Source organism: Rhizobium sp. IY2 (assembly GCF_047532935.1).
Taxonomy (GTDB): Bacteria; Pseudomonadota; Alphaproteobacteria; order Rhizobiales; family Rhizobiaceae; genus Rhizobium; species Rhizobium anhuiense.
The window spans coordinates 1-56,773 of sequence record NZ_JBLKNU010000006.1; the positions used below are offsets into that span (position 1 = coordinate 1).

At 61.6% G+C, this 56,773-nt stretch carries 55 protein-coding genes (1 of these 55 cut by a window edge); 39 read left to right on the top strand and 16 right to left on the bottom strand.

Annotation, left to right across the window (positions count from 1 at the left end):
- The coding region (locus tag ACMUVN_RS19405; RefSeq protein WP_414815390.1) for an ABC transporter ATP-binding protein at positions 1-649 on the top strand (649 nt) is incomplete at its 5' end.
- A 6-nt stretch (positions 650-655) separates the two neighbouring features.
- Here the strand turns inward: ACMUVN_RS19405 and ACMUVN_RS19410 are convergent.
- The 3 genes from ACMUVN_RS19410 to ACMUVN_RS19420 form a co-directional block, all read right to left on the bottom strand.
- The gene (locus ACMUVN_RS19410) at positions 656-2,899 is read right to left on the bottom strand and encodes a glycoside hydrolase family 2 protein (RefSeq protein ID WP_183906222.1); all 2,244 of its coding nucleotides are present in this window, start codon (positions 2,897-2,899) and stop codon (positions 656-658) included.
- Between the two features lie 101 nt (positions 2,900-3,000).
- Positions 3,001-3,999 carry a LacI family DNA-binding transcriptional regulator gene (locus tag ACMUVN_RS19415; protein ID WP_047616168.1) on the bottom strand — a complete coding sequence of 333 codons (999 nt, stop codon included), beginning with the start codon at positions 3,997-3,999 and terminating at the stop codon, positions 3,001-3,003.
- A gap of 12 nt (positions 4,000-4,011) precedes the next feature.
- A complete protein-coding gene (locus ACMUVN_RS19420; RefSeq protein WP_183906221.1) occupies positions 4,012-5,016 on the bottom strand; it encodes a Gfo/Idh/MocA family protein in 1,005 nt (334 codons plus the stop codon).
- 204 nt (positions 5,017-5,220) lie between these two features.
- On the opposite strand from ACMUVN_RS19420, the gene ACMUVN_RS19425 reads away from it, so the two are divergent.
- From ACMUVN_RS19425 to ACMUVN_RS19445, 5 genes are all read left to right on the top strand, one after another.
- On the top strand, positions 5,221-6,513 hold the full coding sequence (locus tag ACMUVN_RS19425) for an ABC transporter substrate-binding protein (RefSeq protein WP_047616172.1): 1,293 nt from the start codon (positions 5,221-5,223) through the stop codon (positions 6,511-6,513).
- A gap of 101 nt (positions 6,514-6,614) precedes the next feature.
- Positions 6,615-7,502 (top strand): carbohydrate ABC transporter permease, encoded by an 888-nt coding sequence (locus ACMUVN_RS19430; protein WP_414815391.1) that lies wholly within the window; start codon positions 6,615-6,617, stop codon positions 7,500-7,502.
- Position 7,503: 1 nt separating this feature from the next.
- On the top strand, positions 7,504-8,415 hold the full coding sequence (locus ACMUVN_RS19435) for a carbohydrate ABC transporter permease (RefSeq protein WP_414815392.1): 912 nt from the start codon (positions 7,504-7,506) through the stop codon (positions 8,413-8,415).
- Positions 8,416-8,434: 19 nt separating this feature from the next.
- Positions 8,435-9,517 carry an ABC transporter ATP-binding protein gene (locus ACMUVN_RS19440; protein WP_127430699.1) on the top strand — a complete coding sequence of 361 codons (1,083 nt, stop codon included), beginning with the start codon at positions 8,435-8,437 and terminating at the stop codon, positions 9,515-9,517.
- A gap of 34 nt (positions 9,518-9,551) precedes the next feature.
- A complete protein-coding gene (locus ACMUVN_RS19445) occupies positions 9,552-10,292 on the top strand; it encodes a ThuA domain-containing protein (protein ID WP_414815393.1) in 741 nt (246 codons plus the stop codon).
- Between the two features lie 9 nt (positions 10,293-10,301).
- Here ACMUVN_RS19445 and ACMUVN_RS19450 read toward each other — a convergent pair whose 3' ends face one another.
- The 3 genes from ACMUVN_RS19450 to ACMUVN_RS19460 form a co-directional block, all read right to left on the bottom strand.
- A complete protein-coding gene (locus tag ACMUVN_RS19450) occupies positions 10,302-11,213 on the bottom strand; it encodes an SMP-30/gluconolactonase/LRE family protein (RefSeq protein WP_063475261.1) in 912 nt (303 codons plus the stop codon).
- Between the two features lie 95 nt (positions 11,214-11,308).
- Complete coding sequence (locus tag ACMUVN_RS19455) at positions 11,309-12,130, bottom strand: SDR family oxidoreductase (protein WP_414815394.1); 822 nt, start codon at positions 12,128-12,130, stop codon at positions 11,309-11,311.
- 90 nt (positions 12,131-12,220) lie between these two features.
- Positions 12,221-13,408: a phytanoyl-CoA dioxygenase family protein gene (locus tag ACMUVN_RS19460; protein WP_414815395.1), complete on the bottom strand. Its 1,188-nt coding sequence runs from the start codon at positions 13,406-13,408 to the stop codon at positions 12,221-12,223.
- Between the two features lie 94 nt (positions 13,409-13,502).
- Between ACMUVN_RS19460 and ACMUVN_RS19465 the strand changes: the two genes are divergently transcribed.
- Positions 13,503-14,528: a LacI family DNA-binding transcriptional regulator gene (locus ACMUVN_RS19465; RefSeq protein ID WP_414815396.1), complete on the top strand. Its 1,026-nt coding sequence runs from the start codon at positions 13,503-13,505 to the stop codon at positions 14,526-14,528.
- A 70-nt stretch (positions 14,529-14,598) separates the two neighbouring features.
- Complete coding sequence (locus ACMUVN_RS19470; protein WP_127430705.1) at positions 14,599-15,816, top strand: adenylate/guanylate cyclase domain-containing protein; 1,218 nt, start codon at positions 14,599-14,601, stop codon at positions 15,814-15,816.
- 35 nt (positions 15,817-15,851) lie between these two features.
- Here ACMUVN_RS19470 and ACMUVN_RS19475 read toward each other — a convergent pair whose 3' ends face one another.
- The 3 genes from ACMUVN_RS19475 to ACMUVN_RS19485 all read right to left on the bottom strand — a co-directional run bounded on the left by ACMUVN_RS19475 (position 15,852) and on the right by ACMUVN_RS19485 (position 18,307).
- Positions 15,852-16,253: a DoxX family protein gene (locus ACMUVN_RS19475; protein WP_168332553.1), complete on the bottom strand. Its 402-nt coding sequence runs from the start codon at positions 16,251-16,253 to the stop codon at positions 15,852-15,854.
- A gap of 95 nt (positions 16,254-16,348) precedes the next feature.
- A complete protein-coding gene (gene dgoD, locus ACMUVN_RS19480) occupies positions 16,349-17,497 on the bottom strand; it encodes a galactonate dehydratase (RefSeq protein WP_414815397.1) in 1,149 nt (382 codons plus the stop codon).
- A gap of 66 nt (positions 17,498-17,563) precedes the next feature.
- The gene (locus ACMUVN_RS19485; RefSeq protein WP_414815398.1) at positions 17,564-18,307 is read right to left on the bottom strand and encodes a FadR/GntR family transcriptional regulator; all 744 of its coding nucleotides are present in this window, start codon (positions 18,305-18,307) and stop codon (positions 17,564-17,566) included.
- Between the two features lie 212 nt (positions 18,308-18,519).
- Between ACMUVN_RS19485 and ACMUVN_RS19490 the strand changes: the two genes are divergently transcribed.
- From ACMUVN_RS19490 to ACMUVN_RS19535, 10 genes are all read left to right on the top strand, one after another.
- On the top strand, positions 18,520-19,503 hold the full coding sequence (locus ACMUVN_RS19490) for an arabinose ABC transporter substrate-binding protein (RefSeq protein WP_063475266.1): 984 nt from the start codon (positions 18,520-18,522) through the stop codon (positions 19,501-19,503).
- 69 nt (positions 19,504-19,572) lie between these two features.
- Positions 19,573-21,078: an L-arabinose ABC transporter ATP-binding protein AraG gene (gene araG, locus ACMUVN_RS19495; protein ID WP_063475267.1), complete on the top strand. Its 1,506-nt coding sequence runs from the start codon at positions 19,573-19,575 to the stop codon at positions 21,076-21,078.
- A 17-nt stretch (positions 21,079-21,095) separates the two neighbouring features.
- Positions 21,096-22,046 carry an L-arabinose ABC transporter permease AraH gene (gene araH / locus ACMUVN_RS19500; RefSeq protein WP_047616201.1) on the top strand — a complete coding sequence of 317 codons (951 nt, stop codon included), beginning with the start codon at positions 21,096-21,098 and terminating at the stop codon, positions 22,044-22,046.
- A complete protein-coding gene (locus ACMUVN_RS19505; RefSeq protein WP_414815399.1) occupies positions 22,043-22,933 on the top strand; it encodes an aldose 1-epimerase in 891 nt (296 codons plus the stop codon). The genes araH and ACMUVN_RS19505 overlap by 4 nt, the downstream gene beginning before the upstream one ends.
- Positions 22,934-23,713: an SDR family oxidoreductase gene (locus ACMUVN_RS19510; protein ID WP_047616204.1), complete on the top strand. Its 780-nt coding sequence runs from the start codon at positions 22,934-22,936 to the stop codon at positions 23,711-23,713.
- 151 nt (positions 23,714-23,864) lie between these two features.
- Positions 23,865-24,296 carry an OsmC family protein gene (locus ACMUVN_RS19515; RefSeq protein ID WP_047616206.1) on the top strand — a complete coding sequence of 144 codons (432 nt, stop codon included), beginning with the start codon at positions 23,865-23,867 and terminating at the stop codon, positions 24,294-24,296.
- A 221-nt stretch (positions 24,297-24,517) separates the two neighbouring features.
- A complete protein-coding gene (locus tag ACMUVN_RS19520) occupies positions 24,518-25,126 on the top strand; it encodes a TetR family transcriptional regulator (protein WP_047616208.1) in 609 nt (202 codons plus the stop codon).
- A gap of 50 nt (positions 25,127-25,176) precedes the next feature.
- The gene (locus ACMUVN_RS19525) at positions 25,177-26,316 is read left to right on the top strand and encodes an efflux RND transporter periplasmic adaptor subunit (RefSeq protein WP_047616210.1); all 1,140 of its coding nucleotides are present in this window, start codon (positions 25,177-25,179) and stop codon (positions 26,314-26,316) included.
- Positions 26,317-26,343: 27 nt separating this feature from the next.
- Positions 26,344-29,490, top strand: coding sequence for an efflux RND transporter permease subunit (locus ACMUVN_RS19530; RefSeq protein WP_047616212.1), 3,147 nt, complete (start codon positions 26,344-26,346; stop codon positions 29,488-29,490).
- A gap of 234 nt (positions 29,491-29,724) precedes the next feature.
- Positions 29,725-31,635 (top strand): family 20 glycosylhydrolase, encoded by a 1,911-nt coding sequence (locus ACMUVN_RS19535; protein WP_132575799.1) that lies wholly within the window; start codon positions 29,725-29,727, stop codon positions 31,633-31,635.
- A gap of 14 nt (positions 31,636-31,649) precedes the next feature.
- Here the strand turns inward: ACMUVN_RS19535 and ACMUVN_RS19540 are convergent, their stop codons facing one another.
- Positions 31,650-32,561, bottom strand: coding sequence for an ROK family protein (locus ACMUVN_RS19540; RefSeq protein ID WP_132575800.1), 912 nt, complete (start codon positions 32,559-32,561; stop codon positions 31,650-31,652).
- 345 nt (positions 32,562-32,906) lie between these two features.
- Between ACMUVN_RS19540 and ACMUVN_RS19545 the strand changes: the two genes are divergently transcribed.
- From ACMUVN_RS19545 to ACMUVN_RS19585, 9 genes are all read left to right on the top strand, one after another.
- Complete coding sequence (locus tag ACMUVN_RS19545; protein WP_414815400.1) at positions 32,907-33,476, top strand: exopolysaccharide biosynthesis protein; 570 nt, start codon at positions 32,907-32,909, stop codon at positions 33,474-33,476.
- A 194-nt stretch (positions 33,477-33,670) separates the two neighbouring features.
- Positions 33,671-34,624 carry a sugar-binding transcriptional regulator gene (locus ACMUVN_RS19550; protein ID WP_047616217.1) on the top strand — a complete coding sequence of 318 codons (954 nt, stop codon included), beginning with the start codon at positions 33,671-33,673 and terminating at the stop codon, positions 34,622-34,624.
- Positions 34,625-34,769: 145 nt separating this feature from the next.
- A complete protein-coding gene (locus ACMUVN_RS19555) occupies positions 34,770-36,080 on the top strand; it encodes an ABC transporter substrate-binding protein (RefSeq protein ID WP_047616219.1) in 1,311 nt (436 codons plus the stop codon).
- Positions 36,081-36,219: 139 nt separating this feature from the next.
- On the top strand, positions 36,220-37,092 hold the full coding sequence (locus ACMUVN_RS19560) for a carbohydrate ABC transporter permease (protein WP_047616221.1): 873 nt from the start codon (positions 36,220-36,222) through the stop codon (positions 37,090-37,092).
- A gap of 1 nt (position 37,093) precedes the next feature.
- Positions 37,094-37,924: a carbohydrate ABC transporter permease gene (locus ACMUVN_RS19565; protein WP_018483649.1), complete on the top strand. Its 831-nt coding sequence runs from the start codon at positions 37,094-37,096 to the stop codon at positions 37,922-37,924.
- A 17-nt stretch (positions 37,925-37,941) separates the two neighbouring features.
- Positions 37,942-38,940 carry an ABC transporter ATP-binding protein gene (locus ACMUVN_RS19570; protein WP_132575802.1) on the top strand — a complete coding sequence of 333 codons (999 nt, stop codon included), beginning with the start codon at positions 37,942-37,944 and terminating at the stop codon, positions 38,938-38,940.
- A gap of 80 nt (positions 38,941-39,020) precedes the next feature.
- Positions 39,021-40,502 carry a mannitol dehydrogenase family protein gene (locus tag ACMUVN_RS19575; protein WP_132575804.1) on the top strand — a complete coding sequence of 494 codons (1,482 nt, stop codon included), beginning with the start codon at positions 39,021-39,023 and terminating at the stop codon, positions 40,500-40,502.
- 98 nt (positions 40,503-40,600) lie between these two features.
- Positions 40,601-41,290 (top strand): HAD family hydrolase, encoded by a 690-nt coding sequence (locus ACMUVN_RS19580; RefSeq protein WP_047616227.1) that lies wholly within the window; start codon positions 40,601-40,603, stop codon positions 41,288-41,290.
- A complete protein-coding gene (locus ACMUVN_RS19585) occupies positions 41,290-42,873 on the top strand; it encodes an FGGY-family carbohydrate kinase (protein ID WP_132575806.1) in 1,584 nt (527 codons plus the stop codon). Before ACMUVN_RS19580 ends, ACMUVN_RS19585 begins: the two co-directional genes overlap by 1 nt.
- 34 nt (positions 42,874-42,907) lie before the next feature.
- On the opposite strand, the gene ACMUVN_RS19590 is transcribed toward ACMUVN_RS19585, so the two are convergent.
- On the bottom strand, positions 42,908-43,762 hold the full coding sequence (locus tag ACMUVN_RS19590; RefSeq protein WP_047616230.1) for a MurR/RpiR family transcriptional regulator: 855 nt from the start codon (positions 43,760-43,762) through the stop codon (positions 42,908-42,910).
- Positions 43,763-43,995: 233 nt separating this feature from the next.
- On the opposite strand from ACMUVN_RS19590, the gene ACMUVN_RS19595 reads away from it, so the two are divergent.
- Positions 43,996-44,712, top strand: coding sequence for a sulfate transporter family protein (locus ACMUVN_RS19595; RefSeq protein ID WP_047616669.1), 717 nt, complete (start codon positions 43,996-43,998; stop codon positions 44,710-44,712).
- Positions 44,713-44,715: 3 nt separating this feature from the next.
- On the opposite strand, the gene ACMUVN_RS19600 is transcribed toward ACMUVN_RS19595, so the two are convergent.
- Positions 44,716-45,141 (bottom strand): VOC family protein, encoded by a 426-nt coding sequence (locus tag ACMUVN_RS19600; protein WP_047616788.1) that lies wholly within the window; start codon positions 45,139-45,141, stop codon positions 44,716-44,718.
- Positions 45,142-45,223: 82 nt separating this feature from the next.
- On the opposite strand from ACMUVN_RS19600, the gene ACMUVN_RS19605 reads away from it, so the two are divergent.
- A complete protein-coding gene (locus tag ACMUVN_RS19605) occupies positions 45,224-45,802 on the top strand; it encodes a TetR family transcriptional regulator (protein WP_047616671.1) in 579 nt (192 codons plus the stop codon).
- Here the strand turns inward: ACMUVN_RS19605 and nth are convergent.
- The gene (nth, locus tag ACMUVN_RS19610) at positions 45,767-46,573 is read right to left on the bottom strand and encodes an endonuclease III (protein WP_174824461.1); all 807 of its coding nucleotides are present in this window, start codon (positions 46,571-46,573) and stop codon (positions 45,767-45,769) included. The genes ACMUVN_RS19605 and nth overlap by 36 nt on opposite strands.
- On the opposite strand from nth, the gene ACMUVN_RS19615 reads away from it, so the two are divergent.
- Positions 46,572-47,069 carry a DUF2244 domain-containing protein gene (locus ACMUVN_RS19615; protein ID WP_047616676.1) on the top strand — a complete coding sequence of 166 codons (498 nt, stop codon included), beginning with the start codon at positions 46,572-46,574 and terminating at the stop codon, positions 47,067-47,069. The two genes, nth and ACMUVN_RS19615, sit on opposite strands and share 2 nt — an antisense overlap.
- Positions 47,070-47,148: 79 nt before the next feature.
- A complete protein-coding gene (locus tag ACMUVN_RS19620; protein ID WP_047616239.1) occupies positions 47,149-48,021 on the top strand; it encodes a methylated-DNA--[protein]-cysteine S-methyltransferase in 873 nt (290 codons plus the stop codon).
- Between the two features lie 61 nt (positions 48,022-48,082).
- On the opposite strand, the gene ACMUVN_RS19625 is transcribed toward ACMUVN_RS19620, so the two are convergent.
- A complete protein-coding gene (locus ACMUVN_RS19625; protein ID WP_063475277.1) occupies positions 48,083-49,108 on the bottom strand; it encodes a sugar-binding transcriptional regulator in 1,026 nt (341 codons plus the stop codon).
- Between the two features lie 421 nt (positions 49,109-49,529).
- On the opposite strand from ACMUVN_RS19625, the gene tal reads away from it, so the two are divergent.
- The 8 genes from tal (at position 49,530) to ACMUVN_RS19665 (ending at position 56,056) form a co-directional block, all read left to right on the top strand.
- The gene (gene tal, locus ACMUVN_RS19630) at positions 49,530-50,495 is read left to right on the top strand and encodes a transaldolase (RefSeq protein WP_047616243.1); all 966 of its coding nucleotides are present in this window, start codon (positions 49,530-49,532) and stop codon (positions 50,493-50,495) included.
- A gap of 92 nt (positions 50,496-50,587) precedes the next feature.
- Positions 50,588-51,256 carry a DUF1345 domain-containing protein gene (locus ACMUVN_RS19635; protein WP_047616601.1) on the top strand — a complete coding sequence of 223 codons (669 nt, stop codon included), beginning with the start codon at positions 50,588-50,590 and terminating at the stop codon, positions 51,254-51,256.
- An 83-nt stretch (positions 51,257-51,339) separates the two neighbouring features.
- Positions 51,340-51,786 (top strand): DoxX family protein, encoded by a 447-nt coding sequence (locus tag ACMUVN_RS19640; RefSeq protein ID WP_047616603.1) that lies wholly within the window; start codon positions 51,340-51,342, stop codon positions 51,784-51,786.
- A gap of 121 nt (positions 51,787-51,907) precedes the next feature.
- Entirely contained in the window at positions 51,908-52,399 is a 492-nt protein-coding gene (locus tag ACMUVN_RS19645; RefSeq protein WP_047616244.1) for a hypothetical protein, read from the top strand.
- Positions 52,400-52,587: 188 nt separating this feature from the next.
- Positions 52,588-52,866 carry a hypothetical protein gene (locus tag ACMUVN_RS19650; protein WP_132575858.1) on the top strand — a complete coding sequence of 93 codons (279 nt, stop codon included), beginning with the start codon at positions 52,588-52,590 and terminating at the stop codon, positions 52,864-52,866.
- A 251-nt stretch (positions 52,867-53,117) separates the two neighbouring features.
- Entirely contained in the window at positions 53,118-53,858 is a 741-nt protein-coding gene (locus ACMUVN_RS19655; RefSeq protein WP_063475279.1) for a response regulator, read from the top strand.
- The gene (locus ACMUVN_RS19660) at positions 53,855-55,231 is read left to right on the top strand and encodes an ATP-binding protein (protein ID WP_132575810.1); all 1,377 of its coding nucleotides are present in this window, start codon (positions 53,855-53,857) and stop codon (positions 55,229-55,231) included. The genes ACMUVN_RS19655 and ACMUVN_RS19660 overlap by 4 nt, the downstream gene beginning before the upstream one ends.
- Positions 55,232-55,396: 165 nt before the next feature.
- Entirely contained in the window at positions 55,397-56,056 is a 660-nt protein-coding gene (locus ACMUVN_RS19665; RefSeq protein WP_207910841.1) for a DUF3313 domain-containing protein, read from the top strand.
- Positions 56,057-56,118: 62 nt separating this feature from the next.
- Here the strand turns inward: ACMUVN_RS19665 and ACMUVN_RS19670 are convergent, their stop codons facing one another.
- Together ACMUVN_RS19670 and ACMUVN_RS19675 are read right to left on the bottom strand one after the other, a co-directional pair.
- Positions 56,119-56,292, bottom strand: coding sequence for a DUF1328 domain-containing protein (locus tag ACMUVN_RS19670; protein WP_003552965.1), 174 nt, complete (start codon positions 56,290-56,292; stop codon positions 56,119-56,121).
- A gap of 149 nt (positions 56,293-56,441) precedes the next feature.
- Positions 56,442-56,773, bottom strand: the 3' portion of a protein-coding gene (locus ACMUVN_RS19675) for a gamma-aminobutyraldehyde dehydrogenase (protein WP_132575812.1). Its footprint extends 1,096 nt past the window's final position; 332 of the gene's 1,428 nt are visible here — the last part of the coding sequence; its start codon lies beyond the right edge, outside the window; the stop codon is at positions 56,442-56,444.

A 56,773-nucleotide genomic window follows, 5' to 3' on the forward strand; every position in this document is an offset into this window, starting at 1 on the left:
GTTCGATGAACCGCTCTCCAATCTCGATGCCAAGCTGCGCGTCGACATGCGCACCGAGATCAAGCGGCTGCATCAGCGCATGGGCACCACCTTCGTCTATGTCACCCATGATCAGATCGAGGCGATGACGCTGGCGACCAAGATCGCCGTGCTGAAGGACGGCGTGCTGCAGCAGTTCGGCACGCCGGCCGAGATCTATAACAGCCCCTCCAATATCTTCGTCGCCGACTTCATGGGATCGCCGGCGATGAACCTCTTGACCGCCACCGTCGAAAACGGCGCCGGCGGGCTCGAAGTCTCGCTGGAGCGGCCGAATGCCGCCCCGCTCAAGCTCCCCGTCATGGCTGGCAACAATGGCCTGACCACCTATACCGGCAGACAGGTGATCTTCGGCATCCGCCCCGAGGCCTTGACCGATCCGGATGGCGCCGACCGCAAGGCGCGCATGCTGAGCGAGGGCGACTGCCTGATCGAAGTCGTCGAACCGGCCGGCTCCGACACCTTCGCCGTCACCAAGCTCGGCGGCAAATCCGTCGTCGCCCGCCTGCGCGCCGATGCCGGCATTGCACCTGGCCAGACAACCCGACTGGCCTTCAATCTCGATAAGGCCGTGTTCTTCGATCCAGAAAGCCAGGCGAGGATCGGGTGATGGCCGTCAGGCGGCCGTCACGCTTGTTGTCACCGGTGCGAAACGCGTAGAAACGACTTCGACGGTGATCTCGCCGGTGAAGCCCGTCGCCTCCAGCCAGAAGCCTGATGTGCCGCCCTGCAATGGCACAGTGGCCGGGCCGACGATCCTTGCCGGGCCGTGCACCTTCAGCGAAATGCTGTCATTCATGAAGGGCAGGCGCTGGCCGCTCTGGTCGAGGGCGCGGATGATGACGCGTGTGCTGTCGCGTTCGCGGGCTCTGAGCGTCGAACTGTCGGCAACGACCTCAAGTGTCGTCGGCAACGGATCGGCCGCCAGCGTCAGGCTGGCCACCGGTTTGCCGTCGATATAGCCGGTGAAGGTGCCGTCGATCCATTCGAGACCCCAGGTGCCGAGCTCATCGGCGGTGAAGTGGCGATGGTCGAGCACGACGGGCGGATGCGGCAGATGCGGGTAGTTTTCGCGGTCCGGGCCGATGCGTTTGGAAAGCGCGCCATATTGCAACTCCACCTCGTCGCAGTTGGTCAGGATGATCAGCGGCAGCACGCCGCCGATATTGCGTTCGCCACGCGCCCAGAAGGTTGCCGGCTTCATGACGATCTCGTCTGATGGATCGCACTGGCTGATATAGGCATAGGCCGCGAATTTCGGCTCGCGGAACATGTCCATGACGCCGTGATAGCAGATGCGGTCGCCGGAGCCGAAATCCTTGTGCGTGTTGTAGTCGAACATGCACCAGCCGATGGCGCCGGATATATCGGCATCGCCGTAGGCGGCGTTCAGCACGTCCAGGTGCCGGCGTACATGCTCGGCCTGGCGCTGCTCCTGATCGTAAATCTTCGTCGGGTGCATGTGGCCGTTGAACTCGGTGATGAGGTACGGCACCTTGTGGGACAGTCCGGTATTTTCCTGCTGGCCGCGCAGCGTCGTGCGAGGGCGGTTGGCGCCCGGCAGTTCCTCGTTGCCGAGGATGAAGTCGTTCATCGTGTAGACGTCCTCGAGCAGTTCGCTCTCGGTGATATAACGCACGCCGCCGGTCTGGCGGGTGCTGTCGAGCTCGCGGGCGAGCCGGTTGGTCTCGGCGTAGAAATCGTGATTGTCCTGCGATTCATTGATGCGCACGCCCCAGATGATGATCGAGGGGTGGTTCCAGTCGCGCTCGATCATGCGGCGGACGTTCTCGATCGATTCCTGCTGCCAATCGGCATCGCCGATATGCTGCCAGCCGGGGATTTCCTCGAAAACCAGCAGGCCGATCGTGTCGCAGCGGTCGAGGAACCATTTCGACTGCGGATAATGCGAGGTGCGGACGATATTGCACTTCAGCACCGTCTTCATGATGTCGGCGTCGCGCTCCTGGGCGGAGCGGCCGGCGGCATAACCGACATAGGGGAAGGCCTGGTGACGGTTGAGGCCGCGCAGCTTCAGCGGCTTGCCGTTCAGGAGAAAACCTTCCGGCGTGAATTCGGCGGTGCGGAAGCCGAACCGCGTCGAGACACGGTCGGAGCCGTGCTCGGTCCTGAGTTCGACGGTGACGTCATAGAGTGTGGGATCGGTGATGTCCCAGAGGGTGATGCCGGTGAGGCCGCCGAAGGAGAGCGTGGTGCGGCTGCCGATCGTTTCGGTGGCGGCGGTGGCGACCACCGTGCCGTCGGCCTGCTTCAGCGTGGCGGTGACGGTCGCCGAGAAGCTGCGGCTCTCGGGATTGGCGATATCGACGCGCACGGTTGCCGATTTCTCCGGGCGAAGAACGTCCGTGGTTTCGATCTTGAGATTGCGGATCGACACCGGGTCGGTGACCTTCAGCCAGACGTCGCGGTAGATGCCGGCATAGGTGAGATAATCGATGCGGCCGCCGAAAGGCGGAATGGCCGGGTTCTCGCTGCCGTCGATCTTGACGGTGACGAGGTTCTCTCCCCTGGCGAGCCTGCCGGTGAGGCGGGCCTCGAAGGGCGTGTAGCCGTCCTTATGGGCGACGATTTCCTCGCCGTTCAGATAGACGACGCTGTCGGCCATGGCGGCATCGAAGACGAGCGAGACCTCGCGCCCCTCGAACTCCGGCAGCCAGCGCAGCACCTTCTGATAGGTGAAGGCGCGCTGGTAGCTGGTCTCATCGAAATAGTTGAAGGGCAGTTCGACGGCGGTGTGCGGCAGGCTGACTGATTTGGCGGCATCGAAAGTTTCGAGCAAACGCTGGCCGAAGCCCTCATGGAAACTCCAGCCTTCATTGAAGGAGACGACGGAACGCATTTCAGGCTCTCCAGCTTACGGCATCAGGGACATTGCGGCGCCCTTCGGCGCGTGAAAATCTGGTCATCGGTATTCCTCCTCGATGCAATGGATGTGTGCCGCTATGCGGTCGAGCCCCAGCGGGCGGTGCAGGTGAGTGTGATGCTGTGCGGGCCTTCGATCTCGGCGTCATGGCGTTCGATCAGTTCGACGACGGCATCGATGAAGGCGACGTGGTCGAGGCTCAGCGTGGTGAGGTCGTTGCAATCCCAGGCGGCCATGGCGATGCCGTCCTGGCCGACGATGGCGATATCGTCAGGCGTGTTCTTGCCGATCACCCGGCGGGCGGCATCGCGTGCGCCGATCGCCATGACGTCGTTGCCGCAGATGATGGCATCGACCTTGTCGCGGTGCAGCAGCAGCACGGCTTCCTTGAAGCCGGAATCATAGGAATAGTCGCCGAAGGCCTGCGCCTCGAAAGAGAGGCCGCGCTTGGCGAGCGCATCGGCGAACCATTTGCGCCTGAGCTTGTCGATCCAGCTTGAATTGGTGCCGGAGAGGTAGGCGAAACGCTTCTTGCCGTCGCGGACGATCTTGTCGATGATCTCGTCGGCGGCCCCAGAGCCGTCGATGCGGATGCTGGAGACGTTTTCGTTGTCGAGCGGCTCGAAGGAGACGATGATCGGCTTCGTCGTGTGAAAGATGTCGACGGCATCCTGCATCGACACCATGTCGGAAAAGACGACGACGTGATCGACCTGATAGGTGGAGGCGAGGCGCATCAGCTGCAGCCGGTCGGAATGATCGGCGCAGCAGAGGATGATCGGCAGCAATTGTCTTGCCTGCAGGCGGTGGACGAGAAGCTGCTGTTCCTCGGCTTCGCAGGGGTTGCCGATCGCATTGACGACCAATGCGACGAGGCGCGAGCGCTGGTTGTTCAGCGAGCGGGCGATCGCATTCGGCTGGTAGCCATGTTCACGGGCGACGGCGAGGATGCGATCGCGGGTGGCGCTGCCGATGCGTGAATCCGGGGAGAAGGCGCGGGAAATGGTAGCGGAGGAGACGCCGGCGAGTTTCGCCAGTTCCTTCGAAGTGATCCGCCGTCTGTTCATTCCGCTCATCTTCAGCGCCTATCAGGCGACGATCCTGACGGAAGCGCCGTCGGCCGCTGCCGATTCCTTGATTGCATCCCATAGCCTAGCGAATCTGAGGCCCATTTCAACGGAGCCGGAGTTTTCCATCTTTCCCGCGCGAATGGCGAGGAAATTTTTCATCGGATTGCCGAGAATCTCGGCCTCCTCGCGCGGCTCGGCGCTCCGCCCGACGCTGATCTCGCGCCAGCCGCCCCAGGCATCGATGCGCACGATCGCCTTCGAATAGAAGAAGGTGATGTAGGAAGCGCAGCCCGGAGGGCCTTCGCCGGCGGCTGTCAATGTCGTCAGCGCGCCGTTTTTCAGCCGGGCGGAGACGGCGGTGGCGATGTCGACCTGCCTGCCGTGGTTGTTCATGTAGGCCGAAACGCTGTCGAAATCGGAATTGGCGAGCAGGCAGACGGTGTTCATCATATGGGCGCCGGTATCGAACATGAAGCCGCCGCCTGAAATTTCAGGCTGCTGCTTCCAATGACCATGATAGTTCGACGACCAGCTTTCCCAGATCATGCCCGATATGGCGATCAGTTCGCCGAATTCGCCGGCGAGCGCCCGCCGGCGCGTGTCGAGCACCAGCGGCGAGAGGCCGCCCTGGAAGGCAGTGACGATGGTGACGCCGCTCTTCTTCTGCGCGGCGATCAGCCTCTCGGCCTCGGTGACTGTCGTCACCATCGGCTTTTCGAGGAAGAGGTCGAGGCCGGCCTCGGCAACGGCAGTTGCCTGCTCGGCATGGAAGGCATGCGGGGTGGAGATGTAGACGATGTCGAGTTCGTCCCGGCACTGGCCGAGCATCTGACGATAGTCCTCGAAGCTCTTCGGTTCGGGGGCGCCAGCGGCGAGGCAGACGTCGAGCAGGCGCTGGCGCGAAGCCGCCGTGGTGTCGGCGAGTGCAGCAAATTCGATCTCCGGCATCTTGACCCAGCTCGTGGCATATTCCGCCGCCTTCAGGCCGGCACCAATGACGCCGAGGCGCAATTTCCCAGTCATGAAATTTCCTCCCTGATTGCATTTGTGCACACGATTACACAAACGTTACAGTGATGGCAATATTTAATTATATAAGTAATATCAGTATATTAAAACCCAATAACGAATCTTTTTAAAAACCATCTTGTCAGCATTGGGAATGCGTGTACATTTTCGCGGTCGGTGCTGGAGGGCGCCGTGTCTCTAAAAAAGGGAGGACTTCCGTTGAAGAAGATGGTTCTTGGCGGCCTGTGCGCCGTTCTGCTGAGCGCGGTTTCGACGCTGGCGCAGGCTGAAACAATCCGAATTGCAAATCACGGTCAGGCCGGCATCGACGCGATGAAGTCGACGGTCGAGCGGATCGAAAAGAAATACGGCGTCACCGTCGAGGTGATCGAATATCCGGCGCCGGACAAGGATTACCTGACGAAACTCCTGACGGAGCTCGGCGCCGGCAACGCCCCCGACCTGTTCTCCATCCCGACGACGGCCGCCGTCGCCGACATGGTGGAAGCCGGCTACCTCGCGCCGGTGACCAAGGAGTTCAAGGCCTGGGATGGCTACGCCAAACTCTATGATGTCGCCAAGGAGCTTGCCGTCAGCCCGGATGGAGAGACTTATGTGATGCCGTTCATGCTCGGCATCCAGGAAATCTATTATCGCAAGGACGTACTCGAAAAGGCCGGCATCTCGACCGAACAGCCGAAGACCTGGCAGGAGCTTCTCGATCGTGCCGCCGAAATCAAGCAGAAAACCGGCGCCTATGGCCTGCTGTTCCCGGCCGGCGTTTCCTGGGGAAGCGGTGCCTTCGACGAAGGCTTCCAGCACCTGCTCGTCGGTTCGAAGACGCCGCAGCTCGTCGATGCCGACGGCAAGCTCGATCTGAATGGCGAAGGCATCAAGGATGTCTTCAACGTCTACAAGGAACTGATCGACAAGGATCTGATGCCGACGCAGCCGCTGCTCGGACCCGAGCCCTGGGTCGTGCCGAAGTACCAGATGTTCCCGGAAGGCAAGCTTGCCGCCACCACCTGCGGCTCCTGGTGCTATATTTTCGACTGGGGCCGCGAGAGCAAAAATCCGATTCCCGACGTGACGAAGGTGGTCGGCACCTGGACAGTACCGGGCCAGAGCAGCGGCCAGTATGTGCTTGCCAATCTCGCCGCGCCGTGGGCGGTCAATTCCAAGTCGGCCAACACCGAATTGGCGATCAAGGCGCTGATGGAGATCGGCTCGATCGAGACACAGGTTTCCTACGCCGCCCGCATCGGCAATATTCCCGCCAGCAAGGACGCGGCCGACAATGCCGAGTTCCAGAAGCTGACGGAACTGGTTCCGATCCATGCGGCGGCCGGGAACGGCGTGTTCCTGAAGCAGGCCTCCGGCTTCGGCACGGTCTCCGAAGGTGTGGCGCGGGCCACCGAAGCGCTGCTGCGCAAGGAAACCGACGCCGCCGGCGCCCAGAAGATCCTTGTCGACTACGTCAAGGAAACGCTCGGCGACGACATGGTCAAGTAAGCCTCCGCTTTCCTTCCCAGCGAACGGGGACGCGGCGGCATCGCCCGCGTCTTCTCTTTCATTCGATAAGCCGGCTTCATTCGACAAGGTTGTGAGCTTCCATGGCCCGAAACTCTCATGAAAAGCGCGCCGAGCGGCAGTGGCTGCTGATCCTGCTGCCCTCGCTGGTGCTGCTTCTGGCCTTCGTCATCTATCCGGCCCTCTATTCCATCTATCTGAGTTTTACCAATGAGGCGCTGACCGGGGCTGCGGCGCTGCGGCCCCGCTTCGTCGGTCTCAGGAATTATACGCGGCTCCTCAACGACGCGAAGTTCTGGAACGCGCTGTTCGTCACCTTCGTCTTCGTCATCGGTTCGGCAGTGATCGGCCAGTTCGTGCTTGGGCTGATCTCGGCAATGGCGCTGCGCCGGCCGATCCGCTTCCGGCGGCTGTTCTCGTCGATCATCCTGTTGCCGAATGCCGCCCCTGAGGTCGTCGCCGGCTTCATGTGGATCTCGATGCTGGCCGGCGGCGACAATGCCACGCTCAGCCGCATCGTCAGCTTTTTCGGTGTCGCGCCGGCCGACTGGCTGCAGGTCTTCCCGCTGTCGATGATTATCGTCGTCAACACTTGGCGCGGCATCGCCACGGCGATGATCCTCCTGACCGCGGGCCTCAGCACCATACCGGGGGAGATTTACGAGGCGGCCCGCATGGATGGCGCCACACCGCCGCAGATGTTTCGCCGCATCACCCTGCCGCTGATGATGCCGACGATCCTGCTCTACATGCTGATCTCGGCCGTCTCCACCATTGCCGTCTTCGGCCTCGTCTATGCGCTGACGCGCGGCGGGCCGGGCGGGGCGACCGAGGTCGTCAGCATCTATATCTACAACCAGTCCTTCACGGCCTTCCAGCTGGGATATGGGGCGGCGGTCGCGGTCGTCGCGCTCGTCATCTCGCTGATATTGGGCATCGCCTATGTCCGGGCCATGAAGGTGGAGGTCTGACATGGCCGTCGTTTCCCCGAGCGAGACCGCAAACAAAGGCCGCTCCGACCTCGTCGCCTATGCGACGCTGTCGCTGATCTCGATCTTCTGCGCGGTTCCCTTCTTCTGGGTGCTGCTCGCCTCTCTCGACGGCAATGCGCAGCTTTTCCTGCACTGGCCGGAGCAGTGGACCTTCGCCAACTATATCAAGGTCTTCACCAAGGAGGACGGGGCGAAGTGGCTGTTCAACTCGCTCTTCGTGGTCGGCGGTGCGACGCTGCTGGTCATGGTGCTTGCCGGGCTCGGTGGTTATGCGCTGTCACGTACCAGGGCCTGGTGGAAGCTGCCCTTCCTCTACGCGATCCTGCTCATCCGGGTGCTGCCGCCGACGGCGCTGGTCGTGCCGCTCTACAAGTTCCTGCTGACGCTGAACAATGCGGAAGCGGCAGTGCTCAGGCCGATCTTCGGCAGCTATGCCCGCGACATCATGCGCTGGACCGGCTTTATCGACGGTTATCTCGGGCTGATCCTGGTGCTGGCGACCATGCAATTGCCGCTGGCGCTCTGGATCATGAAGACCTTCTTCGACGGGCTGCCGAGGGATTACGAAGAGGCGGCGCTGATGGATGGAGCGATACTGATCCAGCGCATCCGCCGGGTGCTGATCCCGCTGGCGCTGCCGGGGCTTGCGGCCGCCGGGCTGTTCGCCTTCATGTCGGCCTGGGGTGACTTCCTTCTGCCGCTGATCTTCCTGTCGTCACCGGAACTGCAGACGCTGCCGCTCGGTCTCTTCCGGGCCTTCCTGCGCATCAACGAGATCGATTACGGCCTGCTGACGGCTTTGGCCTTCATCTACCTGCTGCCTGCCGTCGTCGCCTTCGGTTTTGCGCGGCGCTTCCTCGTCCAGACATTCTCGGGCGGCGTGAAGGGCTGAGATCAAGAAAGAGAAACAGATGATCAATCTCAGAAACGTTCGCAAATTCTACGGCGCGCTCGAGGTCATCAAAGGCGTCGACATCACCGTGGAAGACGGCGAATTCGCCGTCTTCGTCGGCCCGTCCGGCTGTGGCAAGTCGACGCTGCTGCGGATGATCGCCGGCCTCGAAGGCATCGACGACGGCGACCTCATCCTCAACGGCAAGCGTATCAACGACGTGCCGCCCGACAAGCGCGGCATCGCCATGGTGTTCCAGTCCTATGCGCTCTATCCGCATATGAGTGTTGCCGAAAATATCGGCTTCTCCCTCAGCCTGAAGAAGGTGCCGGAGGCGGAAATCCGCCGGCAGGTCGAAGCCGTCGCCGAGATCCTGCAGCTGACCGACTATCTCGACCGCCGCCCGGCCGCCCTTTCCGGCGGCCAGCGCCAGCGTGTGGCGATCGGCCGGGCCATCATCAAGAAACCGGCGCTGATCCTGTTCGACGAGCCGCTGTCGAACCTCGATTCGGCGCTACGCGTGCAGATGCGCGCCGAGCTGCAGCGTCTGCACCGCGAGCTGAAGGCAACTGTCGTCTACGTCACCCACGACCAGGTGGAGGCGATGACGATGGCCGACCGCATCGTCGTGCTGAACAAGGGCCTGGTGGCCCAGGCGGGGGCGCCGATGGCGCTCTACCATCAGCCGGAGAATGAATTTGTCGCGACCTTCATCGGCTCGCCGAAGATGAATGTCATCCCGGTCACCGCGACGCAGGCCTCAGCGGGCAGGCTGCATCTCGACAGCCCGATCGGGCTTTCGCTCGATCTTGCCGATGCGAACGGGGTCGTGCCGCAGGGCGAGGCCAAGCTCGGCATCCGGCCGGAGCATTTGAAGATCGCGCCGGAGGGGCGGGGAAATTTCACCGCCGAGGTGGTCATCGTCGAGCGCCTCGGCGTCGAGACCTACATGACCGTCGGCTCGCCGCAGCAACCGATCGTGGTGCGCGCCGAAGGCGATATCGCGGTGCGGCCGGGCGACCGCGTGCCGCTGATGGCCGATCCCGCTGCCTGCCATCTGTTCGATTCCGCCGGCCGAGTGATCCGTCCGGCAACTGCCTGACACCTGAACCATCGCCCAAACATCGAGGAATGCCATGACAATCAAGGTCACCATCTGGAACGAAGGACGCCACGAACAGCTCCACAGGGAGGTCCAGGAGATCTACCCCGACCGTATCGACGGCGCGATCGCCGCCGGTATTGCCCATCCGGATTTCGAAATCCGCCGCGGCACGTTGGATGATCCCGATGAAGGCCTGCCGGACAGCGTGCTCGATGATACCGACGTGCTGCTCTGGTGGGGGCATATGGCGCATGACGAGGTCAGCGACGGGCTGATCGACCGCGTGCAGCAGCGTGTGCTGAAGGGCATGGGCCTGCTGGTCCTGCATTCCGGCCATCATTCCAAGCTCTTCCGCCGGCTGATGGGCACCAACGCCAACCTTTCCTGGCGCGAGACGCCGGATGGCGACCTCGAACGCGTCTGGGTGGTCAATCCCTCGCATCCGATCGCCGAGGGACTGCCGCCCTATTTCGAGGTCAATGCCTCGGAAATGTACGGCGAGCCCTTCGATATTCCGCAGCCGGACGAGCTTGTGTTCATCTCCTGGTATACCGGTGGCGAGGTGTTCCGCAGCGGCTGCACCTTCCAGCGCGGGCGCGGGCGCATTTTCTTCTTCAGCCCCGGCCACGAAACCTACCCGATCTATCACGACAAGATCGTGCATAAGGTGATCTCGAACGGCATCCGCTGGGCGCAGCAGAAACACACAGATGGCCGCATCCTGGAAAACTGGCATCGGGCCGAGCCGCTGCATGGGCGTCCCGACAGCTGAAGGCCTGACCTATGGATATTGTGCGCCGGTCGTCTTGATATAAATCGAATAGACCGAACGCGTCGCGGTGATGAAGAGCCGGTTTTTCTTGGGGCCGCCGAAGGTGAGGTTGGACACCGTCTGCGGCACCCTGATCTTGCCGAGCAGCGTTCCCTCGGGCGAAAAGCAGTGGACGCCGTCGGAGGCGCTCGTCCAGAGATTGCCTTGGACATCGAAGCGGAAGCCGTCGGGATTGCCGACGTCGAGGCTGCAGAAGTAACGGCTATTCGCAAGCCTCCTGCCGTCGATGACGTCGAAAACGCGGATATGGCGCGGCACGTCATGTTTTGCCGAGCCGGAATCGGCAATATAGAGCTTCGTCTCGTCGGGCGAGAAGGCAAGGCCGTTCGGCTGGATGAAATCTTCGACGACGGCGTCGATCGATCCGCTTGCCGGATCGATCCGGTAGACGTTGCGGGTCGGCTGCTCGGGCTCGGCCTTGTGGCCCTCGTAATCCGACAGGATGCCGTAAGTCGGATCGGTGAACCAGGCCCCGCCGTCGGAGTGCACGACGACGTCGTTCGGCGAATTCAGCCGTTTGCCCCTATAGCTGTCGGCGAGAACGGTGATGGTGCCGTCCGTCTCGGTGCGGGTGACGCGGCGGCCGCCATGTTCGCAGGAGACCAGCCGGCCCTGCCGGTCGCGGGTATTGCCGTTCACGTAGTTGGACGGTGAACGGAAGACGGAGACCGTCCCATCCGGTGTCCATCGCATCATCCGTTCATTCGGGATATCGCTCCAGAGAAGGCAGTTCAGGTCGGAAAACCAGACCGGGCCTTCCGTCCAGCGGCAGCCGGAATAAAGCTCCTCGAGGGCGGCGCTGCCGATGATCATTGCACCGAAGCGTTCGTCGCGGATCTCATAAATCGGATTGTCGCCCATGCCAGTTTCCTCCCTGAATGCTGCCGTTCTTTTCCTAGCGGCAAAAACCTGGAGGTGCCAGAGCCCAGCGACGGAATTGCCGGGCTCTGCCTTTCTCAGAGGGCTGCGACCGGATGCGGCGAGCCGTCGTAGGCGCCCCAGATCGACTGATCGAAGCAGATGACCGAGCCGGTCATCAGGCCGGATTCGGAAGACGACAGGTAAGCGAAGGCGCGCGCCACCTCGTGCGGATCGACGAGACGGCCGAAGGGCTGGCTTGCCGCCGCCTTCTCCAGCCAGTCGGCCGGTGCCTCGTGATATTCGCGCTGGATCCGGTCCTCGCCTTCGGAGGCCATCCAACCGATGTTCAGACCATTGACGCGGATGCGGTTGCGCAGCAGCGCGTAGGCGGTGTTCTTCGTCAGCGTTTCCAGCGCGCCCTTGGAGGCGCAATAGGCGGCGATGAAGGGCTGGCCGGCTTTGGCCGACATCGAGCCGATGTTGACGATGGTGCCTTCGATCTTTTCGCGGCGCATCACCTTTATCGCTTCCTGCATCAGGAAAAACGGCGCGCGCACATTGACGGCGAACATGGCGTCGAAGAGCTCCGGGCTGGTATCGAGAATGGTGCCGCGATCGGTAATGGCGGCGGCATTGACCAGCGCGTCGACACGGCCGAAGGCCTCATCGCAGGCGCGCACGACATTCTGCGCCTCCTCGACCTTGCCGAGGTCGGCCTTCACATAAACGACCCTGGCGCCGGTCACGTCCGAAATCTCCGCGGCCTTCGCATTACCTTTGGCTTCGTTGCGGCCGCAGATGACGATGCCCTTTGCGCCGCGCTCGGCGAAGAGGCGGGCGATGGTGGCGCCCAAGCCTTGCGTGCCGCCCGTAATGATGGCGATCTTGCCGTCGAGACGGCCGTGGTCTGTGCTCATGTGGTTCCTCCGTTGTGATGATGTGCGAATGGCCTCCCGCGGATGCGGGAGGCTTGTGTCAGTACGGATACAAGAGACTTACGCTTCCAATCAGCTCAGCTTCTTCTGCGCCTGCGCCGCAAGTGCTGCGGTAAAGGCCTCGTCGCTCCAGCCTTCCTTCAGCGCCTCGTGCATCAGTTGCGCCTGTGTCTTCGGCGCCAGTCCGCCGAGCGGCGGGTCGCGGTCGAGATTGGTCGGGAAGGAATAACCTTCGGCGCAGGCGGCGACGGCGTTGGCGATTTCATCAGGCGAGAGCTTTTCCTGCAAGCTCTTCAAGGCGGGAAACAGCCTGGCGCTCATCTTCTCGCGGTTGACGGTTTCCATCGCCCGGCCGAAGGCGGAGGAGACTTGCAGGAGGTTGGCGACACGCTTGATGTCGGCCGAGCGGTTGGTGCCGGCGGCATGGAAAAGGGCGGGATTGAAGAAGACGACGTCGCCTTTTTCGAGCGGCATCTGGACATGATGGGTTTCGAAATAATCGCGGAACTCCTGCCGTTTCAGCGCGAGATAACCGGGCACATAGGTTTGGCTGTGCGGCAGAAAGAGCGTCGGGCCGCTTTCGAGCGGCATGTCGCAATGGGCGACCGCGCCCTGCAGTGTCAGTACCGGCGAGAGCCGGTGCACATGCGCCGGAAACTGCTCGATCACCGCAGACGACTGAAAGCCGAGATGGTAATCGCGATGCGCCGACTGCGCCGCGCCGCCCGGATTGACGCGATTGACCTGCGCCGTCATCTGGTAGCTCGGGCCGAGCCAGGCTTCGCTTGCCAGCGCGATGATGGGATTGCCGTAATATTCGGCGAAATTTGCCGGATCGGCGAGGCAATGTTTTTCCAGCGAATTCCAGATGCGATCGTTGGCGCCAGGCTTGGCGAAGTGATCGCCGCCGCCGGTCGCGGTGCGGTGCTGCTCCTCGATGATCGCATCGAAGATCGTGCTGGCGCGGTCGATGATGCCGGTGTCTTCGTAAGCGCGCTTGAACACGACGACCCCAGGACCTTCGCTGAAGACCTCGCAGATTTCCGCCAACACGGCGCGCCGGCCTTCCGGCGTTGCGGCGGCTGCCATCACCTTGCGGCTGTCATAGATCAGCACGTTTTTTTCGACCGCAGACGCTGCGGGGTAATCGGCAAGCACCGTCGTTTTTTCCGCAAGGTCGCGAAAATCGTCGAGATCGCAGGCCTCTTCGCTCAGCCAGACGCGGTCGGCGCGCAGTGTCTGCGGGTTGTCGGTTTTCATGGCGGGCTCCTCCCTCTTTCCGATGGAGGCACTATACGCCGCGATGCCAGGTGATATAGATCAGAAATCCATCAAAAAACCATCAGGCCCGGCCATGGTCCATCGCTTTCTCGTCAAGGACATCGCCTTCCAGGCAGGCCTGAGCACCGCGACCGTCGACCGGGTGCTGAACGGCAGGCCGGGCGTGCGCCGGCAGACGGAGATGCGGGTGAAGGCGGCGATCGCTGAGCTGGAGAAGCAGCAGGCGGGGGCGATGGGCAGCGGGCGTGTGCTGGCGATCGATATCGTCATGGAGACGCCACAGCGTTTCAGCGATGCGGTGCGCACTGCCTTCGAAGCGGAGATGGCGGCCTTCCTGCCCGGCGTCTTCCGCTGCCGGTTCCATTTCGCCGAGGTGATGAAGCCGGCCGAACTGGTGCAGCTTCTCGATCGCATCCGGCTGCGTGGTACGCACGGCATTGTGCTCAAGGCGCCTGACGTCGCCGAGGTGGCTGCCGCGGTTGCCCGGGCGGATGCGGCGGGCATTCCCGTGGTGACGCTGGTGACCGACCTGCCGAATTCGGCCCGCATCGCTTATACCGGCGCCGACAACCGGGCGGCGGGAGAGACCGCCGCCTATCTGATCGGCGAATTCCTTGGAGACCATGGCGGCAAGGTGCTGGTGACTCTGTCGAGCGGGCGGTTCCGCGGCGAGGAGGAGCGCGAAATCGGCTTTCGCCGCAGCATCCGCGCCCATTATCCCGACATCGGCATTACCGAAATCAGCGAGGGGCACGGCACCGATGCCGCCACGGGAACGCTTGCGGCGGCAGCGCTTGCCGCCGATCCCGCCATCAACGCCGTCTATTCGATCGGCGGTGGCAACCGGGCGGTGCTTTCGGCCTTCGATGCGGCCCAACGTCCCGTCCGCGTCTTCGTCGCCCATGATCTCGATGCCGATAATCGCGCCCTGCTTGCCGCGCGTCGGATCGGCTTCGTGCTGCATCACGATCTCAGAACCGATGCGCGCTCGGCCTTCAGGGCGATCATGAGCCGGGCACAAGCGTCGGGGCGGGCGGTTTCGCCCTCGCTTTCAACGGTCGAAATCATCACGCCCTACAATATGCCCGCGGGCGATTGAGCCAATTGACTTTCCTTCCGTGCCGAATTCGGGCTACAGCTCAGACCAAGCACGAGTGAAGGTGAGCGCCATGGATTACAGCGACGTCAGCACGATTGCAGCCTGGGTGACCGAGCAGGGACTGAAGGGTGTTTCCGAAGCCGAGCTCATGACCGGTTTCTGCGCGGCCTGTCGTAATGCCGGCCTGCCGCTCGACCGTGGTCTGGCGCTGATGGATACGTTGCATCCGGTGCATGAGGGCCGTGCTTTCCGCTGGGACAGCGTCGAGGAGATCCAGACAGAGTTCGAATATGGTCCGACGAGCTCGGGGGAAGCGGCGTCGAACTGGCAGCGTTCGGCTTTCTATCATCTTTGGTCTCGCAACGAGCGGGAGATCCGCCGGCGTCTCGGTTTCGGCGATCCGATCGATTTCAGCCTGCTCGATACGATCGCTGAAGCCGGGCACACGGATTTCGTGGCGATGATGCATCGTTTTTCCGAGGCTGGCACGATCGGCGAGATGGATTGCTTCTTCTCGCATTTCGCGACGAAACATCCTGAGGGCTTTTCCGATCACGACCTTGCCATCCTGCGCAAGCTGGTGCCGGTGTTGGGGCTGGCGATCAAATGCATCGCGCTTGGGCGCATCGCCCGCACCATCGCGGAGGTCTATCTCGGCGAGGACGCCGCGCGCCAGGTGATGGAAGGCAAGATCAGCCGCGGCAAATCGGAGCGGATTTCCGCAGCACTCTGGTTTTCCGATCTGCTGAACTACACCAAGATCTCCGACAGCGTACCGCCGGAGGAGATCATCCCGCTGCTCAACGACTACAGCGAGGCTGTGATCACGGCGATCCACGCATCCGGCGGCAACGTGCTGAAGCTGATCGGCGACGGCGTGCTGGCGATCTTCAAGGGCGAGGTTCCGGCGGAGGCTTGTTCCGCGGCCCTACGCGCCGAATCCCTTCTGCGGGAAAAGCTCGGCACGTTGAATGATGAACGCCGAAGGGCCGGCCGGGCCGCGACCGACGTCTATATCGGCCTGCATATCGGCGACGTCTTCTACGGCAATATCGGCAGCCAGGACCGGCTGGACTTTACCGTCATCGGGCCTGCCGTCAACGAGGTCAGCCGCATCGCCTCGATCTGCCGCTCGGTCGATCTCAACCTCTTGATGTCCTCCGATTTCGCCTCGGCGATCCCGGAGGAGGAGCGCGCGACACTCGCCTGCATCGGTCGCTACGCATTGCGCGGCGTACAGCGTGCGCAGGAGCTCTATACGCTCGATAGCGCCCGGCTGAACGGCTGATCGCAGCAGCATCGGCAAGGAGGTAGAGCGGGTCGTCAGAGCTTTCCGAGGAGGCTCTGCCTCAATGCCCACTTCTCCGGCCCGTGGACGGCGGCAAAGAGCAGGCCGGCGAGGAAGGTGAAGTGATCGACGAAGAAGCCGAACTCGGCCTGGTTCTGCTGCCAATGCGATGGGCCGTGGAAGGCGAAGGCGAGGAAGATCACATAGATGCCGGCGAGCAGGCTGGCCTCCGTGAAGAAGGCACCTGTTATGAAGGCGAGCGCCAGCGCGATCTCGAAGAAGGCGGCGATCCAGGCCAGGAATGTCGCGATCGGAAAACCGGCGGCGGCGATGTAGTCCGCCGTCGCACCGATATCGGCGAACTTGAAGCCGGCCGCCATGAAGAAGATAAAACTGAAGATGATGCGGGCGACGATGATTGCGATCGCTCTGGCCATATGGAAACCTCCTCTTGAGCTTCTACTATGACGGATGAGAGGCTCGATGTCCGACACCATGAATGAAAAAGGGCCGCTTGCGCGACCCTTATCTCTTACCACTCGGCGAAGCTGCCGTCGGCGTGCCGCCAGATCGGGTTGCGCCAGCGATGGCCCTCCTTGGCGCGTTCGATGACATAAGCCTCGTCGACCTCGATGCCGAGGCCGGAACCCTGCGGGATCGAAACGAAACCATCGGCATAGTGGAACACCTCCTTGTTGGAGATGTAGTCGAGGATGTCGTTGCCCTTGTTGTAGTGGATGCCGAGGCTCTGTTCCTGGATGAAGGCGTTGTAGCTGACGGCATCGACCTGCAGGCAGGCGGCGAGCGCGATCGGGCCGAGCGGGCAATGCGGCGCCAGCGCCACGTCATAGGCTTCGGCCATCGCCGCGATCTTGCGGCATTCGGTAATGCCGCCGGCATGGGAGAGATCCGGCTGGATGATGTCGACATAGCCGTCGGACAGAACCTGCTTGAAGTCCCAGCGCGAAAACAGCCGTTCGCCGAGCGCGATCGGCGTCGAGGTATGGTTGACGATATCGCGCAGCGCTTCCTTGTTTTCCGAAAGCACCGGCTCCTCGATAAACATCAGCTTGTAGGGATCGAGCTCCTTAGCGAGAACCTTCGCCATCGGTTTGTGCACACGGCCGTGGAAATCGACGCCGATGCCGATATGCGGGCCGATCGCTTCGCGGATGGCGGCGATGGTTTCGACTGCCTTCTCCACCTTCTCGTTGGTGTCGACGATCTGCATCTCCTCGCAGCCATTGAGTTTGATCGCCTTGAAACCGCGGGCAACCACCTCCCTGGCATTGTTGGCGACATCCGAGGGACGGTCGCCGCCGATCCAGGAATAGACCTTGATACGATCACGGAGCTGGCCGCCGAGGAGCGAATGGATCGGCTGGCCGAGCGCCTTGCCCTTGATGTCCCAGAGCGCCTGGTCGATGCCCGAGATCGCGCTCATATGAACGGCGCCGCCGCGATAGAAGCCGCCGCGATACATCACGGTCCAGTGGTCCTCGATCAGGAAGGGATCCTTGCCGATCAGATAGTCTTCCAGTTCGTGGACGGTCGCCTGAACAGTCAGCGCCCGGCCCTCGACGACCGGTTCGCCCCAGCCGACGATGCCCTCGTCGGTTTCGACCTTCAAAAACAGCCAGCGCGGCGGCACGATATAGGTGGTGAGTTTGGTGATCTTCATCGCTGTCTTTCAGTTTCTTCCCGGATTTACGATCGGTGGCGCTTCGGCGGGGTTTCTGGTGATCCATCACTTCGTTCTGCCGATCGCCTTTTCGGCGGCGGCAAGGTCGCGCACCGCAAGATCGAGCATGCGGTTGGCGCATTCGCGGGCGCCCGCCTTGTCGCGCATGCGCAGGGCCTCGACCAACTGGCCGTGAACGAGCACCGCATCCTCGCGATTCTCGACGGCGATGTTGGAGGCATGCAGCGCATATTTCAGCGCCGCATGGATGGCGCTCGACAGGCGGCGGAAGACCTGGTTGTGGCTGGCGGTGAGCAGCACCGTATGGAACATGACATCGGCCTCGGTGAAGCTTTCCGGGTCGCGGGCACTGTCGCGCATCTGCCGCCAGGCCTTGTCGAGATCGGCGATCTCCTGGGCGCTGGCTCGCTCGGCGGCATATTCCGCAGCTGCCGGCTCGATGGTGCGGCGGGCTTCGAGAATGCAGCCGAGCAGGTCGAAATCCTTGATGTAAGGGCCGATCCACTCGAGCACGTCGGCATCGAGTATATTCCAGTCGTCCCGGTCGCAGACGGTGGTTCCGACCCGCGGTTTGCCGCGGACGAGGCCCTTTGATTCCAGCACCTTCAGCGATTCGCGAATGACGGTGCGGCTGACGCCGTAGAGCTCGCACAGGTCGTTCTCGCGCGGCAGCGGCGTGCCTGAGGGATAGCGGTCCGCGCAGATATCCTGAGCGATCGCCGCCGTGATGTTGCGGCCTACGCGCGGTCGGCGCTTTTCGGCCGCGTCCTGTCGCTCGATTGTTTCCAACTCACCTCTCCGCTCTATCTCCGGCGCGAAGCAATCGAACCTCATTATCCGAATTCGATCCGCTTTGCGACGCTTCCTCCCGGCCTCTCGTCAATAATCCTATTATTCCAATCATCATACATTGGCAATTGACTGGTATGATGATTTATCATAATTCATAGGGCGCTGCCGGGGAGGCAGCTGCTCGGTTTTTAGAGTTCAGGGAGAGAGACATGCGCTTGTTCAAAGCAGCCATCCTGGCTGGCACTTTCGCCATTCTGGCGGCCGGCTCGGCATTTTCCGCAGACGTCAAGATTGGGTTCATCGTCAAGCAGCCCGAGGAGCCGTGGTTCCAGGACGAATGGAAATTCGCTGACCAGGCCGCCAAGGAAAAAGGCTTCACCGTCGTCAAGATCGGCGCCGAAGACGGCGAGAAGGTGCAGTCGGCGATCGACAATCTCGGCGCCCAGGGTGCGCAGGGCTTCATCATCTGCACGCCCGACGTCAAACTCGGCCCCGGCATCGTCGCCAAGGCTGAAGCCAACCAACTGAAGCTGATGACGGTCGACGACCGCCTCGTCAGCGCCGATGGCAAGCCGTTGGAAGACGTACCGCATATGGGCATTTCTGCCACCAAGATCGGCGAGACCGTCGGCCAGGCCATCGTCGACGAAATCAAGAAGCGCGGCTGGGATATGAAAAATGTCGGTGCGGTGCGGGTCTCCTACGACCAGCTACCGACTGCCGTCGACCGCGTCGAAGGGGCGATCTCGGTGCTGAAGTCCGCCGGCTTCCCGGCCGAGAACATCTATGACGCGCCGCAGGCAAAGACCGACACGGAAGCGGCGCTCAATGCGGCAACCACCGTTCTCAACAAACATGCCGATGTGAAATATTGGGTCGCCTTCGGCCTCAACGACGAAGCCGTTCTCGGCGCCGTCCGTGCCTCCGAGTCGGTCGGCATTCCGGCGGCCAACGTCATCGGTGTCGGCATCGGCGGCGCGGAATCGGCGATCAACGAATTCAAGAAGCCGGCTGCGACGGGCTTCTTCGGCACCGTCATCATCTCACCGAAGCGTCACGGCTATGAGACGGCGCTCAACATGTATGACTGGATCGCCAACGGCAAGGAGCCGGCAAAACTGACGCTGACCGCCGGTTCCCTGGCGCTGCGCGGCGATTACGACAAGGTTCGCAAGGATCTTGGCATCGAGTGATCGTCCTTTGAGGATGATATATGCCCGGCGGCCGCTCAGCGCCGCCGGGTCTTTCTCGACGGAGCGACGATGGCTTTCCTCGAATTCAACAATATTTCCAAGGGTTATCCCGGCGTGCAGGCGCTGGCGGATGTTTCCTTCCCTGTCGAGAAGGGCGCCGTCCACGGCCTGATGGGCGAAAACGGCGCCGGTAAATCGACGCTGATCCGGGTGCTGTCAGGCGACCAGGCCGCCGATAGCGGCACCATCCTCATCGACGGCGAGGAGCAGAAATACGGCTCCGTCCGCGACGCCTTCCATGCCGGCGTCATCGTCATCCATCAGGAACTACAGCTCGTTCCGGAGTTGACGGTCGCCGAAAATCTCTGGCTTGGGCGCTTTCCGGCCAAGGGCGGCGTCATCCATTCGAAGACGTTGATCGAGACGGTGCGCACGAAGCTGGAAGAGATCGGCATCGAAGTTGATCCCGCGGCCAAGGTTGCCTCACTTTCGATCGGCGCGCGGCAGATGGTCGAGATCGCCAAGGCCGTCATGCTCGATGCACGGGTAATCGCGCTCGACGAGCCGACCTCCTCGCTTTCCTCGCGCGAAAGCGAGATCCTGTTTTCTCTCATCGAGACACTGAAGGCGAAGGGAACTGTCATCCTCTATGTCTCGCATCGTCTCGACGAAATTTTCAGGCTTTGCGACAGCCTGACGGTGCTGCGCGACGGCAAGCTTGCCGCCCACCATCCTCAAATCGGCGAAACGACGCGCGAACAGATCATCTCGGAAATGGTCGGACGCGAGATCAGCAATGTCTGGGGATGGCGCGAACGTCCGCTCGGCGCCGTTCGGCTAGAGGTCAAGGGCCTGTCGGGGCCGAGGCTGCGCCACCCGATCAGCTTTTCGGTCCGCCAGGGCGAGATTCTCGGCTTCTTCGGTCTGATCGGCGCCGGCCGCAGCGAGATGGCGCGGCTGCTTTACGGCGCCGATGCCCGGCATCAGGGCCAAGTGACGATCGACGGCGTCGCCGTTTCGCCGAACAATCCGAAAGCGGCGATCAATGCCGGCATGGTGCTGTGCCCCGAGGACCGCAAGTTCGACGGCATCGTCCAGGGCCGATCGATCGAAGAGAATATCGCGATCTCGTCGCGCCGGCATTTTTCGCCCTTCGGCATTCTGAGCCTGAGACAAGAGGCGGCGCTCGCCGACCAGTTCATCGCCAAGCTTCGGGTGCGAACGCCGTCGCGCAAGCAGGACATCATCAATCTCTCCGGCGGCAACCAGCAGAAAGTCATTCTCGGCCGCTGGCTGTCCGAGCAGGGCATCCAGGTTCTCGTCATCGACGAGCCGACGCGCGGCATCGACGTCGGGGCGAAATCGGAAATCTACGAAATCCTCTACGAGCTTGCCGCCGGCGGTATGGCGATCGTGGTGATTTCAAGCGAGTTGCCCGAAGTCATGGGCATCTCCGATCGCATCATGGTGATGTGCCAGGGCAGGGTGGCGGCCAATGTCGCCCGCCAAGATTTCGACGAGCGCAGCATCCTGACGGCGGCGCTCCCCGACAAGAATGCCGCAGGCACCATTTAGGACTGGGAACACGGACGATGCATTCGGTGAAAAAAATCCTTCTCGGCGAACAGGGACTGGTGGTGATCTTCACTGCTGCCTTCGTGATCGTCTCGCTCTTCGTGCCGAACTTTCTGACCGAGCGAAACATGCTGGGGCTGCTTCAGTCGGTCGTCACGATCGGCATCGTCGCCTGTACGATGATGTTCTGCCTGGCGTCTCGCGATTTCGACCTTTCGGTCGGATCGATCGTCGCCTTCTCCGGCATGATCGCGGTGATGGTCTCGAATGCGACGGGCTCCATTCCCCTCGGGCTGCTCGCCGCCTTGCTGTGCGGGGCCCTCGTCGGCTTCGTCAACGGCATCGTCATCGCCCGCTTTCGCATCAATGCGCTGATCACCACGCTGGCGACCATGCAGATCGTGCGCGGGCTGGCGCTGATCGCCTCGGATGGTCGCGCCGTCGGCATCAACGATCCTGCCTTCTACCAGCTTGCCCTGTCGCGTTTCCTGACCGTGCCGACGCCGATCTGGATCATGCTGATCCTTTTCATCCTCTTCGGTTTCGTTCTCAACCGCACCGTCTTCGGCAAGAACACCCTGGCGATCGGCGGCAATCCCGAGGCCTCGCGGCTTGCGGGCGTCAACGTCGTCAACATGCGCATCTGGATCTTTGCGCTGCAGGGTCTCGTCTGCGGCGTTGCCGGCATCCTGCTTGCCTCGCGCATCACCTCCGGCCAGCCGAATGCAGCGACGGGACTCGAACTCTCGGTGATTTCGGCCTGCGTTCTCGGCGGTGTTTCGCTGGCCGGCGGCAGGGCGGCGATGAGCGGTGTGATCGTCGGCGTGCTGATCATGGGCATTGCCGAAAATGTCATGAACCTCTTGAATATCCAGGCATTCTATCAATATGTCGTACGTGGGCTGATCCTGCTGATCGCGGTGCTGCTCGACAATTTGAGGTCTTCAGCTGCGGGGCGACGCGGATGAACCAAGGAAGAGCCGGCGACGAAATCGAATTGCGGCACGGCGACCTCGTCGTCCGGGTCAGCCATCGGGGTGCCGCCGTCACCGCCGCAACATATCGGGGCGTGCCCTTTCTCGTTGCGGCCGGCGGGCCTGAAGAAACGATGGCAAATTTCGCGATGGTGCCGTTCGGCAACCGCGTGGAAGGCAATGTCATGTCCTTTGCCGATCGCGACTATACCTTCCAGCCGAATACTGCCGATCCGCTCTATCGGCATGGCGATGGCTGGCTCAGCCTCTGGCAGCTTGAAGACTCGAGCCCGGAGCACGCGCAGTTCTGCTTTTCCCGGGGCGCCGACAGTGTTTCACCTTATGCCTATCTCACCCGGCAGGAGATCCGTCTCGCCGGCAATGCGCTGGTGCTGACACTTTTCGTGGAAAACCGGGGCGAAACCGCTCTTCCCTTCGGGCTCGGTCAGCATCCCTTCTTCGCGCGGACGCCAAAGACGAGGCTGATGATTGCGGCCGATCGTTACTGGAACGAGCGACCCGACCATCTTCCCGATATGCCCGGCCCCGTGCCCGATGATTTCGATTTCAGGTCCGGCAGGCTGTTGCCGCAGAAATGGATGAACAATGCCTTCGAGGGTTGGAACGGACGGGCTGCTATCACCTGGCCGGAACTTGGAATTCAGGCGGCGCTCGAAGCCGATGGTGCGCTCGATCGCTTCATGCTCTATATGCCCGTCACCCGCGGCGACTTCTTCTGCCTCGAGCCGATGAGCCACTTGCCGAACGGCCACCACCTGCCCGATTTCGGTGGGCTCAGGCGGCTTGCGCCGGGGGAGGCTCTTGCCGGCACGGTGACGATCCTGATGTCGGAACTGCCGGTTCAATCGGAGGTGAGATAGATGGGCAGCCGCCTGCATGGCAAGAACATCCTGATCACGGGTGCCGCGCAGGGTATCGGTCTTGCGATGGCAAAGGCTTTCATGCGGGAGGATGCCGCCGTTTTTCTCGTCGATCGCGATGCGGCGCGGCTGGCGAAGGCAGCGAAAGCGCTTCAGAGCAGTGGCGGCCGGCTTGGTTATCTGCCGGCCGACATTACCGATGCCGGAACGATCACGACGTTGGTGGCCCAGGCGAAGGAAGAGATCGGAGAGCTGAACGCGCTCGTCAACAATGCCGGGGTGAATGTCTTTGCCGAACCACTCGAGACGACGGACGAGGAATGGAACCGCTGCTTCGACATCAATCTCAAGGGCGCCTGGAACTGCTGCAAGGCGGTGCTGCCCGGCCTGATCGAACAGGGCGGCGGCGTCATTCTCAACATTGCCTCGACGCACGCTTTCACCATCATCCCGCACACATTTCCCTATCCGCTGGCAAAACACGCCCTGCTCGGGATGACGAAATCCCTGGGTCTCGAATATGCGGCCCGCAATATCCGCGTCAACGCACTGGCGCCGGGCTATGTCTCGACACAGAAGGTGATCGATTACTGGAACAGCTTCCCCGACCCGGAAGCGGCAAAGGCCGAAACGATGAGGCTGCATCCCGGCGGGCGCATCGCGACACCGGAGGAGATCGCCATGGCGGCCGTGTTCATGATTTCGGACGAATGCCCGTTCATGAATGGCACTTGCCTGACGATCGACGGTGGTCTCAGCGTCTTGCAGCATCCCGGCTGAAAGGGCTTCGATTTTCGCTGATTTTTACAGGCCTGTCGTCTTCTCCGGATAGAGCATTATATTGCCCTTCGGGAAGGCTATTTGATCTCCCGCGGGCATGGAGCGGCGCCCTGCCGCTTGCTCGAAAGCACAATCGAAACAGGAGGACGGCATGCAGATCAATCGTACGGCTTCGGCCCATTGGACCGGTGGCCTCAAGGACGGCAAAGGCCTGATCTCGACGCAGAGCGGCGCCCTGAAGGACTATCCCTACGGCTTCGCAAGTCGTTTCGAAGGCATTGCCGGCACCAACCCGGAAGAACTGATCGGCGCAGCCCATGCCGGTTGCTTCACCATGGCGCTGTCGTTGATCCTCGGCGAAGCCGGCTTTACCGCCGAGCATATGGAAACCTCCGCCAAGGTAACGCTGGAAAGCGTCGAGGGCGGCTTTGCCATCACCGCCATCCATCTTTCGCTCTCTGGCCGTATTCCCGGTGCCGATGAGGCGACCTTCACCGAGCTTGCCAACAAGGCCAAGGCCGGTTGTCCTGTGTCCAAGGCGCTCGCCTCCGTTCCGATCACGCTCGACGTCAAGCTCGCCTGATGTCCGGCCGCCGATGAGGTGCCGCGCGCGTTTCGCGTCGCGGCACTTTTCAATTGCGCCCGATCGCCATCGTCCATCTGCTTCAGAAAATCCCTCACACGACCAAATGGCTGTCCTGCCGAGAGCTGTACTGCGCTCAGGGATGTTGACAAGTGACGCCTGATATTTTACGACTGACGAAATTCAAAATTCGTCAGTCGTAATTCGAGGCATCGAAAATCATGGACGAGATTGCGGAAAACACGCTCGACATCACTCGGCAGGAGAATGTCACCCGCATTCTTGATGCGGCCGAGCGGCTGTTTCGGCATTATGGCTACAGCAAGACGACGGTGGCCGACATTGCCCGCGATCTTGGCATGTCGCCCGCCAATATCTATCGTTTCTTCGCCTCCAAGGTGGAAATCCACCAGGCGCTCTGCGGGCGCATGCTCGCCACCGCTTATCAGATCGCCTACGACATCCGCCATCAGCCGATCAGCGCCAGCGAGCGGTTGCGCCGCTATGTCGAGACCCAGCATCAATTGACGCTGGATCTGATGCTCGATGAGATGAAGGTGCATGAGATGATCATCGTCGCGATCGAGCGCGACTGGCACGTCATCGAAAAACATATCGACCGCGTCCATGATCTCATTGCCGAAATCATTGCCGAAGGCATTGCCGCCGGCGAGTTCGTCGAGCAGGACCCGGTCGTTGCCTCGCGCTGCTTCGGCGCGGCGACGATCAATCTCTGCCATCCGCAAATGGTGGCCCAATGCCTTGCCAAAACCAACCGCGCAAGCGTCGACGAACTGATCGACTACGTGATCAGGGCGCTGAAGAAATAATGGACGGCAGCCGCCGTCGAGACCCCCGAAACGATCCAGGAGTGCGGAAGATGTTTTCGCTCAAGACCCTCAGCTACCGCATGCCGTCCGTCACCAGTCTCGCGCTCGTCGGCGCGATCGGCATCGGCGTTTCCGCCTGCTCGGAAGAGAAGGCTGAGGTCAAGCAAGTCGTCCGGCCGGTGAAGGTCGTCGAGATCGCCAAGGCCGGCGACACGCGCAAGCTCGATTATTCCGGCTCGGTCAAGGCGCGCACGGAGATGAACCTCGGTTTCCGCGTCGCCGGCAAGATCACAGAACGCCTCGTCGATATCGGCGACCGGGTGACACCGGGCGATGTTCTTGCCCGCGTCGACGCCACGGATTACCAGCTGGCGGTCAGGACGGCCGAAGCCAATCTCGCCGCGGCCGAAAGGGGTGTCGAAACCACCGATCTCGTCAACAAACGCGCCGAGCAGCTTTTCGACAAGAGTGTCGCCCCGAAGTCGCAGGTTGAACAGGCCTCACTCAGCCATGACCAGGCGATCTCGCAGCGCGATGCCGCCCTTTCGGCGCTCGACCAGGCGAAAAACCAGGTGAGCTACACCGAGCTCAAGGCCGGTCAGAACGGCATCGTCACCGCGATCAATGCCGATACCGGCCAGGTCGTCGGCTCCGGCACCGCCGTCGTCACCGTTGCCGTCGACGGCGAGAAGGAAGTGCAAATCGCGGTTCCGGAAAACGACATTGCCGAATTCAAGCCGGGCAAGACAGTCAAGGCCAGTTTCTGGGCCGACGACAGGCTGGTGCTCGACGGCAAGGTGCGGGAGGTTTCCGGTAGCGCCGACCAGCAATCGCGCACCTTTGCGGTTCGCGTGAGCTTGCCGAACGATCCGCAGGTGCTGCTCGGCATGACGGCGACGATCGAGGCCGATGTCAGCAATGGCAACAGCTATGTCTCGATCCCGCTCAGCGCGCTCGCCGAGAAGGACGGCAAGAAGATGGTCTGGACCGTCGATCGCGATACGTCGACTGTGCATGGCCGCGACATCAAGGTCGCCGATTTCACCGGCGACGGCGTGCATGTGATCGAGGGCCTCGACAGCGGCGATCTCGTCGTTGCGGCCGGCACGCAGTTCATGAGCGAAAACCTGAAGGTGAAGGTGCCGGACCAGCAGTCGGCCCTGGCCGCCACGGACCAGACCGTCCGCTGATCGGGCCATAGGATAGGGAATAAGACCATGGACGCCACCACCACCGAGAAGCGGCCCTTCAACCTGTCGCGCTGGGCAATCGGACATCCGAGCATCGCCCGTTTCCTCTTCGGGCTGATCATCATCACCGGCGTGCTCGGGCTGATGCGCATGGGCCAGCGCGAGGATCCCGAATTCACCTTCCGCGTCATGGTCGTTCAGGCGATCTGGCCGGGCGCTTCCATACAGGAGATGGAAGATCAGGTCGTCAACAAGATCGAGCGCAAGCTGCAGGAAACTCCGCATATCGACTGGGTCAAGTCCTATACGCGGGCGGGCAGTGCGATCATCACCCTGCAGGTCAAGGGCGATACGAATTCGAAGGATGTGGCGGACGCTTTCTACCAGGTGCGCAAGAAGGTCGGCGACATCTCCAGCGAGCTGCCGCAGGGCCTGCTCGGCCCCTATTTCAACGACGAGTTCGGCGACACGTTCATCACACTGCATTCGATCAGCGGCGACGGCTATTCCTATCCGGAACTGAAGAAATTCGCGATCCAGGCGCGCGACATGCTGCTGACGACGCCGGGCGTCGAGAAGGCCGTGATCATCGGCGACCAGCCTGAGAAGATCTATATCGACGTCTCGTCCAAGGCGCTCGCCGAGCGCGGCCTGACGATCCTCGATCTGCAGAATGCCATCAAGGGCCAGAACAATGTCGATCCGGCCGGCTCCGTCGATACCGGCTTGCGCTCGGTGCGCATATCCGTCGAAGGCGACGTGAAGAAGGCGACCGATATTCGCGAGCTGCGCCTTCGCGCCGGCGGCCAGGTGACGCGGCTTGGCGATATCGCCACCGTCAGTTCCGGGCTCGAAGATCCCTATCAGCGCAAGTACCGTTTCAACGGCCACGAGAGCGTTCAGGTCGGCGTCGTCATGGCCAAGGGCTTCAACGTCACCGATGTCGGCAAGGATGTGGAGGCGACCTATCAGCGCTTCGAGGAGGCGCTGCCTTATGGCGTCTCGGTCGATCAGATCGCCAACCAGCCCGACGTGGTGACGGACGCGATCAGCGAATTCATGCATGCGCTCGGCGAAGCCCTCGTCATCGTGCTGGTTGTCTCGTTCCTGTCGATCGGCTGGCGTTCGGGCCTCGTCATCGCCATCGCCATTCCTCTGGTGCTCGCAGCCACCTTCGCGCTGATGTACGAACTCGGCATCGACCTGCAGCGCATCTCGCTCGGCGCGCTGATCATCGCGCTCGGCCTGCTCGTCGACGATGCGATGATCGTCGTCGAGATGATGGAGCGAAAGCTGGAGGAGGGGCTCGTCAAGATCGAAGCGGCGAGCTTCGCCTATTCCTCGACCGCCTTCCCGATGCTGACGGGTACGCTGATCACCACGGCCGGCTTCATCCCCGTCGGCTTTGCCGCATCGACGGCCGGCGAATATGTGCGGTCGCTGTTCTATGTGGTCGGTATCGCGCTGGTGACCTCGTGGTTCGTCGCGGTCTACTTCACGCCGTGGCTCGGCTATATGATCCTCAAGCAGCGCCATCACGCCGGCGAGCATCACGATGCCTTCGACACCGGCTTCTATCGCCGGCTGCGCGGCACGGTCGGCTGGGCGGTGCGCCACCGGGTCATCGTGCTGCTTCTGACGCTCGGCACCTTCGTCACCAGCCTCTGGGCCTTCCAGTTCATCCCGCAGAATTTCTTCCCGCAGTCCTCGCGGCCGGAAATCCTCGTCGATCTCTGGCTGCCCGAGGGCACCAGCATCAAGGAAGTCGAGGTGCAGGCAAAGGCGCTCGAAGCCAAGATGATGGACGACCCCGACAAGAAGTTCATCGCCACCTATATCGGCGAAGGCGCGCCGCGTTTCTTCCTGCCGCTCGACCAGCAGCTGCGCAATCCGAACTTCGCCCAGTTGCTCGTCATGGCCAATGACGAACCGGCGCGCGAGCGGCTGATCACCAAGCTGCGGACGATCCTTGCGGAAGACTTCCCCGACATTCGCGGCAAGGTCGACCGCCTCTTCCTCGGCCCACCGACTGGCTGGCCCGTGCAAATGCGCGTCATGGGGCCGGACCGCGGGGAAGTCAGGGCGATCGCCGATCAGGTGAAGGCGCGTTTCCAGGCCAATCCGATGCTCGGCGCCATCCATGACGATTGGCTGGAGCAGGTGCCGGCGATGAAGTTGGTGATCGACCAGGATCGCGCCCGGGCACTCGGCGTCACTTCGCAGCGCGTTCGCCAGATGTTGCAGACTGCCATGTCGGGTGCGGCGCTCGATGATTTCCGCGACGGCGAGGAGACGGTCTCGATCGTCGCCCGCGAGCCGGATGCCAGCCGTTCGCTGCTGTCGGCGGTCAACTCTGTCTATGTGCCGACGGACTTCGGCGGCTTCGTGCCGGTCTCGCAGGTCGCCAAGGTCGTGCCGGTCATGGAGCAGGGCATCGAATGGCGGCGCGACCGCCTGCCGACGATCACCGTGCGTGCGACGCTGCCCGACGATGTGCAGCCGAACGATGTGGTGATGAAGATGTATGCCGACATGAAGGACCTGCGCGACAGCCTGCCGGCCGGCTATAAAGTCGAGATCCAGGGCGGCGCCGAGGATGCGGCGGAAAGCCAGATGTCGATCGCCGCCAAGGCGCCGATCATGCTCGCCGTCATCATCGTGCTGCTGATGATACAGCTGCAGCATTTCGGCAAGGCGATGCTGGTGCTCGCCACCGGGCCGCTCGGCATTATCGGTGCGGCGGCGGCACTGCTGATCAGCGGTGCGCCCTTCGGCTTCGTGGCGATCCTCGGGGTCATCGCGCTGCTCGGCATCATCATGCGCAACTCGATCATCCTGGTTGACCAGATTGACCAGGATATCAAAGCCGGCATGCACCGGCAGGAGGCGATCGTCGGCGCGGCCGTGCGGCGTTTCCGGCCGATCATGCTGACGGCGCTGACCGCCGTGCTGGCGCTTATCCCGATCTCGCGCGGCGTCTTCTGGGGTCCGCTCGCCTACGCGATGATGGGCGGCATCCTGGTTGCCACAGTGCTCACCATTCTGGTTCTGCCCGCCGGTTACGCCCTTTTCTTCGGCCGGGAGCCGAAGGCGAAGGACGAGCCAGGCCAGCATGCCGACGCCATCCAGGAAGAGGCGGATGACAGGCATCCGCCGGCGTTGGCAGCAGAGTGAGGACGGCGCGGCGAAAGCCGCGCCGTTTTCCTTGCAGGCCCGCAGATCCCGACCAAGATGCACCGCTGTTGAACCCGTAGAGCCTGGTTGGAAGGCTTTGAACGGTTTTCATGCTGCAGCCCGCCCTGAACCTGCGCGCCGATTCCATTGCCGCCTCGAAAAAGCTAAGCTGGGAAAGCACGCCGGGAGTCCAGTCGCGATCCCGGTCATTCATCGACGGGGCAGGGCACGACCATGGCCGATTACCATCTGGAAGCAAGCTGGAGCCCGATCGAGGGCAGCTTTGGGCGCTTGACCTTCACGCTGTTCAATCTTTCGGCCGAGCCGCTCTCCGGCTTCTCGCTGGCCTACACCTCGGAAACGCGCGTTGCCGACAAACATGTCTGCGATGGCGGCAGCCTCAAACAGCAGCTCGCGCATTTCCACGAATTCCTACCGAGCGACGGCCTGAGCGTGGCGCCCGGGGGGCGCTGGCGGTTCACCGTCGAGGGCCTGACCAGAGAGCCGAAACATGCGACATCAGGTATCAAATCGGCCTATCTGACACTTGGCGACGGGCGCCATGTTCCCGTCGGTTTCGGCGATCTCATGCTCGAAGGCCGGGAAGGCGGCGTGGCGCCGCCGCTTCTGCCGCCGGGTCGGGCCGAGGAGCCCTATGCGCTGCTGCCCTGGCCGCTGGCTCTCGGGCTGAAGGCAGGAGAGCTGCCCGTCGTCCTTTATCCGGCCGAGCGGACGCGGCCCGATGCGGTCAAGGCGCTCGCCCTGGTTCTGGAACTCTACCAGCGGCTCTATCCGGCCGACAACGTCCCGTTCTCCCTCAGTGCCGTCAAAGGCGGACGGGCCATTCGTTTCGTCACCGAATCCTCGATCGCCGCCTTTGCCTATGAATTGCGTTTCACCGCGCATGAGATCGTTCTGTCGAGTGCCGATGCCGCTGGGCGGCAATACGGGCTGATCAGCCTGGCGCAGCTGCTGCATGGCGGCCGCGCCGATCGTGAGAGCTTCAAATTCCCCAATTTCGGCACGATCGCCGACCAGCCGCGTTATGACTGGCGCGGTTGTCATCTCGACGTGTCCAGGCAGTTTTATCCGGTGGCCGATATCATGCGGCTGATCGATATTCTCGCCTGGAACAAGCTCAACATCTTCCACTGGCATCTGACCGACGACGAAGCCTGGCGGCTGGAGATCAAGGCCTATCCCGCACTGACGGAGATCGGCGCGCGGCGCGGACCGGATGAAGTGCTCATGCCGCAGCTCGGCGACGGGGCGGAACCGCGCTCCGGCCATTACACCCAGGACGATGTCAGGCGGATCGTTGCGCATGCGGCCTCTCTGCACATCGACGTGGTGCCGGAAATCGATATTCCCGGCCACAGCAGCGCGACGCTGCTGTCGCTACCCGCGCTTGTCGACGGGCAGGAGGCGCCGGACAGCTACCGCTCGGTGCAGGGTTATCCCAACAATGCCCTCAATCCGGCTGTCGAATTCACCTATGAATTCCTCGGCAAGGTGTTCGACGAGATGGTGGCGCTGTTTCCCAGCGAATATCTTCATATCGGCGGCGACGAAGTGGCGCAGGGCTCCTGGCTTTCCTCGCCGCTCTGCAAGGCATTGATGGAGCGGGAGAAACTTGCCGGCACCGCCGAGCTGCAATCCTATTTCCTGAAACGTATCAAAGCCATGCTGTCGAAGCGCGGCAGGAAGCTCGCCGGCTGGAACGAGGTCTCGCATGGCGGCGGCGTCGAGCGCGACGGCACGCTGCTGATGGCCTGGGAAAAGCCTGCCGTCGGCATCGAGCTGGCACAGGAAGGCTACGACGTGGTGATGACGCCGGGCCAGGCCTATTATCTCGACATGGCGCAGGCCGAAGCCTGGGCCGAACCCGGCGCGGGCTGGGCGGGGTTCAGCCCGCCGGAACACACCTATGCTTATGAGGCCGAGGGCGAGCTGCCGGAGGCGCTGCAGCAGAAGATGCGCGGCATCCAGGCCTGCATTTGGACCGAGAACTTCCTGTCCCGCGCCTATTTCAACCGGCTGGCTTTTCCGCGCCTTCCGGCCGTTGCCGAGGCTGCCTGGACGCCTTTGGCGCGCAAGGACTGGGATCGGTTCGCAGCGATCGTGCGGATGTGGCCGGTGCTTTAGGGAGTCCTCTGGATTTAGGCCGCCTCGGCCTTCAACCCCAGCAGGGCTGCGCCGATCAGGCCGGGCTCGATGCGGCATTCGCTGCGCACCACCAGCGGGCGCTCGAACTTGCGCAGGATGCGGGCGCGCACGGCGTGGTCGAGTTCAGCCAGCAGCGGCTCGACATTGGAAAGCCCGCCGCCGACCGGGACGATGGTCGCGCCGGTGATGTTGATCGTTAGCGCCAAGGGCGAGGCGACGAGATCGACATAGAGGTCGATCGTGCGTGTCGCCTTATCCTCGCCCTGGCGCCACTGGGCGATGATCTCCTCACTGGAAAGGTCGAGATTGTGCAGCGTCTGATGCAGCCGCTCCAGGCCGCGAGCGCCGCCGACGGTGTCGACGCAGCCCTTCTGGCCGCAGCCGCAGGCATAGGCGGGAATGGCGACGGGTGGATTGCCTGCTGCGGATGCGATGATCGGCCCGTGACCCCATTCGCCGGCAAAACCGCCGGCCTCATTGACGAGGCGTCCGTCGGCAACCAAGCCGCCGCCGACGCCGGTGCCGAGGATGGCGCCGAAGACGATGCGGTGGCCGCGGCCGGCGCCGAGGCCGGCTTCGGCCATGGCGAAACAGTCGGCGTCGTTGGCAATCAGCACCGGAAGGCCGAGCTCGGTTTCGAGGTCGGCCGCGAGCGTGCGGCCGTGAATGCAGGGAATGTTGGCGCAGATCAGGCGCTGGGTATCGGGATCGACGACGCCGGCGATGGAAAGCGCGATGCGGCTCGGCCGTTCGCCGGTTTCAGCGATAATGTCGCGCAGGGTCTCGACGAAAGCGGCGAAATCATCCTTCGGCGTCGGGCGGCGGCCGAGGGGAACGATGTCTGTCTCGGAGCGGGCGATGCCCCCTTTGATGGCGGTGCCGCCGATGTCGAATGAAATGATCATTGCACTCTGCCGTTTCTCTGGTCTCCGCGTCTGCTTGCATTGTTGGCGGGGAATTTCAAGCGCTCATTCGGCGGCGGTGTTGGCTGCTTCAGGGGCGTGCCGTGTGGCACCCCGCTGTTCTGTCGGATATCTCGCCCACGGGTGGGGCGATTGGATAGCCGGGATCGGCTCCGATCGCAGCTACAATTTCTAACCCGCAAGTCATTCAATTGGCATATTGCATCGCCAGAATCCGGCCCTACACTTTCATCAACCGCCGGATCCACGATCATCGATACGAGAGAAAACAGTACCATCCGAAGACCACGTCCCAAAGGCCGCCGCCTCTCATCCATTTTACGGCAGATGGCCGCCGACCAGAGCCGTGAGCGGATCTCGATCGGTGATCTATTCGACACGATGGGCGACAGGGCGATCAGCGCGTTGATGCTGATCTTCGCGCTGCCGAACGCCTTTCCCACGCCGCCCGGCACTTCGGCCGTGCTCGGCGCGCCATTGGTCTTCCTGGCCGCGCAATTGACGTTCGGGCTGCAACCCTGGCTGCCGAGGGTGATTGCCGACCGTTCGATGCGGCGGGAGGATTTCGAGAATATCGTCGGCCGCATTCACCGCTGGCTCGCCTGGGCCGAGCGCATGCTGAAGCCGAGGCTTGCGATCTTTGCCGAGCCGCCGGCGGAATATCTCGCCGGGGCCGCCTGTCTGCTGCTGTCGATCGTGCTGCTGCTGCCGGTCCCGCTCGGCAACATCCTGCCGGCGATCACGATCTCGGTCTTCGCTTTCGGCATATTGGGCCGTGACGGTCTCTTCGCGCTCATCGGCTTCGTGATGACGGCCGTGTCGCTCGTCATCGCCGGCGGGGTGATCTACGGGCTGGTGAAGGCGGCGATCTATCTCGTCGTGCAATGGTTCGCCTGAGTGGGGTTTGGCTAAGTGCGGGTTGCCTAAGCGGGGTTGCATGAGCGGAGTTTGCATCGGTGATAGCGGTTATTTGGCGGGGCTCTTTGCAACAGGCTCGACATTTGCCGGAATTTTGTTTTGATCTGGCGCGATACAAATTCAAATCATGTTCGGCGGCGGCACGCCGGCTCACTTTGCGCGGTAGGCATTAAATGGCAAAAAGATCAGAGACCCCTGCACGGCTCGACGATGCGGCTCGGGCTGGCTGGCTCTATTACGTCGCCGGGCGCACGCAGGATGAAATCGCCGCTGCGATGGGCATCTCGCGCCAATCGGCGCAGCGGCTGGTGTCGCTGGCGGTCGCCGAGCGCCTGATCAAGGTGCGGCTCGATCATCCGATCGCCGCCTGCCTGGAACTCGGCAGTCAGTTGCGCCGGAAATTCGGGCTGAAACATGTTGAGGTGGTGCCGAGTGATCCCGCGTCGTCATCGACGACGGTCGGTATCGCCGAGGCGGCGGCCGCCGAGATCGAGCGGTGGCTGAAACGGCCGGAGCCAATCGTCCTCGCCATCGGCACCGGCCGCACGCTGAAAGCGGCCGTCGACCAACTGCCGGCGATCGAATGTCCGAATCACCGCATCGTTTCGCTGACCGGCAATATCGCCCCGGACGGGTCGGCGGCCTATTACAACGTCATCTTCAGCATGGCCGATGCGGTGAAGGCGCGGCACTATCCGATGCCGTTGCCGGTGCTGGTCACCTCGGCGGAGGAACGGGAGCTGCTGCACGGCCAGCAACTGGTGCGTTCGACGCTCGACATGAGTGCGCAAGCCGATGTTACCTTCGTCGGCATCGGCGAACTCGGCATCGACGGGCCGCTCTGCGTCGACGGTTTTCTCGAGAAGGACGAGATGATGGAGCTGATGCGCGGCGGCGCGGTCGGCGAGATCTGCGGCTGGATCTTCGATGTCGACGGCAGGTTGCTCGACAACCCGATCAACGAGCGCGTCGCGTCGGCGCCGATCCCGTCCCGCGACGCGTCGATCGTCATTGGACTGGCCAAGGGCAAGCGCAAATTCAAGGCGATCAGGGCTGCCATTGTCGGCCATCAAATCAATGCTCTGATCACCGATGAAGAAACTGCTGAGTTTTTGCTCAGGAATTGAGCAAAAAATATTCTAGTTAAATCAATGAGATGACTATCGCCTTCGGCATTGCAGCAACGATTGCCGATTGACATTCTTTGTTGATTGTTGAGTAATTGCCCATGAGCAAAGCGAATGCTCACACTCCATCTTCTGGGAGGAAGATATGACATTGAGAACTTTTCTGCTGGGCGCCTGCTCAGCACTGGCGTTTGCCGGCATGGCTTCGGCCGAGACGCTGACAATCGCGACCGTGAACAACGGCGACATGATCCGGATGCAGAAGCTGACGGATGATTTCAAGGCGAAGAATCCCGGCATCGACCTTGAATGGGTAACCCTCGAAGAAAACGTGCTGCGCCAGAAGGTCACGACCGACATCGCGACCAAGGGCGGCCAGTACGACGTCTTGACGATCGGCACCTATGAAGTTCCGATCTGGGCAAAGCAGGGCTGGCTGGTGCCGCTCGACAATCTCGGCGCCAACTATGACGTCGACGACCTGCTGCCGGCCATCCGCAGCGGCTTGACCCTGGACGGCAAGCTCTATGCGGCGCCGTTCTACGGCGAAAGCTCGATGGTCATGTACCGCAAGGACCTGTTCGACGCCGCCGGCCTGAAGATGCCCGACGCCCCGACCTGGGACTTCATTGCCGACGCTGCCCGCAAGATCACCAACAAGGACAAGGAAGTCTACGGCATCTGCCTTCGCGGCAAGGCCGGCTGGGGCGAGAACATGGCCTTCCTGACGGCCATGTCCAACTCCTTCGGCGCTCGTTGGTTCGATGAAAGCTGGAAGCCGCAGTTCGATCAGCCCGAGTGGAAGGACACGCTCGACTTCTATGTCAAGCTGATGAAGGATGCCGGCCCTCCGGGCGCCTCCTCCAACGGCTTCAACGAGAACCTGGCGCTGTTCCAGACCGGCAAGTGCGGCATGTGGATCGATGCGACCGTTGCTGCATCCTTCGTCAGCAACCCGAAGGAATCGACCGTCGCCGACAAGGTCGGCTTCGCGCTCGCTCCGGATAAGGGCCTCGGCAAGCGCGGCAACTGGCTGTGGGCCTGGAGCCTCGCCATCCCGGCAGGTTCGCAGAAGGCCGAAGCGGCCGAGAAGTTCGTCGCCTGGGCCACGAGCAAGGATTACACCAACCTCGTTGCCGAAAAGGAAGGCTGGCTGAATGCACCTCCTGGCACCCGCAGCTCGCTCTATGCGAATGCGGAGTATCAGAAGGCGGCCCCCTTCGCCAAGACGACGCTCGACTCGATCAACTCGGCCGACCCAAGCAAGCCGACTGTCAAGCCGGTCCCCTATGTCGGCGTCCAGTTCGTGGCGATCCCGGAATTCCAGGGCATCGGCACGGCGATCGGTCAGCAGTTCTCGGCAGCCCTTGCCGGCCAGATTTCGGTCGACCAGGCCCTGCAGAGCGCACAGCAGCTCGCCACCCGCGAAATGACCAAGGCCGGCTACATTAAATAAAAGCCTCCCAAGCAAGAGGCGGATCCTTGACAATCCGCCTCTCTGGGCCGCCGATTGCCCGAACTGCATCGGCGGCCTCTTTTTTCAGACAAAGCTGCCTTGCGGCCGCTCCCCGCTTCAGTCCAGATCGGTGATTGCCATGGCGACCTTACATACCCGCTCCGCTGCGCGCCTGATGATTGCGCCCTCCGTGCTGCTGCTCTTTGCGTGGATGATCGTCCCGCTGGCGATGACGATCTATTTCTCGCTGCTGAACTACAATCTGCTCAGCCCCGGCATGGAAAGCTTCGTCGGTTTTCTGAACTACGAATATTTCCTGTCCGACCCGGCCTTTATTGCGGCGCTGATCAACACGCTGCTGCTCGTCGCCGGCGTGCTGTTGATCACCGTCATTGGCGGCATCGCCTTTGCACTGCTGCTCGACCAGCCGATGTACGGCCAGGGCATCGTGCGGATCCTGGTGATCGCGCCGTTCTTCGTCATGCCGACGGTGGCAGCCCTGGTCTGGAAGAACATGTTCATGAACCCGGTCAACGGGTTGTTTGCCCATCTTGCCAAGGCGCTCGGCCTGCAGCCGATCGACTGGCTGGCCAATGTGCCGCTGTTTTCCGTCATTCTCATCGTCGCCTGGCAATGGCTGCCCTTTGCCACCCTCATCATGCTGACGGCGCTGCAGTCGCTCGACGAGGAGCAGAAGGAGGCGGCCGAGATGGACGGCGCCGGGCCGATCTCGAAATTCATCTACATCATCCTGCCGCATATGGCGCGCGCCATCACCGTGGTGATCCTGATCCAGACGATCTTCCTGCTTTCGGTCTTCGCCGAAATCCTCGTCACCACCAATGGCGGGCCGGGTACCGACAGCACCAACCTCACCTATCTCGTCTACGCCCAGGCGCTGCTGCAGTTCGATATCGGTGGCGCATCGGCCGGCGGCATCGTGGCTGTTATCCTCGCCAATATCGTTGCGATCTTCCTCGTGCGCCTCGTCGGCAAGAATCTGGAGGCTTGAGATGGCCAGAAAAGTCACAACGAAGCGCAAGCTCATCGTCACCGCAATCGCCTGGACGCTCGGCATCCTGATCTTCTTCCCGATTCTGTGGACCTTTCTCACCAGCTTCAAGTCGGAAGCCGACGCCATCGCCTCGCCGCCGCAGTTCCTGTTTTTCCATTGGACGACGGAAAACTATGCCGAGGTGCAGAGCCGGTCGAACTATCTCAGCCACTTCATGAACTCGGTGATCATCTCCTTCGGCTCGACGCTGATCGGCCTGATCATCGCCATTCCGGCCGCCTGGGCCATGGCGTTTTCGCCGACCAAGCGGACCAAGGACGTGCTGATGTGGATGCTGTCGACCAAGATGATGCCGCCGGTCGGCGCACTGATCCCGATCTATCTGATGTTCCGCAATTCAGGTCTGCTTGACACGCGCACCGGCCTGGTGATCGTGCTGACGCTGATCAACCTGCCGATCATCGTCTGGATGCTCTACACCTATTTCAAGGAAATCCCCGGCGAGATCCTCGAAGCGGCGCGCATGGACGGGGCATCGCTGATGAAGGAGATCGTCTACGTGCTGACGCCGATGGCGGTGCCCGGCATTGCCTCGACGCTGCTTTTGAACATCATCCTGGCCTGGAACGAGGCGTTCTGGACGCTCAACCTCACCGCTTCGAAGGCGGCGCCGCTGACGGCCTTCATCGCCTCCTATTCCAGCCCCGAGGGCTTGTTCTATGCCAAGCTGTCGGCGGCATCGACGATGGCGATCGCGCCGATCCTGATCCTTGGCTGGTTCAGCCAGAAACAACTCGTCCGCGGCCTGACCTTCGGCGCTGTGAAATAAGATAAAGGGAGAGAAACATGGGCAGCATTACCCTTCAGAAGGTTTCGAAGGTCTTCGGCGAAGCCAAGGTCATCCCGTCGATCGATCTCGACATCAAGGACGGCGAGTTCGTCGTCTTCGTCGGCCCGTCGGGCTGCGGCAAGTCCACCTTGCTTAGGCTGATTGCCGGGCTCGAGGACGTCTCCGGCGGCAAGATCGTCATCGATGGCAGGGACGCCACCGAAAAGGCGCCCTCGGAGCGCGGCCTGGCCATGGTGTTCCAATCCTATGCGCTCTATCCGCATATGAGCGTGCGCAACAACATCGCCTTCCCGCTGAAGATGGCGGGTGTCGACAAGGCGGAGATCGACCGCAAGGTGACGGATGCCGCCCGGGTGCTGAACCTGACCGACTATCTCGAACGCAAGCCGCGCCAGCTGTCCGGCGGCCAGCGCCAGCGCGTGGCGATCGGCCGCGCCATCGTGCGCCAGCCTTCGGCCTTCCTGTTCGACGAACCGCTGTCGAACCTCGATGCGGCACTGCGCGTCAACATGCGCCTTGAAATCAGCGAGTTGCACCAGCAGCTGAAGACGACGATGGTCTACGTCACCCACGACCAGGTCGAGGCGATGACCATGGCCGACAAGATCGTCGTGTTGAACAGGGGCAATATCGAGCAGGTCGGCTCGCCGCTCGAGCTCTATAGCCGCCCGCGCAACCTGTTCGTCGCCGGCTTCATCGGCTCGCCAAAGATGAATTTCATCAAGGGCCAGAATGCGGCCCAGCTCGGAGCCCACACGATCGGTATCCGTCCCGAGCATGTGCTGCTGTCGATGGAGAGCGGCGAATGGAAGGGCAGGGTCGTGGTCGCCGAACATCTCGGCTCCGACACTTTCCTGCATATCGATGCCGAGGGCATCGGCATGGTGACGGCGCGCGGCAGCGGCGATTTCGCGGCCAAGGCGGGCGATACGGTCTATCTGACGCCGGACCGTTCGCGCATCCATAAATTCAACGAGGGCGGCCTTGCCATTTGAGGCAGGCGGCCGGGGGGCAGGCATGCGAGCCGGACGATGACGCCCGGCCGTCTCGGCAAGACCTTCAAGAGGACTGAAACATGACGTGCAAATTATCGCTGGCAACGCTTTCGGATGTGGCCCGCACGGCGGCTATCCCTGGATATGACAGGGCATCGCTGAAAGCTGGCATCGTGCACTTCGGCGTCGGTAATTTCCACCGCGCCCACCAGGCGATCTATCTCGACGATCTCTTCAATGCAGGCACGGATCACAATTGGGCGATCGTCGGCGCCGGCGTGCTGCCGTCGGATGCCGCCATGCGCGAAAAGCTTGCGGCGCAGGATTTCCTGACGACGGTGGTCGAGCAGGACAACAACAAGACGGCGGCGCGCGTTACTGCGCCGATGATCGACATCCTGCCGGTCGGCGATGCGAGCGCCATCATCGCCAGGCTCGCCGATCCCGAGATCCGGATCGTCTCGCTGACGATCACCGAGGGCGGCTATTTCATCGACGCATCGGGCAGGTTCAATCCGGCTCATCCGGCGATCGCTGCCGACGGACAGAATCCCGATGCGCCGAAGACGGTGTTCGGCCTGATCGTCGCCGGCCTGAAGGCGCGCAAGGCCAGGGGCATCGGACCGTTCACCGTCATGTCCTGCGACAACATTCCCCACAACGGCGTCGTCACCGCCAATGCCGTCGTCGGCACGGCCGCACATTCAGACCCTGCCCTTGCCGACTGGATCAGGGCGAATGTCGCCTTCCCGAACGCCATGGTCGATCGCATCACGCCGGCGACCAGCCAGCGTGAGGTCGATTTCCTCCGCGACAATTTTGGGATCGAGGACAATTGGCCGGTTTATTGCGAGGAATTCAAGCAATGGGTGCTGGAGGATAAGTTCACTGCCGGCCGGCCGGCGCTGGAAAAGGTCGGGGTGACCTTCGTTCCCGATGTCACGCCCTACGAGCATATGAAGATCCGTATCCTCAACGGCGGGCATGCCGCGATCGCCTATCCGGCGGCGCTGATGGATATTCATTTCGTTCACGATTCCATGGAAGAGCCGCTGATCCGCGCCTTCCTCGCCAAGCTCGAAAAAGATGAGATCATCCCGATCGTCCCACCGGTGCCGAACACGTCGCTGACGGATTATTTCGCCCTGATTGAGCACCGCCTGCTCAATCCGAAGATTGCCGACACCATTCCGCGACTGGCGCAGGACGGCTCGAACCGCCAGCCGAAATTCATCCTGCCGTCGACGCTCGACAATCTGCATCAGGGCAGGGACGTCGTCGGCCTGGCGCTGGTTTCAGCACTCTGGTGCCGTTATTTCGCCGGCAAGACCGACAGTGGCAAGGATATCGTCTTCAACGACGCCAGTGCCGATCGCCTGCATGCGGCGGCGCTGAAAGCCAAGGACGACCCGTCAGCCTTCCTCGCCTTCGACGATATTTTTGGCGAAGTGGCAAAATCCGAACTTTTCCGCAAGCGTTTCGCCCATGCACTCAAAACCCTGTGGGAAAAGGGCACGCGGGAGACGCTGCAACTCTATCTCGACGGCAAGCTCGCAGTGTAAGGGAATGGGATGGCGGCACGCTGTTGTCGCCATCCATCCGGCCTTGCGAGCAAAGCGGGACGGTCATGCGTCCGAATTGAACTCAGGTTGGGTCTTCCATGGCTGATGCTGAAACACGGCTGGTCATCTTCGATTGCGATGGCGTGCTTGTCGACAGCGAGCCGATTTCGATCAGCGTGCTCGTCGGCGCCATGAACGATCTCGGCGTCTCGATCACCGAGGACCAGGCCTATGAGCGGTTTCTCGGCCGTAGCCTGTCGACCCTCATCGATACGCTCGAAACCGAATTCAACGTCCATGCCGGCGAGGAATTCCTCGAGCGCATCCGCACCGATCTCTATGCCCGTTTCCGCACCGAGTTGAAGCCGATAGAGGGTGTCGCCGCGACGATCGACGGACTTGGCGTGCCCTGTTGCGTTGCCTCGTCCAGCCAGATGGAGCGAATCCGCCTGTCGCTGTCGGTGACCGGACTTCTGGGCAAGCTGCCCGACATCTTCAGCGCGACGATGGTCAAGCGCGGCAAACCGGCGCCCGATCTTTTCCTGCATGCGGCGCGTGAAATGCGGGTCGAGCCGGCACATTGCCTTGTCGTCGAGGACAGCCCGGCCGGTATTGCTGCCGCCAAGGCGGCGGGCATGACGGTCTTCGCCTTCACCGGTGGGTCCCACGCCAATTTCGCCGGATACCGCGCCGAACTCGATCGTCTTTCGCCTGAGGTGGTGTTTGACGCCATGCCGGATTTGATACACCTTGTCCGCAACCATAAGCTGGACGGGACCAAGATTTGATGCGTGATCATGTGGTTGCGGTGGATATCGGCACGGGCAGTGCGCGCGCCGGCGTCTTCGACGCACGCGGCCGCCTGCTCGCCAAATCCGAACATCCGATCGTGATGAACCGGCCGCGTGAAAACCATGCCGAGCACGATTCCGAAGATATCTGGTCGGCCGCCTGCACGGCAGTGCGCAGGGCGATGGAGCAATCCGGCATCGCCGCCGCCTCGGTTGGAGCGATCGGCTTCGACGCCACCTGTTCGCTGGTGGTCCGCGACGTCGAGGGCCATCAGCTCAGCGTTTCCACCGGCGGCGAGCGGCGTTTCGACACGATCGTCTGGCTCGATCACCGGGCACTGAAGGAAGCCGACTTCTGCACGGCGACGGAGCACAGGGTGCTCGAACATTCCGGGCATGTGATGTCGCCCGAGATGGAAATGCCGAAGCTGATGTGGTTGAAGAAGAAGCTGCCGGCCACATGGGAAAAGGCCGGCTACTTTTTCGATCTCGCCGATTTCATGACGTGGAAATCGACCGGTTCGCCTGCCCGTTCACGCTGCACGCTGACGGCGAAATGGAATTATCTCGCGCATCTCGAAAAGGGCTGGCAGCAGGATTTCCTGGAGCGGATCGGCCTCGAGGACCTTCATGCGCGCGGCCATCTGCCGGACGAGACCACGCCTGTCGGAGACAGTGTCGGGCAGTTGACACCGGAAGCGGCGGAAGCGCTGGGGCTGACGACGGATTGCCATGTTGCTGCCGGGATGATCGACGCTTATGCGGGTGCACTGGGCGCGCTCGGCGGCTATGCCGCCGATCCTGTAAAACGCGAGCACCAGCTGGCGCTGATTGCCGGAACGTCGAGCTGCATCGTTACCTTCTCCCGGGAACGCAAGCCGAGCCATGGCATGTGGGGGCCCTATTACGAGGCTGTCTTCCCGCAATCCTGGCTGGTGGAGGCCGGGCAATCGGCGACCGGCGCGCTGCTCGACCACATCGTGCGTATGCATGCGGCCGGCGGCGAGCCGACGGCGGCGCTGCATCAGAGGATCGTCGCGCGCATCGCCGAATTGAGGGCCGAGGAGGGCGATGCCTTCGGTGCGCGGATTTTCGTGCTGCCGGATTTCCATGGCAACCGCTCGCCGCTCGCCGATCCGCATGCCGTCGGCGTCGTCAGCGGGCTGACGCTCGATACGTCCTTCGACGGGCTCTGCGCGCTCTATTGGCGCTCTGCGGTGGGGATTGCCCTCGGGATCCGCCATATCCTGGAAATGATGAAGGAATACGGCTACATGCCCGATACTCTGCATATTGCCGGCGGGCATGTGAAGAACCCGGTGCTGATGGAGCTTTATAGCGATGCGACCGGCTGCAAGGTCGTGGTGCCGAAAATGAACGAGGCGGTGCTGCTCGGCACGGCGGTCGCCGCATCCGTCGCCTGCGGTTTGTACAAGGATCTGGCGGCGGCCGGCGAGGCGATGTATCCAGGCGGCGACGAACGGCTTCCCGACAAGGCGAAACAGGCGCTCTACGACCGCGACTACCGCCGTCTTCTCGCCATGCACCGCCACCGCGCCGAACTGGAAACGATGCTATAGGGCGCCGCTCGTCTTTTGAGACGCGCTAAGGACGTCAGTGGTTTGCGGCCTCGCCGAGCACGGTCGCGAATTCCATCATGCGGCGACGGCGAAGGGCCGCTTCTTCTCCGACTTCGAGGATAACGGATTCCGACAGGCAATCGAGCAGGGCGATCAGCGGCGGAAGGTTGTCGAGATCGGGCGCGCGCGCTGGCGGCAAGGGCAGCATGACGTTCGACTGGTCCGCCATCCAGTCCGCCTGTTGCGGCGAAATGAGCACGACCTTATAGCCGTAGCGCCGCGCCGTCCTGGCCAGCAGTCGCGCCTTGGCGAAGCGGCGACAGTCGATAATGACAAGCAGCGCGTCATCGACCGCCAGCCGGGCGAAGAGCTCGGCAAAACGGTTGTCGGCGGCGTCGAGCGTGCGCACGCCGTCGCGGGCCTGTGTCAGCCGCTGGCAGAAATGATTGGCGAGGCTCGCGAGCCGCGCATGCGTGGCGATTGATACTTCTCGGGCCGTGCTGATCAAGCCGACGGCTTCTGACCAATGCGGCTGCGCCGTCAGATGATAGATATGATGGAGCGCCTGGATCTGTTCGGCAACCAGCACGGCGAGCGGTTTGCCCTCCGCGGCGTCCTGATGCAGCTCGCTCATGGCGCTCTGCAATTGCGCCGGCGATGTGGTCACGGTCTCGCGAATCTCGACCTTGACGCTGTCCAACCCTTGATAGCCGAGCGCGCGCAGGAACCGGCCGACGGTCATCGGCGAGAGATCCAGCCTGTCAGCGACGGATGCAGCTGTCTCGAACGGCAGGTCATTCAGGTGTTCGGTGAAATATTTCGCGATACGGCGTTCGGCTGGTGTGCCGTTTTTTGCGTATTGCCTGAGTTTTTGCACAAAGTCTTCCACATCGGCCTCCCCGTCTTCCCTCAGAGGCGTTCCGTGGATGCGCTGTTGCGACCCCTTGTCTTTGCAACTATTTCGGAAGCTGCTTCTCAGGCCCGTGCGTATTTCATATACGTCACAATATTATATTAGTATTTAGTTTTCGACAAGTTTTCTATTACTGCATGTAATTTTATTCTCTTGTCGGCGACCCCCACCTTTCCTACATCTTGCGCGCAACCGGAGACGCCTGAGACATGATTCTTGACGCCGCTCGACTATCGCTCACCAATCTCTTCGCGGCGGAAACGCGCTCGGTCTTCTGGAAGGTGCTCGGCCTGACGATTCTCGTGCTCGTCGGCCTCTGGTTTGCGCTGCGCGGGGCCTTCATGGCCTTTCTCTTTCCATGGCTCACGAGCTTCTTTCCCGATGTGCCGGATTGGGCGGGGTGGTTCGCTTTCGTCTTCGCGATCCTTGCCGGTATCGGCCTCGCCCTGATGCTGGCGCTGTTGCTTTCCCCGGTCACGGCGCTGATCGCCGGCCTGTTTCTCGACGATGTCGCCGACGTCATCGAAAAACGCGACTATCCCGGGGATGCGCCGGGCACCGCCATGCCGCTCGGTCCGGCGATGGCAAGCTCGATCAAGTTCCTCGGCGTGGTGATCCTCGGCAATATCGTCGCCTTGCTGCTGCTGTTCATCCCCGGGGTCAATCTGGTCGCGTTCTTTCTGGTGAACGGCTATCTGCTCGGACGGGAATTCTTCGAATTCGCCGCCATGCGATTCCGTTCGCCTGAGGAGGCACGGCTCTTCCGCGCCAAGCATGCTTCCACCGTCTTTCTCGGCGGGCTGGTGATCGCCCTTTTCCTGGCGATCCCCTTCGTCAATCTTCTGACGCCGCTCTTTGCCGCCGGCATGATGGTGCATCTGCACAAGCTGGTTTCCGCCAGGGATGTCGCGTTGCACCACCCCTGAGGCTCAGCCGGGCAGGGCGGCGGTGTCGTACATCGCCGCGAATTCGGCGCTCGGCGGGATCGGCTTGATGATGTCGATCAGGACGCCGTTCGGATCTGCGGTGATGAAATGCCGCTGGCCGAAATCCTCGTCACGGATCTCTCTCAGTATAGGCAGGCCGGCGCTCCGGCAGGCGGCATAGATCGGATCGACGTCGGCGACCTCGAAATTGAGGAGCAGGCCGGACACCCTGCCGCGGGCCATGGCCGGGATGGTTTCGTGGCTGCCGTCAAGGATGGCAAGCGCGATATGCTCTTTCTCTATCGATTGCAAGTGAACGTACCAGTCGCTTTCGAACAGCGCCTTGAAGCCGAAATGCCTGCAATAGAAGCTGGCAGTGCCGGCGACATCGCCAGTCATGATGACAGGATAATAGCTCGTCGATTTCATCTTTTTCCTCCATCTTTCCATTTACATGCATTCTGTATGTTTTTCCATTAGCATACATTCTGTTTGTATGTAAAGAAAACGCATGAGCCGCAGCAATCGCGAGAGAACGGAACAGACGAGGCAGGCGCTGATCGATGCCGGTCGGCGTCTTTTCGTCGAGAAGGGTTATGCCGAGACCGCGACGCCGGAGATCGTGGCGGCGGCGGGTGTGACGCGAGGCGCGCTCTATCATCATTTTGAAGACAAGAAGGCGCTTTTTCGCGCGGTGATCGAATGCGAGGCGCGCGCAGTGGCCGGGACGATCGAGGCGCATTCGGCGTCGCACGACGCGCCGCGTGCCGCGCTGATCGCCGGTGCCTCGGCCTATTTCGACGCGATGATGGCAGAAGGGCGCACACGGCTGCTGCTGATCGAGGCGCCTGCCGTTCTCGGCCTGCCGGCGACCGCGACGATCGACGCAGAAAATGCGGAAGCGACGCTGCGGGCAGGGCTTGCAGCCATGCTTCCGCAAGCCGGTGCTATGCTCGCACCGCTGACCTTGCTGCTATCGGCAGCCTTTGACCGCGCGGCGATCGCGATCGAGGCGGGCGGGGAAAGGCGGGAATACGAGCAGGCGATCGCTGTTCTACTCGACGGCCTCGCCGATCACCTGCGGCGGTAGCGTGACCAGCGCCGCCGGTATATCCGAACTCTTCTCCGGCGACTTACAGAGATCGGCGATGATACAGCGTTCGCATTCGGGGCGGCGCGCCTTGCAGGTGTAGCGGCCATGCAAGATCAGCCAGTGATGAGCGTGATAGAGGTAATGTTTCGGGATCACCTTCATCAGCCGTGCCTCGACCTCATCGGGCGTCTTGCCGGGGGCGAGCCTGATGCGGTTGGCGATGCGGAAGATGTGCGTATCGACGGCCATCGTCGCCTGGCCGAAGGCCATGGAAAGCACGACATTGGCGGTCTTGCGGCCGACGCCCGGCAATCTGACCAACTCCTCGCGCGTCTCAGGCACCTTGCCGCCGAATTGCTCGACCAGCATCTGTGAGAGCGCGATGACGTTTTTCGCCTTGTTGCGATAGAGGCCGATCGTCCTGATATAGTCGCGCAGCCGTTCCTCGCCGAGATCGAGCATCTTTTCCGGCGTATCGGCAATCCTGAAGAGCGCGCGTGTCGCCTTGTTGACGCCGACATCGGTCGCCTGCGCCGAAAGTGCCACGGCGACGACGAGTGTGAAGGCGTTGGTGTGTTCGAGCTCGCCTCTCGGTTCCGGCCGCTGAACGGAGAAGCGGCGGAAGATCTCCTCGCGCTCGGCCAGTGAATAGACCGTGCGCACCGCTGCCGCCGGTTTGCGGCGGGCGATCACATTCGCACCCTGAGGCATCTTGGTAACGGATTTGAGTTTCGGATTTGCCATGGAAACTCTATACTCAGCAGCCATGATGGAAAGCAACGCCGACAGCTCCAACGAGCAGCCTGTTTTCGCCGCCGAGCTCTTTCCCCACCGGTCACTTGGCCGTCGGGGCTTCAAGGTGCTGCTTGCTTTGTCCGGCGCCGTCTGCTTCCTCTACGGCATGTTCTTCGTCGTGACAGGCGCCTGGCCGATCGGCTTCTTCTTCGGACTGGATTTCGTGCTTTTGTACGGCGCCTTCTGGCTGAATTACCGCTCCGGGAAAGCGCGCGAACAGGTGACGGTGTCGCGCATGGACGTGTCGGTGCGCAAGTTTGCACCATCGGGACGGATGGTGGAGCATCATTTCAATCCGTTCTGGGCGCGTTTCCTCGTTCGCCGGCACCAGGAGATCGGCATCCTCTCCATGCATATCTTCGGCGAGGGGCGGCGCACGGATATCGGATCCTTCCTCAATCCCGACGATCGGGAAAGCTTCGCCAAGGCCTTCAAGGGCGCACTCGCGACGGTCAAGCAGCGGATCTGAGACTATCCGGCGGATGCGCAAGAATCGGGTGGTTTGCTCACCCCCTATTGACTATCTCCTTGTGACAAGGAGAAAGACGATGAATATGATTGCCAACCTTCAGACAGACATCACGCCTGACGGCCCTGATTATGACATTGTCCGTCGGGTAATCGAACTCATCACCGAGGATTACCGCGATCAGCCTTCGCTGGAGGCGATCGCGGCGCGGCTCAACCAGTCGCCGACCCAGCTGCAAAAGACCTTCACCCGCTGGGCCGGCCTGTCGCCCAAGGGCTTCCTGCAGGCGGTGACGCTCGACCATGCCAAGCGGCTGCTGCGTAGCGAAGACATGCCGTTGCTCGAGACGTCGATCGAGGTCGGCCTCTCCGGGCCGAGCCGCCTGCACGACCTTTTCGTCACCCATGAGGCGATGTCGCCCGGCGAATGGAAGGCCAAGGGTGGCGGCCTCACCATCCGCTACGGCTTCCACATCTGCCCCTTCGGTGTCGCGCTGATCATGGTGACCGACCGCGGCCTTGCCGGCCTTGCCTTCAGCGATTCCGGCGACGAGAAGGCCTGCCTCGAGGATATGACCTGCCGCTGGCCGAACGCCTCTTATGTCGAAGACCTGCAGGCGACGGTTCCCTATGCGGCCCGCATCTTCGAACCCGGCAAATGGTCCTCGGAGCAGCCGCTGCGCGTCGTGCTGATCGGCACGGACTTCCAGGTGCGCGTCTGGCAGAGCCTGCTGAAGATCCCGTTCGGCAAGGCCGTGACCTATTCCGATATCGCCAACGATATCGGCCGGCCGACGGCGCAGCGCGCCGTCGGTGCGGCGGTGGGGGCTAACCCGATCTCCTTCGTGGTGCCATGCCATCGGGCGCTCGGCAAGAACGGCGCATTGACGGGCTACCATTGGGGCCTCACCCGCAAACGGGCGATGCTCGGCTGGGAATCGGCGCACGCCTGATGGCTTCCCGGGCGGAGCGGCGGGCCGTTCAACCCCCGACCCGTTCGTCTTGCTCCGCTCGCTATCGCTCCTGCGCTTCTCCCCACTGGGGAGAAGGCGCGGACGGCGATGTCTCCGCCAGTTCCAGCAATGCCCGTGCAGCCCTTTCGTCGGTGATCAGCGTATTGCAGCCAATGCGCTTGATCGTGGCGCGGATCGCCACGGCCCGATGAGCGCCGCCGGAAGAGAGCACGATATGTTTGGCCTCCTTCAGCGTGTCGAGATCGACGGACATGACGCGCCGATTGATCGAGTGGTCGACCGAATTGCCGTCCTTGTCGAGGAAGTTGAACATGGTGTCGCAGACGCAGCCAGCATCGATCAGTTCCTGCAACTCGGCCTTGGAGATCCAGCCCTCCGACAGTGAGGTCGAATGCGGGCCGATATCGCCGCAGCTGACGATCGCCAGATCGAGGTTCTCGGCGAGACGATAGATCGTGTCCAGCCCGCATTTTTCGATCAGATTGCGCTTGGTCTCGATGGAATCGACGAGAAGCGGCGCCAGGAACATGTAGCATTCGGCGCCGAGCTGATTTGCCAGCCGCCATGTGTAGTCGATCGGGTTGGTCTGGTGCACGGCGACGATGCCGCCAAGCAGCGACACGACCTTGCAATTGGTGCGGCGCGGCGGCCGGAAGCTTGACAGCGAGGCGGTCATGGTGCGGCCCCAGCCGACGCCGATCGTATAGTCGTCGGGAATGGCTTCGGAGAGGAACTGGCCAAGCGCCAGGCCGACATTTTTCGCCAGCGAATTCACATCACAGCTGATCGGTGCGGGTACGACGATCGCCTCGTCGAGGCCGTAGGCGCGCTCCAGCTTCACCGAAAGTTCAACGCAATCGCCGATCGAATCGTTGATCCAGATCTGGACTTCGCTGCGTTTCATCGCCTCGTCGAGCAGGCGGATCACGGTGGTGCGGCTGATGCCGAGCTGTTCGGCCACGTCTTTCTGGGTGAGGCCCTCGTTATAATAGAGCCATGCCGCCCTCAGCCGCAGCGAGGATGCTTCGGAATAGGCCGTGTGCGTGCCGCGTTTGAGCTTGACCACATCTCCTCCGCAGGATGCCCGCCTCAATCCCCCATGGGATGAAGGGCCGTAACGACGCTTTTGTTGGGGGATAATGACGGGTGTGACACTTATGTCAATTGAAATGCACAAATGTCCTTGACTTTTCCTTGGGTGAGTGGCGATAGTCCGGGTGACACAAGTCGTTCTTGTCCGTCGAGGAGGACATAGTGCGGGCATGCCGAAAGTCACGACCGGCCTTCCAGCCGCAGGCGGCATCGCTTGCGTTCGAGCCGTCGTTCGTTGGCGGCTGGAACACGGCGACTGTCCTTCACGTTTATAAATCATCCGTGACGGATGCGCGCATTTTCGCCTGCAGCATGCAAACAACCTGCCGGTAGATCACCTTTGCCGGGCGGAACTCGCGCCGGTCGCAGCCCAAGTTCAACAAGGATTATTGACCATGACATCCAAGCTTGACCAACTTCGCGAGATTACCACCGTCGTCGCCGATACCGGCGACATCGAGGCCGTCGCCCGCCTGAAGCCGGTTGATTGCACGACGAACCCGAGCATCGTGCTGAAGGCACTCGGCACGCCCATGTTCGCCGACGCCATCAAGGAAGCCGTCGCCTGGGGCAAGAAGCAAGGCGGCAATCCCGAAGCCGTTTCATCCGCCGTCGCTGATCGCCTCGCCATCTCCGTCGGCGCTGCGCTTTCCAAGCTTGTTCCGGGACGCGTATCGACCGAAGTCGATGCCGACCTTTCTTTCGATACACAAGCTTCGATCGACAAGGCTCACAGCATCATCGCCGGGTACAAGGAACGCGGCATCGAGAAGGATCGCATCCTGATCAAGCTCGCCTCCACCTGGGAAGGCATACGCGCTGCCGAAGTGCTGCAGAAGGAAGGCATCGATTGCAATCTGACGCTTCTCTTCTCGAAGGCACAGGCCGTTGCCTGCGCCGACGCCAAGGTATTCCTGATCTCGCCCTTCGTCGGCCGTATCCTCGACTGGTACAAGAAGTCGACGGGCAAGGATTACACGCCTGAGGAAGACCCGGGCGTCATTTCGGTTCGCGACATTTACAATTATTACAAGGCCAACGACATCAAGACGATCGTCATGGGTGCTTCGTTCCGCAGCGCTGGCGAAATCGAAGCGCTGGCCGGTTGCGACCGCCTGACGATCGCTCCGAACCTGCTCGACGAACTCTCCAAGGACGAAGGCAAGCTCGAGCGCAAGCTTTCGCCCGAGATCATCAAGCCGGCTGCGAAGATCACCGTCGACGAGAAGACCTTCCGCTGGCTGATGAACGAAGATGCGATGGCGACGGAAAAACTCGCCGAAGGCATTCGCGCCTTCGCCAAGGATCTGGGGACGTTGCGGACCATGGTGCAGAAGGAACTGCAGCTCGCCGCCGCCTGATCGGCACGGCATGCAATCGGAGGCGCGGCTGCCGGCTGGCAGGCGCGCCTTTTTCGTGCTGTTATCAAGGGCATATGCTGTCGGAGACCGATATGGCGGATGAGGAAAGGACGAATTCGCTTGCGGCATTTGTCTACAAGCATGCGAGCTTCATCATCGCCACTCTTGCTGGACTGGCGGTCTTCCTGGCTGTGACCTCGCGCGAGGTCAGCGCCGGCAATATCCTGTTCGGCTGGAATGTCAGCGCCGGCGTTTTTGTCGCGCTGAGCTGGCGCAAGATGCTGCGGGCGACGGTTGACAGCATCCGAAAACGCTCCGCGGATCTTGATTTCTCCGATACCGTGCTCTTGGCTCTTTCGATCGGTGCCGCACTTGCCAGCATCGCCGGCATCGGCATCGAGCTTCATTCGATCAAGGAGGCGGCACCTGACGTCGCGCTGGCACGGGCAAGTGCGGCGATTTTGACGATCCTGATCTCCTGGTTCTTCCTGCATACGCTCTTCACCATCCACTATGCCCATTATTTCTACGGCGGGGCGGACGAGGAGGGCGGGCTCAAATTTCCCGATGGGATCGAAGAGCCCGGCTACTGGGATTTCCTCTATTTCTCCTTCACCATCGGCGTTGCCGCACAGACGGCGGATGTCGCGGTCAGTTCGACCAGCATGCGCAAGCTGACGCTGTTGCATGCCGTGCTGTCGTTCCTCTTCAATACGACGATCCTGGCGCTGGCGATCAATGTCGGGGCAAGCCTGCTATAATGCATCTTGCCAGAGCGGCTGCGAGGATCTGAGGAGCCGAAGGCATGAGCGGGCCGCGCCGCCTGCTCTTCAAACCGGAGGGTATGATGGAAAGCGCCTCAAGCCGGTCCCGACCGGCCGATTTCGTTCTGCTCCTCGGCAGGTTTCTGCTGGCGCTGATCTTTCTGCATGAGGGCTGGTCCCTTGCGGCAGATCTCACTGCGACCATCGACACTTTCGCAAAACTGGGGCTGTCGACGCCGATGGCACTTGCTACCATCGCCCTTCAGATCGGCGCCGGCCTTTCCGTCGCGGCAGGTTTCCTCACCCGGCTTGGCGCACTGGCGCTGGCGCTCTTCTGCCTGGCGACCGCCTTGCTCTTCCATACGAATTTCGCAAGCCAGAACGAGTTGCTGCATTTCGAGAAGGACCTGGCGATTGCCGGCGGCATGTTTGTGCTTTCGGCTTCCGGCGCGGGATCGATATCGATCGACAGGCTGCTCAGAAAGAGGGCCTCGATGCATCCCTGGCTCAGGGCAGCGTTGTCGTAAATAGCGAGGTCCGCCGCGCTTGCCTGAACTTCGCGGGCGCTTCGCGGCGCAATAAAACCGAATAAAACCGAACAAACAGCAGCGCCGATGCGGGCTAAACTTCTGGCGACAGGTCAGGAGTATGCCAGTGATGTCATCAGTGCAAAGCAACCAGCAAAAGCCAATTCTCGTCTTTCTCGGCAAAGGCGCTGCCTGCGGTATCGTCTCGAAGCTGAATGAGAACGGATATGCCGCGACGGCTGTGTCTTCCATACCGGAGCTCTTCGACGCTTTGCGCTCGGACCGATATTGTCTGGCGGTAACGATGCGGGCGGATATCGACCTGGTGCGAAACATCAAGCCGATACCAGTCATCAATCTGGAGGTGTTTTTCCATGCCATCAAGCCGACAGCAAAGTCGGTTCCTTCCTCGAAAGAATTCGACAGCGATGCCTTTCTGAGAAGGATCGCGGCGCTCACGGAGTCAAAGACAGCCAGGATTGCTGCGGTCCAAAGAACGCCAACTCTCAATGAGACGGTGATTGCAGCCGCGGCGAAGGCATCCCGGTGGCGTGCCGCCACATCTCTGCTTCTAAGTCGCCGCGCCTCGCCCCGCGCAGAGCGAGCCGATTAACAGTGGCCGAATTCCCATCGCCGCCGAACCGGACTTCGCCGGGCGCCGATCCGGACCACCCGGCGCCGCCTTTCCGGCCGATCACGCGCCTTGCGGACGGATCTCATCGGCGTCGTTCCATCGGGTTTCGTCGGTTTGAAGGCGTCATTCCAAAACGCGAAGTCTTCACTTGGTGCGGGTGTCTTTTGATGTTCCAGTTATTGGGGGCGGCCTCGGCAAGCGGGTACATCATTACGGCACTGTTTCTGCTCGTAGCGATCGGTCGTCTCGCCAGAAACGCCCTTCATAAACTCACTGCCCGGCTCCCCAAGCGTTCCGCGTTGAAGCACTATGCGACGGCGAGCCTCTCGCTGGTATTCTTCTGTCTGCTGGTCATTCGCGTCTGTTTCGTCGCCACGGTTATCATCGATAGCGGAATCCGAGATGACCATGTGGAAGTCAGCGGTGATCCCGAAAGGCAGTTTTGATATAGGGCGCCGTGTCGGCGACACCGGCATTCCTGTCTGCAACATTTCGCAACATTATCGAACATAGCATTGCACGAGACCTGATAAGGCGGAGCCGTATCGGTGGCAGCTGATATCGTGCGGAGAAAAGTGCCTGGCGACGCGGCCTTGGAGATTTTAACCACCGTGATCGATGGCGGATGAGGCCGCCTGATTGATAAAAGCGGAAACGTGATAATTTCGCGCCGACAGGACTCCTGGCAAGAGAGCAAATGACGATGGCATATGAAATGGCAGTTCCCAATCAGGCTCATATCCTCATCGTCGAAGACGATTCAGCGATCGCCGATATGCTGGTGGACCTTGTCCGGACCAGCGGCTTCGAAGCCTCGTCGGTGGAGAGCGGCGCGGCTATGGACCGAATGATGGCGCGACAGCAATTCGATCTCATCGTCCTCGATGCGATGTTGCCGGGCGAGGACGGCTTCAGCATCTGCCGGCGGCTTCGCGCGTCGCGCTCGGTGCCGATCCTGATGCTGACGGCGCTCCAGGAGGATATCGACCGCATTCTCGGCCTGGAGCTCGGTGCTGACGACTATGTCACGAAACCATTCAACTCCCGCGAACTGCTGGCCCGGATCAAGAGCATTCTCCGCAGATCGTCATATGCCCACCATCACGAGGAAACGCTTGGGCCTATGACGTTTTCGGGATGGCGCATCGATCCGAAAAGCCGTCAACTTCTCGACGCGGACGGCGCGCAGGTTTCCTTGACAACCGCGGAGTTCGATATCCTCCTGGCATTCTGTTGCAATCCCAATAAGGTTTTGACGCGCGAACAGCTTTTGTCGATGACACATGCAGGGTCGGCAGGGCCGGTGGAACGCAGCATCGACGCCCACATCAGCCGGGTCAGGCAAAAGATAGAGCCAAATCTGAAAGACCCGACGTTCATCAAAACGGTGCGCTTGGGGGGCTATCTTTTCGCATCCAAGGTAGAGCGTCTCTCGTGAGAAATTTCCGGCGCGCTTCGATCCAGAGCCAGATCCTCATATTGGCGACCTTGCTTGTCGTGCTGGTTTCCGTCGTGGCGACCGCGATGGAGCCCTATATCTACGGCCGTCATGATCGCGGCTTTCAAAACGGCCTGTTTGCCGGCAGGGCGGCGATGGTCGCCGAGCAATTTGCGCAGGCAAGGTCAGTCGAGGACGAAGCCGCGGTTCTCAAGAGAGCAGCGGCACTCGGCGTTGGGGTCGAAAAATTGTCCCTGGATCAGCCGCTTGCCGGCAAACAGCCGATGATAGCTGCAAACGAGATCGTGGCGCGCATCGACGCGCTGCTCGCCGACAATATTTTCGCGGCATTTCATCGTTTCGTCATGGGTCAATCGCATCCAGACGTGCTGACTGTCGGAATTGACGACAGGCGTGCTCTCATCTTTCAACTGCCGGTTTTTCCCAGCTATCTGTGGTTCGTTCCGGCAGCTGCAAGCGGATTTTTGAAAATCGTCATTCCGTTGGTGCTGCTCGCATATTTCAGCAGCCGGCTTATTACCGAACCTCTGAGGCGCTTTGCTGCCGCTGCCAAACGCGCGAGCATGGAAGGCAGCCTGGAAAAGCCTTTCGAACCGGATGGCGCAGCCGAGATCCGAAGCCTGGCGGAATCGCTCAACGTCATGAGCGATCGCATCCAGAGCATGGCGGAGGATCGAACAAGAGTGCTGAGCGGCGTGGGTCATGATCTCAGGACACCGCTGACGAGATTGCGGATGCGTGCCGAGCGTTCCTCAGAGCCGGAACTTCGCAGCCTGATGCTTGCGGATATCGCCACTTTGAATTTCATGATCGACGAGTGCCTGGCCTATTTCAAAGATCCATCGGTGAGGGCGGTCGATCGAAAGGTCGATATCTCAAGCCTGCTACAGACGATTACGACCGATTTCTCCGACACCGGCGTCGATGTGCGGTTCACCGGTCCGCGGCGACTGGCGTTTGTCTGCAAACCTCAGGCGCTGACCCGCGCGATAACCAATCTGGTCGAAAACGCGTCCCGTTATGCAACGCAGGTCGAAATCGAGTTGCAAGGCCGTGACGATGGCGGGATCCGGATAGAGGTGAGGGACAATGGTCCCGGTCTGACGGACGAGCTCAAGGCGAAGGTTCTGGAGCCATTCTTCAAGGGGGACAAATCGCGGCAGATCGCCGCCGCAGGCGGTTCCGGGCTTGGGCTTGGTCTTCCGATCGCCCAAGGGATCGTCACCAAAGCGCATAACGGACAATTGACGTTGTTGGACGGGAAACCACGCGGCCTGGTCGTCGTGATCGATCTGCCCGCTCGCCAGGTGATCCAGCCCGAAGGCTCGCCGTCGATCCCTTCATCACACTGACTGCCGGCCGACCGACGGCGTGGTCATGCGTCGCGTCGCGCTGCTTGGTCGCAAAGAGGGTTTGCGAACATTTCCGCATATCATAACAAACACAGCAACATCCGAATTCCATAAAACCGGTGCCAGCAGATGCCGTTCGGCATTTCCAAAGCTGGAGCCAAGCCATTGATAAAAAATTTGAAAATCGGCGCCGCACTGATGCTCGCCTGCTTGGGCGTTGCCGCATGCACGACCCCTGACCCGACGGTGTATTCCGGACTTGCTTCGGCATCACAGCTTCGACCGAACATTGAGGATAAGACCGGCCGCGTGCCATATCGCTATCAGACGAATGTCAACTGGAGCCAGTACAACAGGATCATCGTAGATCCCGTTACGGTCTATAACGGCCCTGACAATCAGTTCGGCAAGGTTTCCGGAAAGGACAGGATTTTCCTCGCCAGTTACATGCAGCAGCAATTCACGGAAAAATTGAAGACACGCTTTGCCATCGTCAGCACGCCTGCTCCGGCAACGCTCAGATTGCATCTGACGCTGACGGGCGCGAAGGCAACAACTGCGGTGCTCGGAACGGTCACGCGCATCGACGTCGCCGGCGGATTGTACAACACCGTCCAGGCGGCGCGCGGCCGAGAAGGCTCGATGACCGGTTCGGTGAACTATGCCGTGGAGATCTATGATGCTGCGAGCAATCGTCTCCTGTCTTCCTATGTCACCAAGCAATATCCGAATGCGATGAATATCGGTGCAAGCTTCACGGCGATGGATGCCTCGATGGTCGGCGTCCGGAAAGGCGCCGACGCGCTCCTTGCGCAGTTGAAATAGCCGGTTGGGTCAATGAGCGTGGACATGTTCTACGTCCACGCTCATTGCCGCTGCGTTTCCGCTCACAAGATCGCCTGGCCGGCCATCAGCGCAAGGACGAGGAAAATCAGGAAGATCACCAGCGCGATGCCGAAAAGAACGCGGGCGATCGTCGCGGTTGCTGCCGATACGCCGGAAAAACCGAAGAAGCCGGCGATGATCGAAATCACGAAAAATATGAGAGCCCATTTCAGCATGGCGTCATCCTTTGCGTTTTGCCTGGGAAGACGCAGCAACCGGGAAAATGTTCCAGATCGTCGGTATGGAAGGCGCTGATCTTCGGCCTGCCCCTCCCGGTGCTGCTGATGGGTGTAACGTCGAATTTCGTATCCTTGCCTTCTCCCGATCAGCCGTGATTGATCATCACGTGGCGCACGGCGGTGTAGTCCTCCAGCGCGTAGACCGACATGTCCTTGCCGTAGCCCGACTGTTTGAGGCCGCCATGCGGCATCTCGTTGACCAGCATAAAATGGGTGTTGATCCAGGTGCAGCCATATTGCAGGCGGGCGGCGGTCTTCATGCCGCGGCCGATATCCCTCGTCCAGACGGAGGAGGCGAGGCCGTAATCGCTGTCGTTTGCCCAGGCAACGGCATCGTCGGCATCGGAGAAGCGGGTGACCGAGACGACCGGGCCGAAGACTTCGCGGCGGACGATCTCGTCGTCTTGCAAGGCGCCTG

Coding starts and splice junctions, on each gene's coding strand:
- ACMUVN_RS19410 (WP_183906222.1), bottom strand. CDS start 2,899: ATGCGTTCCGTCGTCTCCTTCAATGAAGGCTGGAGTTTCCATGAGGGC.
- ACMUVN_RS19415 (WP_047616168.1), bottom strand. CDS start 3,999: ATGAGCGGAATGAACAGACGGCGGATCACTTCGAAGGAACTGGCGAAA.
- ACMUVN_RS19420 (WP_183906221.1), bottom strand. CDS start 5,016: ATGACTGGGAAATTGCGCCTCGGCGTCATTGGTGCCGGCCTGAAGGCG.
- ACMUVN_RS19430 (WP_414815391.1), top strand. CDS start 6,615: ATGGCCCGAAACTCTCATGAAAAGCGCGCCGAGCGGCAGTGGCTGCTG.
- ACMUVN_RS19435 (WP_414815392.1), top strand. CDS start 7,504: ATGGCCGTCGTTTCCCCGAGCGAGACCGCAAACAAAGGCCGCTCCGAC.
- ACMUVN_RS19440 (WP_127430699.1), top strand. CDS start 8,435: ATGATCAATCTCAGAAACGTTCGCAAATTCTACGGCGCGCTCGAGGTC.
- ACMUVN_RS19445 (WP_414815393.1), top strand. CDS start 9,552: ATGACAATCAAGGTCACCATCTGGAACGAAGGACGCCACGAACAGCTC.
- ACMUVN_RS19450 (WP_063475261.1), bottom strand. CDS start 11,213: ATGGGCGACAATCCGATTTATGAGATCCGCGACGAACGCTTCGGTGCA.
- ACMUVN_RS19455 (WP_414815394.1), bottom strand. CDS start 12,130: ATGAGCACAGACCACGGCCGTCTCGACGGCAAGATCGCCATCATTACG.
- ACMUVN_RS19460 (WP_414815395.1), bottom strand. CDS start 13,408: ATGAAAACCGACAACCCGCAGACACTGCGCGCCGACCGCGTCTGGCTG.
- ACMUVN_RS19465 (WP_414815396.1), top strand. CDS start 13,503: ATGGTCCATCGCTTTCTCGTCAAGGACATCGCCTTCCAGGCAGGCCTG.
- ACMUVN_RS19470 (WP_127430705.1), top strand. CDS start 14,599: ATGGATTACAGCGACGTCAGCACGATTGCAGCCTGGGTGACCGAGCAG.
- ACMUVN_RS19475 (WP_168332553.1), bottom strand. CDS start 16,253: ATGGCCAGAGCGATCGCAATCATCGTCGCCCGCATCATCTTCAGTTTT.
- dgoD (WP_414815397.1), bottom strand. CDS start 17,497: ATGAAGATCACCAAACTCACCACCTATATCGTGCCGCCGCGCTGGCTG.
- ACMUVN_RS19490 (WP_063475266.1), top strand. CDS start 18,520: ATGCGCTTGTTCAAAGCAGCCATCCTGGCTGGCACTTTCGCCATTCTG.
- araG (WP_063475267.1), top strand. CDS start 19,573: ATGGCTTTCCTCGAATTCAACAATATTTCCAAGGGTTATCCCGGCGTG.
- araH (WP_047616201.1), top strand. CDS start 21,096: ATGCATTCGGTGAAAAAAATCCTTCTCGGCGAACAGGGACTGGTGGTG.
- ACMUVN_RS19505 (WP_414815399.1), top strand. CDS start 22,043: ATGAACCAAGGAAGAGCCGGCGACGAAATCGAATTGCGGCACGGCGAC.
- ACMUVN_RS19510 (WP_047616204.1), top strand. CDS start 22,934: ATGGGCAGCCGCCTGCATGGCAAGAACATCCTGATCACGGGTGCCGCG.
- ACMUVN_RS19515 (WP_047616206.1), top strand. CDS start 23,865: ATGCAGATCAATCGTACGGCTTCGGCCCATTGGACCGGTGGCCTCAAG.
- ACMUVN_RS19520 (WP_047616208.1), top strand. CDS start 24,518: ATGGACGAGATTGCGGAAAACACGCTCGACATCACTCGGCAGGAGAAT.
- ACMUVN_RS19525 (WP_047616210.1), top strand. CDS start 25,177: ATGTTTTCGCTCAAGACCCTCAGCTACCGCATGCCGTCCGTCACCAGT.
- ACMUVN_RS19530 (WP_047616212.1), top strand. CDS start 26,344: ATGGACGCCACCACCACCGAGAAGCGGCCCTTCAACCTGTCGCGCTGG.
- ACMUVN_RS19535 (WP_132575799.1), top strand. CDS start 29,725: ATGGCCGATTACCATCTGGAAGCAAGCTGGAGCCCGATCGAGGGCAGC.
- ACMUVN_RS19540 (WP_132575800.1), bottom strand. CDS start 32,561: ATGATCATTTCATTCGACATCGGCGGCACCGCCATCAAAGGGGGCATC.
- ACMUVN_RS19545 (WP_414815400.1), top strand. CDS start 32,907: ATGGCCGCCGACCAGAGCCGTGAGCGGATCTCGATCGGTGATCTATTC.
- ACMUVN_RS19550 (WP_047616217.1), top strand. CDS start 33,671: ATGGCAAAAAGATCAGAGACCCCTGCACGGCTCGACGATGCGGCTCGG.
- ACMUVN_RS19555 (WP_047616219.1), top strand. CDS start 34,770: ATGACATTGAGAACTTTTCTGCTGGGCGCCTGCTCAGCACTGGCGTTT.
- ACMUVN_RS19560 (WP_047616221.1), top strand. CDS start 36,220: ATGGCGACCTTACATACCCGCTCCGCTGCGCGCCTGATGATTGCGCCC.
- ACMUVN_RS19565 (WP_018483649.1), top strand. CDS start 37,094: ATGGCCAGAAAAGTCACAACGAAGCGCAAGCTCATCGTCACCGCAATC.
- ACMUVN_RS19570 (WP_132575802.1), top strand. CDS start 37,942: ATGGGCAGCATTACCCTTCAGAAGGTTTCGAAGGTCTTCGGCGAAGCC.
- ACMUVN_RS19575 (WP_132575804.1), top strand. CDS start 39,021: ATGACGTGCAAATTATCGCTGGCAACGCTTTCGGATGTGGCCCGCACG.
- ACMUVN_RS19580 (WP_047616227.1), top strand. CDS start 40,601: ATGGCTGATGCTGAAACACGGCTGGTCATCTTCGATTGCGATGGCGTG.
- ACMUVN_RS19585 (WP_132575806.1), top strand. CDS start 41,290: ATGCGTGATCATGTGGTTGCGGTGGATATCGGCACGGGCAGTGCGCGC.
- ACMUVN_RS19595 (WP_047616669.1), top strand. CDS start 43,996: ATGATTCTTGACGCCGCTCGACTATCGCTCACCAATCTCTTCGCGGCG.
- ACMUVN_RS19600 (WP_047616788.1), bottom strand. CDS start 45,141: ATGAAATCGACGAGCTATTATCCTGTCATCATGACTGGCGATGTCGCC.
- ACMUVN_RS19605 (WP_047616671.1), top strand. CDS start 45,224: ATGAGCCGCAGCAATCGCGAGAGAACGGAACAGACGAGGCAGGCGCTG.
- ACMUVN_RS19615 (WP_047616676.1), top strand. CDS start 46,572: ATGATGGAAAGCAACGCCGACAGCTCCAACGAGCAGCCTGTTTTCGCC.
- nth (WP_174824461.1), bottom strand. CDS start 46,573: ATGGCTGCTGAGTATAGAGTTTCCATGGCAAATCCGAAACTCAAATCC.
- ACMUVN_RS19620 (WP_047616239.1), top strand. CDS start 47,149: ATGAATATGATTGCCAACCTTCAGACAGACATCACGCCTGACGGCCCT.
- tal (WP_047616243.1), top strand. CDS start 49,530: ATGACATCCAAGCTTGACCAACTTCGCGAGATTACCACCGTCGTCGCC.
- ACMUVN_RS19635 (WP_047616601.1), top strand. CDS start 50,588: ATGGCGGATGAGGAAAGGACGAATTCGCTTGCGGCATTTGTCTACAAG.
- ACMUVN_RS19640 (WP_047616603.1), top strand. CDS start 51,340: ATGATGGAAAGCGCCTCAAGCCGGTCCCGACCGGCCGATTTCGTTCTG.
- ACMUVN_RS19645 (WP_047616244.1), top strand. CDS start 51,908: ATGCCAGTGATGTCATCAGTGCAAAGCAACCAGCAAAAGCCAATTCTC.
- ACMUVN_RS19650 (WP_132575858.1), top strand. CDS start 52,588: ATGTTCCAGTTATTGGGGGCGGCCTCGGCAAGCGGGTACATCATTACG.
- ACMUVN_RS19655 (WP_063475279.1), top strand. CDS start 53,118: ATGACGATGGCATATGAAATGGCAGTTCCCAATCAGGCTCATATCCTC.
- ACMUVN_RS19670 (WP_003552965.1), bottom strand. CDS start 56,292: ATGCTGAAATGGGCTCTCATATTTTTCGTGATTTCGATCATCGCCGGC.